This is a genomic window from uncultured Brachyspira sp. (assembly GCF_944393015.1).
Classification (GTDB): Bacteria; Spirochaetota; Brachyspiria; order Brachyspirales; family Brachyspiraceae; genus Brachyspira.
Genome location: NZ_CALXYQ010000026.1, coordinates 1 through 46,170, shown reverse-complemented (window position 1 = coordinate 46,170; position 46,170 = coordinate 1). Strand labels below are relative to the sequence as shown.

43 protein-coding genes are annotated in these 46,170 nt (G+C 26.9%); 21 read left to right on the top strand and 22 right to left on the bottom strand.

The window, feature by feature from the left end:
- From Q0K19_RS09735 to Q0K19_RS09720, 4 genes are all read left to right on the top strand, one after another.
- Nucleotides 1-966, top strand: a 966-nt coding sequence (locus Q0K19_RS09735) for a methyl-accepting chemotaxis protein (RefSeq protein ID WP_297247598.1), incomplete at its 5' end; no start/stop codon positions are given.
- Between the two features lie 20 nt (nt 967-986).
- Nucleotides 987-2,198, top strand: a complete 1,212-nt coding sequence (locus Q0K19_RS09730; RefSeq protein WP_297247597.1) for an OmpA family protein — start codon at nt 987-989, stop codon at nt 2,196-2,198.
- Nucleotides 2,199-2,714: 516 nt separating this feature from the next.
- Entirely contained in the window at nt 2,715-4,757 is a 2,043-nt protein-coding gene (obgE, locus tag Q0K19_RS09725) for a GTPase ObgE (RefSeq protein ID WP_297247596.1), read from the top strand.
- A gap of 384 nt (nt 4,758-5,141) precedes the next feature.
- The gene (locus Q0K19_RS09720) at nt 5,142-5,699 is read left to right on the top strand and encodes a flavodoxin domain-containing protein (RefSeq protein ID WP_297247595.1); all 558 of its coding nucleotides are present in this window, start codon (nt 5,142-5,144) and stop codon (nt 5,697-5,699) included.
- A 34-nt stretch (nt 5,700-5,733) separates the two neighbouring features.
- Here the strand turns inward: Q0K19_RS09720 and Q0K19_RS09715 are convergent, their stop codons facing one another.
- Nucleotides 5,734-5,871 carry a hypothetical protein gene (locus Q0K19_RS09715; protein WP_297247594.1) on the bottom strand — a complete coding sequence of 46 codons (138 nt, stop codon included), beginning with the start codon at nt 5,869-5,871 and terminating at the stop codon, nt 5,734-5,736.
- A gap of 395 nt (nt 5,872-6,266) precedes the next feature.
- Between Q0K19_RS09715 and Q0K19_RS09710 the strand changes: the two genes are divergently transcribed.
- From Q0K19_RS09710 to Q0K19_RS09695, 4 genes are all read left to right on the top strand, one after another.
- A complete protein-coding gene (locus Q0K19_RS09710; RefSeq protein WP_367172154.1) occupies nt 6,267-7,961 on the top strand; it encodes a hypothetical protein in 1,695 nt (564 codons plus the stop codon).
- Nucleotides 7,962-8,096: 135 nt separating this feature from the next.
- Nucleotides 8,097-9,350 carry a hypothetical protein gene (locus tag Q0K19_RS09705; protein ID WP_297247592.1) on the top strand — a complete coding sequence of 418 codons (1,254 nt, stop codon included), beginning with the start codon at nt 8,097-8,099 and terminating at the stop codon, nt 9,348-9,350.
- 12 nt (nt 9,351-9,362) lie between these two features.
- Nucleotides 9,363-9,962 (top strand): OmpA family protein, encoded by a 600-nt coding sequence (locus Q0K19_RS09700; protein WP_297247591.1) that lies wholly within the window; start codon nt 9,363-9,365, stop codon nt 9,960-9,962.
- Between the two features lie 2 nt (nt 9,963-9,964).
- Nucleotides 9,965-10,639 (top strand): hypothetical protein, encoded by a 675-nt coding sequence (locus Q0K19_RS09695; RefSeq protein WP_297247590.1) that lies wholly within the window; start codon nt 9,965-9,967, stop codon nt 10,637-10,639.
- 68 nt (nt 10,640-10,707) lie between these two features.
- On the opposite strand, the gene Q0K19_RS09690 is transcribed toward Q0K19_RS09695, so the two are convergent.
- From Q0K19_RS09690 to Q0K19_RS09675, 4 genes are all read right to left on the bottom strand, one after another.
- Nucleotides 10,708-11,823: a Xaa-Pro peptidase family protein gene (locus tag Q0K19_RS09690; RefSeq protein WP_297247589.1), complete on the bottom strand. Its 1,116-nt coding sequence runs from the start codon at nt 11,821-11,823 to the stop codon at nt 10,708-10,710.
- A 20-nt stretch (nt 11,824-11,843) separates the two neighbouring features.
- Nucleotides 11,844-12,287, bottom strand: a complete 444-nt coding sequence (gene aroQ, locus Q0K19_RS09685) for a type II 3-dehydroquinate dehydratase (protein ID WP_297247588.1) — start codon at nt 12,285-12,287, stop codon at nt 11,844-11,846.
- Nucleotides 12,288-12,431: 144 nt separating this feature from the next.
- Nucleotides 12,432-13,319, bottom strand: a complete 888-nt coding sequence (truB, locus tag Q0K19_RS09680; RefSeq protein ID WP_297247587.1) for a tRNA pseudouridine(55) synthase TruB — start codon at nt 13,317-13,319, stop codon at nt 12,432-12,434.
- 8 nt (nt 13,320-13,327) lie between these two features.
- A complete protein-coding gene (locus tag Q0K19_RS09675) occupies nt 13,328-14,071 on the bottom strand; it encodes a hypothetical protein (protein ID WP_297247586.1) in 744 nt (247 codons plus the stop codon).
- Nucleotides 14,072-14,159: 88 nt separating this feature from the next.
- On the opposite strand from Q0K19_RS09675, the gene Q0K19_RS09670 reads away from it, so the two are divergent.
- From Q0K19_RS09670 to thrB, 5 genes are all read left to right on the top strand, one after another.
- Complete coding sequence (locus tag Q0K19_RS09670; RefSeq protein ID WP_297247585.1) at nt 14,160-14,789, top strand: hypothetical protein; 630 nt, start codon at nt 14,160-14,162, stop codon at nt 14,787-14,789.
- Between the two features lie 495 nt (nt 14,790-15,284).
- The gene (uppP, locus tag Q0K19_RS09665; RefSeq protein WP_297247584.1) at nt 15,285-16,094 is read left to right on the top strand and encodes an undecaprenyl-diphosphatase UppP; all 810 of its coding nucleotides are present in this window, start codon (nt 15,285-15,287) and stop codon (nt 16,092-16,094) included.
- Nucleotides 16,095-16,118: 24 nt separating this feature from the next.
- The gene (locus tag Q0K19_RS09660) at nt 16,119-19,715 is read left to right on the top strand and encodes a DNA translocase FtsK 4TM domain-containing protein (RefSeq protein WP_297247583.1); all 3,597 of its coding nucleotides are present in this window, start codon (nt 16,119-16,121) and stop codon (nt 19,713-19,715) included.
- 251 nt (nt 19,716-19,966) lie between these two features.
- Nucleotides 19,967-21,022 carry a threonine synthase gene (gene thrC, locus Q0K19_RS09655; protein ID WP_297247582.1) on the top strand — a complete coding sequence of 352 codons (1,056 nt, stop codon included), beginning with the start codon at nt 19,967-19,969 and terminating at the stop codon, nt 21,020-21,022.
- A complete protein-coding gene (gene thrB / locus Q0K19_RS09650; RefSeq protein ID WP_335814230.1) occupies nt 21,019-21,963 on the top strand; it encodes a homoserine kinase in 945 nt (314 codons plus the stop codon). The genes thrC and thrB overlap by 4 nt, the downstream gene beginning before the upstream one ends.
- A gap of 65 nt (nt 21,964-22,028) precedes the next feature.
- On the opposite strand, the gene Q0K19_RS09645 is transcribed toward thrB, so the two are convergent.
- The 8 genes from Q0K19_RS09645 to Q0K19_RS09610 all read right to left on the bottom strand — a co-directional run bounded on the left by Q0K19_RS09645 (nt 22,029) and on the right by Q0K19_RS09610 (nt 30,144).
- Nucleotides 22,029-22,232 (bottom strand): TM2 domain-containing protein, encoded by a 204-nt coding sequence (locus Q0K19_RS09645; RefSeq protein WP_297247580.1) that lies wholly within the window; start codon nt 22,230-22,232, stop codon nt 22,029-22,031.
- A gap of 74 nt (nt 22,233-22,306) precedes the next feature.
- Nucleotides 22,307-22,693: a hypothetical protein gene (locus Q0K19_RS09640; RefSeq protein ID WP_297247579.1), complete on the bottom strand. Its 387-nt coding sequence runs from the start codon at nt 22,691-22,693 to the stop codon at nt 22,307-22,309.
- Between the two features lie 289 nt (nt 22,694-22,982).
- Complete coding sequence (locus Q0K19_RS09635; RefSeq protein WP_297247578.1) at nt 22,983-23,516, bottom strand: hypothetical protein; 534 nt, start codon at nt 23,514-23,516, stop codon at nt 22,983-22,985.
- Between the two features lie 65 nt (nt 23,517-23,581).
- On the bottom strand, nt 23,582-24,685 hold the full coding sequence (locus tag Q0K19_RS09630; RefSeq protein ID WP_297247577.1) for a hypothetical protein: 1,104 nt from the start codon (nt 24,683-24,685) through the stop codon (nt 23,582-23,584).
- A gap of 110 nt (nt 24,686-24,795) precedes the next feature.
- Nucleotides 24,796-25,650: a prephenate dehydrogenase gene (locus Q0K19_RS09625; RefSeq protein WP_297247576.1), complete on the bottom strand. Its 855-nt coding sequence runs from the start codon at nt 25,648-25,650 to the stop codon at nt 24,796-24,798.
- Between the two features lie 45 nt (nt 25,651-25,695).
- Nucleotides 25,696-26,793: an NYN domain-containing protein gene (locus Q0K19_RS09620; protein ID WP_297247575.1), complete on the bottom strand. Its 1,098-nt coding sequence runs from the start codon at nt 26,791-26,793 to the stop codon at nt 25,696-25,698.
- A gap of 84 nt (nt 26,794-26,877) precedes the next feature.
- Entirely contained in the window at nt 26,878-29,040 is a 2,163-nt protein-coding gene (locus Q0K19_RS09615) for an AAA family ATPase (protein WP_297247574.1), read from the bottom strand.
- Between the two features lie 33 nt (nt 29,041-29,073).
- Entirely contained in the window at nt 29,074-30,144 is a 1,071-nt protein-coding gene (locus Q0K19_RS09610) for a metallophosphoesterase (protein WP_297247573.1), read from the bottom strand.
- A gap of 189 nt (nt 30,145-30,333) precedes the next feature.
- Between Q0K19_RS09610 and Q0K19_RS09605 the strand changes: the two genes are divergently transcribed.
- Nucleotides 30,334-31,011, top strand: a complete 678-nt coding sequence (locus tag Q0K19_RS09605; protein WP_014488107.1) for an N-glycosylase/DNA lyase — start codon at nt 30,334-30,336, stop codon at nt 31,009-31,011.
- A gap of 12 nt (nt 31,012-31,023) precedes the next feature.
- On the opposite strand, the gene Q0K19_RS09600 is transcribed toward Q0K19_RS09605, so the two are convergent.
- Together Q0K19_RS09600 and Q0K19_RS09595 are read right to left on the bottom strand one after the other, a co-directional pair.
- The gene (locus Q0K19_RS09600; protein ID WP_297247572.1) at nt 31,024-31,395 is read right to left on the bottom strand and encodes a hypothetical protein; all 372 of its coding nucleotides are present in this window, start codon (nt 31,393-31,395) and stop codon (nt 31,024-31,026) included.
- Between the two features lie 21 nt (nt 31,396-31,416).
- Complete coding sequence (locus tag Q0K19_RS09595) at nt 31,417-32,268, bottom strand: hypothetical protein (protein ID WP_297247571.1); 852 nt, start codon at nt 32,266-32,268, stop codon at nt 31,417-31,419.
- 180 nt (nt 32,269-32,448) lie between these two features.
- Here Q0K19_RS09595 and Q0K19_RS09590 point away from each other — a divergent pair, with 180 nt between their 5' ends.
- From Q0K19_RS09590 to Q0K19_RS09580, 3 genes are all read left to right on the top strand, one after another.
- Nucleotides 32,449-33,219 carry a hypothetical protein gene (locus Q0K19_RS09590; protein ID WP_297247570.1) on the top strand — a complete coding sequence of 257 codons (771 nt, stop codon included), beginning with the start codon at nt 32,449-32,451 and terminating at the stop codon, nt 33,217-33,219.
- Nucleotides 33,220-33,321: 102 nt separating this feature from the next.
- Nucleotides 33,322-34,437 carry a sialidase family protein gene (locus Q0K19_RS09585; RefSeq protein ID WP_297247569.1) on the top strand — a complete coding sequence of 372 codons (1,116 nt, stop codon included), beginning with the start codon at nt 33,322-33,324 and terminating at the stop codon, nt 34,435-34,437.
- Between the two features lie 71 nt (nt 34,438-34,508).
- Nucleotides 34,509-34,943 carry a hypothetical protein gene (locus tag Q0K19_RS09580; protein ID WP_297247568.1) on the top strand — a complete coding sequence of 145 codons (435 nt, stop codon included), beginning with the start codon at nt 34,509-34,511 and terminating at the stop codon, nt 34,941-34,943.
- A 43-nt stretch (nt 34,944-34,986) separates the two neighbouring features.
- Here Q0K19_RS09580 and Q0K19_RS09575 read toward each other — a convergent pair whose 3' ends face one another.
- The 4 genes from Q0K19_RS09575 to Q0K19_RS09560 all read right to left on the bottom strand — a co-directional run bounded on the left by Q0K19_RS09575 (nt 34,987) and on the right by Q0K19_RS09560 (nt 38,644).
- A complete protein-coding gene (locus Q0K19_RS09575; protein WP_297247567.1) occupies nt 34,987-35,712 on the bottom strand; it encodes a transaldolase in 726 nt (241 codons plus the stop codon).
- Between the two features lie 16 nt (nt 35,713-35,728).
- Entirely contained in the window at nt 35,729-37,090 is a 1,362-nt protein-coding gene (locus Q0K19_RS09570; RefSeq protein WP_297247566.1) for a PTS ascorbate transporter subunit IIC, read from the bottom strand.
- 73 nt (nt 37,091-37,163) lie between these two features.
- On the bottom strand, nt 37,164-37,499 hold the full coding sequence (locus tag Q0K19_RS09565; RefSeq protein ID WP_297247565.1) for a PTS sugar transporter subunit IIB: 336 nt from the start codon (nt 37,497-37,499) through the stop codon (nt 37,164-37,166).
- Nucleotides 37,500-37,576: 77 nt separating this feature from the next.
- On the bottom strand, nt 37,577-38,644 hold the full coding sequence (locus tag Q0K19_RS09560) for a M20/M25/M40 family metallo-hydrolase (protein ID WP_297247564.1): 1,068 nt from the start codon (nt 38,642-38,644) through the stop codon (nt 37,577-37,579).
- Between the two features lie 393 nt (nt 38,645-39,037).
- On the opposite strand from Q0K19_RS09560, the gene Q0K19_RS09555 reads away from it, so the two are divergent.
- From Q0K19_RS09555 to Q0K19_RS09540, 4 genes are all read left to right on the top strand, one after another.
- Nucleotides 39,038-40,690, top strand: coding sequence for an NAD(P)/FAD-dependent oxidoreductase (locus tag Q0K19_RS09555; RefSeq protein WP_297247563.1), 1,653 nt, complete (start codon nt 39,038-39,040; stop codon nt 40,688-40,690).
- 108 nt (nt 40,691-40,798) lie between these two features.
- The gene (locus Q0K19_RS09550) at nt 40,799-41,299 is read left to right on the top strand and encodes a DUF2147 domain-containing protein (RefSeq protein ID WP_297247562.1); all 501 of its coding nucleotides are present in this window, start codon (nt 40,799-40,801) and stop codon (nt 41,297-41,299) included.
- A gap of 315 nt (nt 41,300-41,614) precedes the next feature.
- A complete protein-coding gene (locus Q0K19_RS09545) occupies nt 41,615-42,229 on the top strand; it encodes a hypothetical protein (protein WP_297247561.1) in 615 nt (204 codons plus the stop codon).
- Nucleotides 42,230-42,469: 240 nt separating this feature from the next.
- Nucleotides 42,470-42,979: a DUF2147 domain-containing protein gene (locus Q0K19_RS09540; protein ID WP_297247560.1), complete on the top strand. Its 510-nt coding sequence runs from the start codon at nt 42,470-42,472 to the stop codon at nt 42,977-42,979.
- Between the two features lie 65 nt (nt 42,980-43,044).
- On the opposite strand, the gene Q0K19_RS09535 is transcribed toward Q0K19_RS09540, so the two are convergent.
- The 3 genes from Q0K19_RS09535 to Q0K19_RS09525 form a co-directional block, all read right to left on the bottom strand.
- Nucleotides 43,045-43,971, bottom strand: coding sequence for a DMT family transporter (locus tag Q0K19_RS09535; protein WP_297247559.1), 927 nt, complete (start codon nt 43,969-43,971; stop codon nt 43,045-43,047).
- Nucleotides 43,972-44,038: 67 nt separating this feature from the next.
- Complete coding sequence (locus Q0K19_RS09530; protein ID WP_297247558.1) at nt 44,039-45,184, bottom strand: MFS transporter; 1,146 nt, start codon at nt 45,182-45,184, stop codon at nt 44,039-44,041.
- Between the two features lie 88 nt (nt 45,185-45,272).
- Complete coding sequence (locus tag Q0K19_RS09525; RefSeq protein WP_297247557.1) at nt 45,273-46,043, bottom strand: HAD-IIA family hydrolase; 771 nt, start codon at nt 46,041-46,043, stop codon at nt 45,273-45,275.
- Nucleotides 46,044-46,170: the final 127 nt, after the last annotated feature.

Sequence of the window (46,170 nt, the reverse complement as noted above, 5' to 3'; positions counted from 1 at the left end):
ACTAGCAGTTCGGTACAGCAGATGATGGCAAACATAGTAACAGTAAGCCATGGAGCTACTAAGGCTAATGACTATGCCAAGATTCTATATACAGAAGCACAGGAAGGAAGTAATATAGGAGAATCAGTAGTAGATTCTATACAAAGTATTAAGGAATATTCTAAACAGATAACTAACATTACACAGGTAATACATAATATAGCGGAACAAACAAACCTATTAGCAATGAACGCAGCAATAGAGGCAGCACATGCCGGTGAACATGGCAGAGGTTTTACAGTAGTAGCAGATAAGATAAGAAAGTTAGCAGAGGATACAGGTGAGAACTCAAAAATTATTAATGAAATAATTGAAGAGACAACACAGGCAATAGACCATACAGTATCTTTAGCATTCAAGAGTTCTGAGTCAATGGAGAAGATATTAGAAGGTTCTAATACTTTAGCAGATTTAATAGCAACAATATCCGGAGCTAATGATGAGTTAGATATAGGCAGACGTGAGATATTGATGAATATTAGCAACTTGAATAATATTACAGAAGATGTACAGGAACTTTCACTTAAACAAATGCAGATGAGTTCAGCAGTTAGTCAGAATATCTCCAGTGTAGATAAGTTAGCAGAAGATGTAGTTAATGTAGTAAATACAGCAGAGACTGAGATGAAAGAGCTTGTAAATTCTATAGAAAATGTATCTAATTTATCTAGTACAAGCAGTAATAATATGGAAACAATGGATAAGAGAATCAAGGAGTTACAATATATCTTCTTACAGTTATATAAATTAGTAATATCTTTCAAAACAGAGAAGACAGAAGAAGATATAGCAAAAGAAAAGAGTAAGGCAAAAGTTGTAGATAAGAGAAGAATCAAATTAGAACGTAAGGCAGAGAAGGCTAGATTAAAAGAAGAGAAGAAAAGATTGAAAGAGTTAAAGAAAGAAACTTCTAAAGTAAAAAAATAATTTTATAAAATATTTATATTATGAAAAAAATTAGTTTATTTGTTTTTATATTTTCTATTTTAATTGTCAATGTTCTAAATTGTGAAATAAGTCATAAATTCTATTGGAATTTAGAAAAAGGAAAAAGAATAGAATCAGTTAAAACAGCTGATGTAGAATATTATGAAAATGGTATATTAACAAGTACATACAAAGAAAGAAACATTGTTGATTTAACTGTTATCGCCATAGCTCCAAAGGGCGGATATAGAGTAAGCGGAGTATTCAAAATATTTAGAATGATGAAAGGTGAGAAAGTTTTTCATCTTGATGAAGAATATACAAGCGATTTTATTATTCATACTAATGGTAAATTTGAAGTTCCTTATAATTATTTTATGCCTAATGTAAGACATGTTCCTACTTTTCCTGATAATGAAGTAAAACTCACTGAATCATGGAACAGAGAGTCTATAGAAATTGTTAAAGTAAATAATGCTCCTAATTTAACAATGGCATTATCTTCAGATTACTTATTTGCTAATGTTGAAACTAATGATGACGGAAGTAGAAATGCTGTTATACAATATCATATTATGACTGATAAAGATTTGCTTCAGGCTGGACTTTCAAGAAAAGGTTATCCTGAAAGAATATACGGTTTTAATTATGGTACATTCCTTTGGGATATGGAAAAAAATATTCCTGTATCTCAGCAGGAAAGATATCAAATATTATTTGGATACGGAAGAGAATTATCTTATGCTAGTTTGCAGTATAAAATGAATATTATAAGTACATATAAAATATATGATACTATTACAAGAGAAGAAGAAGAGTACAATAGAAAAAAACTTGAAGATAATCTTTATAATGATGATAATGTTACTATAGATACAGTACCTGAAGGTTTGGTATTAAGACTTGGAGAGATTCTTTTTGATACAGATTCTTATACTTTAAAACCGGAAGCAAAAAATACTATAGACAATGTTATTAAAGCAATCAAAGAAACTTATCCTGACAGAGAAATCATAGTAGAAGGTCATACTGATAATACAGGACAAAAAGAATATAATCAGCAATTATCCGAAAAAAGAGCAAAATCAGTTGCAGATTATATGCTCCCTAATCTTGATCATGATAAATTATCTTATAAAGGTTTCGCTGATGATGAACCTATAGCTTCCAATGATACAGCAGACGGAAGAAGAAAAAATAGAAGAGTTGATATCATAATCAAATTAAGATAATGCATTTATATTTAATCAAATATATGTATAAAAAGTTTTGGCATATAGATTGTTTGTAATAGTCTGGCAATATTAAAAAAATAATTTTTTATAAACTAAACTTTTAGTATATGCTGAAACAATTTCATTTTGCCGACTACTACACATTATGTAATTATTATCAACTTTTTTGCCGCACAAAAAAGTAGCTATATCCTCGACAAGCTCGGATACGCTTTGCGAAAACGCAATTACTAGAACTTTATATTAAATATATACTTATTAAATATATGACATAACCTAAATTTAGACAATAAATGCAGGCTTTTTGGTTCTTTGTGCCAACAAAAGAACTGGGGTATGGGGCAAAGCCCCAGATATAAAAACAAAAATATAAATTTATTTTTGACAAAATATAGTTGTTTAGGTATATATAAGATTATTTATTCAATATTTATAGCATTGATAAAATATATTTTTATAATATAATTAATATTCAATAAATTAAAAATAATTAATTAACAAGGTAATAATAAAATGGATCAATTTATAGATGTAGTAAGTTTTGAGATAGAAGCAGGACATGGAGGAGCTGGAAGTGTAAGTTTCAGAAGAGAAGCTCATGTACCTATGGGGGGTCCTGACGGAGGAAACGGCGGAGACGGCGGAGATGTTATCGTTAGAGTAGATGCAAGAATAAATAGTTTCGGTAAAATAAAAAGCAGAAAAAGATTCAGAGCTAGAGACGGAGAACCCGGAAGAGCTAGATTAAGCGATGGTAAAAGGGGAGATGATGTTGTTATAAGAGTTCCTATTGGTACTGTTGTTTATGATGAAGATACAAATAATATATTAGCTGATTTACTAGAGGACGGACAAAGCTATACTGTTGCTAGAGGCGGAAAAGGCGGAAAAGGAAATAAATTCTATGCTACAGCTACTAATCAGGCACCGGACTATGCTCAGCATGGTTTGGAGGGTGAAAAATTAAATATAAGATTAGAAGTTAAACTTATTGCTGATATTGGACTTGTGGGAATGCCTAATGCTGGTAAATCAAGTTTGCTTGCAAGACTTACAAGAGCTAATCCGAAAATTGCATCATATCCATTTACTACACTTACTCCCAATTTGGGTGTTTGTTATTTAGATTATGAAAGAAGTTTTGTTATTGCCGATATTCCGGGAATTATAGAAGGTGCTAGCGAAGGGGCAGGTCTTGGACTTACTTTTTTAAGACATATAGAAAGAACAGGTGCTTTATGCTTTGTTATAGATTTAACCGATGAAGATGTAGCTGATACTTATAAAAAACTTAGAAATGAATTGAAGCAGTATAGTAAAGAATTAATAAAGAAAAAGTCTATTATAGTACTAAATAAAACTGATATGATTGAAAAAGATGAGATAAAAGAAAAAGTAAAAGCTATAGAAAAAGCAGTAAAAAAAGAATATAAAAATAATAAAGAAACTCATTATGAAGAGCCTGAAATATTTGCTTTGTCTGTATTTAGTTTAGACGGTGAACTTCTTGATAAAGTAACAAATGCATTTTATAAAGCAAATGAAGAAAGATATGATAACACTAAAAAAGAAACTAAAGAGCCTTTACTTCTCAATCAAAATAAAGCTAAATCAAAGTTAAAAACAAAAAGAGTATTCGGACCTGTTGTTTCAAAAAGGTTAGGTAATTCTTTAGGAATAGATGTTATACCTCATAAAACTTGCAGTTATAATTGTATATACTGTCAATTAGGTTCTGAAGAAAATACTAAAACTAATCTTGCTAATTATTATTCTGTTGATGAAATAATATATGAATTAAAAGAGGCTTTGCTTAATAATAAAAATATTGATTATATAACATTTGCTGGTTCTGGGGAGCCTACACTCTATAAGGATTTAAAAAAGTTAATTTATGAAATAAAACAAATAACAGATATTCCTGTATGCATTATAACAAATGGTTCTTTGCTCTATAAACAGGAAATGCGTTCTGATTTGCTTATTGCCGATTTGGTTATACCTTCTCTTGATGCCGGTAATATAGATACTTTTAAACTTATAGATCAGCCTAATAAAGAAATTGATTTTGATAAAATGGTTAATGGACTCATAGAGTTTAGAAGAGTTTTTAAAGGAGAGTATTGGCTTGAAGTATTTTTACTTAAAGATATAAATGACAGTAAAGAAGAACTTGATGATATAATAAAAATAGTCAATAAAATAAAACCTGATAGAGTACAGCTTGTTACAGCTACTAGAAGAACTTCAAACGAAAAAGCTAAAGCATTGAATGATGAAGAAATGGAAAAGGCAAAGAAATATTTTGAAGCGAACTGCAGTATTGAAATAGATGTGCCAAGTGTATCCGATAAGGCAAAAGGAAATACCAAAAAAATCACTGAAGAAGATATAATAAATTTTTTAATAAGACAGCCTGATACAGTTCATATGATAGCTATTAGTTTCAATGAAGATGAGAGCAGAGTAAATGAATTATTAAAGAAATTAGTTGAAAGCGGAAAGGTGAGGGAAGAGATTGTTAATGGCGTATTATCTTATTCTGTTAATCTTTAATATGAAAAATAGTTTTGACAAAGTCTTTTATTTTTATTATAATATAATAATATTACACTACTGAAATAAATACGTTTTGTCAATTTTTATTGTTAACTTTTTTGACATACACGCTCTGCGGACTTCGCCAAAGTTGCTGCCATACCTAAAGGTGCATCACGCAGAGTGAAAAATGCAATTGCTATAACTTTATATTTTAAGAATATGTATTAAATATGGTACAATACATTAGTTTTAGCTCAAAATGCAGTTGTTTTGGTTCTTTTATACCAATAAAAGAACTGGGGTGCGGGGCAAAGCCCTGCAAATATTTTAAATTTAAAAAAATTTATTTTGACAAAATATAATTGTTTGGGTATAATTAATTTTTTATAGGATTAGTTTATGTCAAATAAAATTGCTGTGCTTTATAAAAGTAAATACGGAACTACAAGAACTTATGCTAAATGGATAGCCGATAAACTTCATGGTGATCTTTATGGCATAGATAATGTAACTTTTCAAAATTTAGATACTTATGACTTTATAGTTTTTGCAGGTGCTTTATATGCAGGTAAACTTTCATCAGCTAAAGGCATAAAAAAGTTCTATAAGAAATTAAAAGGAAGAAAAAATTTATATTGTGTGATAGTAGGTCTTGGAAATCCTGAAGATAAAGAATTATATAATGATTATGTTAATAAAAATTTCCATTCTGATGAAAAAGAAAATATGAAATTTTATTTTTTAAGAGGAAGCATAGATTTTGATAAATTAAAACTTCATCATGCATTGATGATGCTTATGCTTAAAAGAATAATATCTGCTAAAACAGTAAAAACAGAAGATGAAAAAGCATTATTAGACAATTATGGCAAAAAAATAGATTTTCTTAATAAAACTTCTATTGAGGAAATAGTTGTTGATATAAAAAATAAGATTAAAGAACTTCAAAATAAATGATATTTTTCATATAAATTTTTATTTAATTACAAAATCAGCTTGAAAAAATCATATTGATAATGTAAAATAAAAACATGTTTGATTTGTTATTTTTTGATTCTCGCTTAGCTATCACAAGCCAAGCCAAGCCAAGCCAAGCCAAGCCAAGCCAAGCCAAGCCAAGCCAAGCCAAGCCAAGCCAAGCCAAGCCAATAATATAAAATCGGTTTCTTATAAGTTATCAAAAAAAATTTGCCTAATTTTATTCAAAATATTCTATATCATTAAGAATGTAAATAGTATTAATAAATATAAAATTTTAATAAAATTTATTGATAGTAATAATAAAAAATTACTTAATAAATTTAAGGACTATTTTATGAAAAATAATTTTATTAACAAAAATTATGATTATAAAAATATGAATTTTTGGGGATATTTTGAATTTTACGTATTAATGTATGAGTATTAGTTATTTTATAATTGGATTCAAAATAATATTTATAGCATAAAATTATAGACATAGTTTTTATTTAGATGTAATAGAAGTTTATGAAATTTATATACTTGCAATAATAGGATAATATGATGAAAAATAAGTTATACTTTATATCATTTTTTTTAATTATTATTATAGTTTTTATAATGTCCTGTAAAAAGGTTAATATTTTAAGCCCTACACATATACCGCCTCCAACTGATTTTAGAATACCTGAAGATGCAATACCCGGACATATAGATGTTAACCCAATGCCTGCTAAAGACGGAGAAGTATTCGGACTCTTTGGTAGAAAGTTTAAATATAAAGGTAAATGGTATATATCAGCTTATCGTATGTATAATTATGACCCTAAAAGTAAAACATTAAATCGAACAGCTAATAATGTAATTTTAGAAATAGATAATAATGCAAATATAAATGTATATGCTAAAAATATTGATTGGAGTGATTTTATTAAATTAAACGATATATCAGCAATAGAAGATGATAAAGTAATACATGAACCTGATTATGATCCTGATGTTTATGGAAAATGTTCTATATCAAATATTTCAGTGGGTTATGAATATTTTATTTATTCTGTATTATATAATGATATACATTATACATCATCAGATTTAATTAATTGGCAGAAACAAGGCCGTTTAAATAATATTGTATATAAAATGCCTACACCAAATCCTAATAATCCGAATGAAAGTTTTCAAGGTAAATTTGGTATGAGTGTATATCAGGTTCTTTATTTTAAAGATTATATATATGTAATGGGATTAGCAGAAACTTTTTTTGAGCAGAATCCCTCAGGAACAAGACCTGTTAATGCTTCGTCATATACAGTAAGTAAAGATTATTATTACAGGATACATAAAAGCAAAGATACTTCTGTAGGTGCTAATTGGGAGAAAATAAATACCCCTTGGGGTGAAAGAAGCGGAGTTGGAGTTAGTTATGATAAAGATAAAATATATTTTACAGGAGGATATAGAACCTATTATAAACATGATCCTTCTATTAATAAATGGATACGAGAATCTGAAAGTTTGTCAGATGATAAGAGAATATGGTCAACTACAGACGGCGTGAATTGGACTTTAGAGCCTAATTCAGATGCTTATGATAAAGCAGAATTTATATGGGGTGGTGTTCAAAAATTTATGACTCTTCCTATACAAAGAAGGATACATACACCTAAAGAACCTAATTGGGTAAGACTAGATAATGGTATATATTATAAATCAGAAAATAATGCAGATTATAATTTTTATTATTTTAATGGAAAAAGTTATTGTTTTCCTTCGCCTCCTTATGAGGAAATAGAAGCGGCATATAACAGAGGAGAAGAATATTTTACTGTTTCAGAAAGGCATTTGAAAGGAGCTGGTAAGAATCAATTTTTTGCAGCAAGAGAAAAACCTAATGAGGATGACAGCTGGAAGCTTATTACCCCAATAGATTATACAGATAATTTAATGGTATGGCAAAGCGGTGGTGAAAACGTTATGCTTAATATTAATAATAAAGTAATACAGTTTGTAGATTATTATAAAATGGAAATGTTTGATGGAATGAACCCAATACAACAATATCCTGATGTAATTAATGATATTAGAAGAACAGCTAAAATGTACAGAGATGGAACTCATCCTAATGGTAAAGATATACTTTACGCTATGTATTATGATGCTAGAGCTGATATGATGGATGCTTTTATGAAGAATTACGAAGAGTATATTATGCCTGATGAGGCTGTTACGCATTATACTGTGGAGTTTAGATACTGATTATTGTAATTTTTATTTAAATGCAATTTTTATTTTTATATTAGCTTGAATTAAATTAATATTAAAATATAATAAAAAATTATTTTATTAATGGATTTATTCATACTTGTTTTTTTATTATTTATTGGGTTACTTATGAAAAAGGTATACTTAATATTTTTTATGATGATTATTATAAGCATCAATTTATATTCTCAGATTATTCCAACTATCGATTATAAAACTTTTATTAATGCTTATATAGAATCTACAGGAATGTATAATAATATTCCCAAAGAAACATTGAATATTTTAACTGACAGCAAACAAATGAATCAGCTTTTCGATGACGGAATAAAAAGTTTTACATTTGGAGAAATTCTTACTATAATACAGAATCCTGAAAAAGTTTTGGATACTACTACAAATGAATCTGTTATATTATTAGTTGGTACTACATTGGGATTTTTAGAAGTTGCTAATATGCAGCAGGGTACTGCTACAGTAGTAATTAATGCTTTAAAAAATAAGGTGGCATTTAATGCAGCTTCCGGAAATAATACAGGACTTCTTATACCTATGCATACGCCTATAGGAAGTTTCGGAATTAACTTGTATAGTGATGCTCCATTATTGCATATAAATGATATACAAAATCCTCCTAAAAGAGAAAATGATTATGATTCATTGGCAAAGGCTTTGGATATACTTCCTATACCTCATATAAATGCTTATTTGCAGGTTAATCTTGGACCTGTACCTTTGGCTTTAACTCTTAGAGGAGGTATTTCTTTAGGATTTAAAGAGATTTACGGTGCTGTTGTGAATGATGTTGAAATAGAGTCGCTTGGTTGGAATGTAGGTGCTTCATTAAAGGCTTATCTTTTCAGAACTAAATATTTCTTCGGAGATTTAAGATTTGACTTTAACTATGATGAAGGAAATTTAAAATTAGCTGCCAATAATAGAAATGTATATGTGCCTCTTTATTTAGGTTATAATGGCGGAACTGATACAGGTGTAGTATTCAATGGAAATGCTTTTTTAGAATCAAAATGGAAAACTTTTGCTTTAAGTCCTAAATTAGTATTCGGATTTAAAATGCAGGAGAAGGTGCCTGTTATACAATATTTAGCTGTTTATTTTTCTGTGGGTGCTGACATTATATATGGAAGTTTAGAGTCAAAAGTTGGAGTAAATGGTATAGGAAGCTATGCAAATATTGTTGAGCATAAAATAACAGTTGATGATTTATATGTACCAAATTCTAAGGATAAAATGTCTTATCAGCTTTATGATATGAGAGTTGGTTTCCATTTTGATATATTCTATCAGTCATTTGCTATAGAGTACGGTATATTTACAAAGCAATTTGCACTTTCTTTTATACCTATAAATATAAGGTTTTAATAGGGTAATGTTATGAGATATATAAAGATATTTTTTATTTTATTAATTCCTTTTATTTTGACTGCCTGCTTCATACCTGAAAGAAGATTATATTTTTCTTGGAACAGACCAACTGAACAAAAAGATCCATGCAATTATGAATTTAATATAAGCAGTAATATGAATTTGATTGAAACTGAAAGAGGAATGATGATAGATACTGATAAGGAAATATATTATAGATTGAATGAAGAGAAGCCTTATAATATAGAAGACTATGTATATGTTATGAATGAAGTTATAAGTTTTATGAGCAATAATAAAAGTTGTATTTTAGTTGTAGAGGGACATGCTGATATTATAGGGCAGGGTAAGGGTGATGTTAATTTTAAATTGTCAGAGAGAAGGGCTAGCGTTATAAGAGATGTTATACTTTCTTCAGGCTTTTCTCATAATAGAGTTAAAATTTTCCCATATAGTGATATAATGCCCAAATATACTAATGATATTTATAAAAATAGGAGAGTAAATTTTATAGCACTTAAATGCGAAATGGATCTTGACAATTATAAAAAATACTATAATAATTATTACAATAATATTACTAATCAGTCAAACTATATGGAGAAATAATTATGTTTAAATCATATAAAATAATATTTATAAGCCTGTTATTGATGATGTTAAGTCATATTTCTTATGCTGATATAGGAGGCTTTGAGATAATAGCAAATGTTCCTATAGGAGCAGGTATAACACTTTATGAACCATCTTCAAAATTTAATACAGGCGGTAATTTCCAAATAGGGGTGGAAGCTGATATAGGATACATGTTTAATATAAGAGAAAATATGGGTGTGAGCTTGCTTGGTTCTTTGGGATATGGTTTTACAGGATTTAGTTATTCAAAAGGTAATGATGTTAATTTCAAAAGTTCTGTACATGATATTTATATAGGCTTTTATCCTAAATTTAATATACAAGGTTTTTCTATAGGTATTAATACAGGTGTAAAATTTGATTTAGCTTCTTCTGATTTATTAAAATATACTGCTTCAGAATTAAAAGCAGAAACTAAAATTCAGCCTAGAACATATATAAAAGGTACTTTTGATTATTCTTTCTTCTTTGATGATAATAATGCTTTGAATATAGGACTTTATATTGGTTATGATTGGGGATTCAAATGGAATCAGAATATATCGGCTTCAAGTATTTCATCAGGGGATAGTTATGGAAATTTAGATGTAGGTGTTCAAATAGGCTACAGATTCGGACCTAGATTTGGAGAATATATATTTAACCAATAAATTTTAAATAAATAAGGCATATAGAAAAAACTATATGCCTTTTTTATATCTATTTTTATAATTATAATTTATAAAACTATTAAATCTGTAGGAGTGTCATTTATAGAAACCCCTCCGTTTTTAGTTACTATTGCCATATTTTCTATTCTCACGCCGCCTAAATTAGGTACATATATACCAGGCTCAACTGTAACTACACAGCCGCCTTCTAAAACATGATCAACAAGAGGAGAAAGTCTAGGAGATTCATGTATTTCAAGTCCTACACTATGTCCTAATCCATGACCGAAATATTGACCGTATCCATTATTTTTTATTATTTCTCTTGCCGCATTATCTACTTCTTTACCTGATGCTCCGGAATGTATTGCCTCTATGCCTTTATGATGAGCTTCTCTAACTATATTATATATTTTACTCATCTCTTCAAAATTCTTTCCTTTGCCGAAGAAGAAAGTTCTTGTTATATCGCTTTTATATCCGTCTCTTGATAATCCAAAGTCCATAAGTATATTGTCGCCTAATTTTAATTTTCTTTCAGAAGGTACGCCATGAGGAAGAGAAGTTCTTTCTCCGAAAAGCAAAATTGTATCGAATGCTGTTTTATCTCCGCCTTCCTTACGCATTTGATATTCTAATTCTGCAGCTAATTCCTGTTCAGTTACTCCTTCTTTTACAAATGCTAGCATTTTAGTCATTGCTTTTTCTGCTCTGTTAAGATTATCTTTTATTATTTTGATTTCTTCTTTTTCTTTTACATTTCTTATTGTGTCTATATCAGCCTTACTTATTCCTATTTTTATTGAATTATTAACCATTGAAGCAACTATATTCTCATAATCAGAAAGATAAAGTCCATTTTTAGCTGCATATATTTCTTTGATATTATTTTCTTTACAGAATTCAGCCAAAGCATCATGATAAGTTCCAGCTACAAGTATAACAGTAGTTTTATGAGTAACTTTAGAAGCATGTTCACAGTATCTTGAATCTACAAATAAATATTTTTTGCCTTTGCTTATAAGAAGCCAACCGGCACTGCCTTTAAACCCTGTTAGATAGAATATATTTTCATTTTTAGTGATAAGAAGATTTTCATTTGTTAATTTTAATAATCTTTCTAATCTTGCATCATAATTAAATTTGTTATTTTCTCCGCTTTCAGTTAAAGTTAATTTACACATTTTCAAACTCCATAATATATTTAATTATTATTTCTTTTTTCTACTGATAATAAATGAGCCAAAGCTAATATATAGCTGTTATCACCAAATCCTGTAATCACTCCCAATGCTATATCTGATAAATAGCTTTTTTTTCTAAAATCTTCTCTTGCGTAAATATTACTCATATGCACTTCTATAAATGGTATATTAGTTGACAAAAAAGCATCTCTTATAGCTATAGATGTATGAGCATAAGCACCGGCATTTATTATTATATAGTCAATACTTTCATCATAAGCTCTATGTATTCTGTCTATAATAGCACCTTCATGATTTGACTGAAAGAATGATACTTTTGCACTGCCTGATGCTGCTTCTTTAATTTTATTTTCAATATTGCCTAATGTAATATTTCCAAAAATTTTAGTTTGAGCTACTCCTAACATATTTGTATTGGGGCCGTTTATAATTAATATATTCATATATGCTGACAGAAACCTTTGTTATAGAATTTTTATTAAATAATATAATATACCTATTACAAAAAAAATCAAATGTTGATTTTGTATTATGTTAATTCATTTTAAGTTATTGGAATATGCAGATTATTTTTTTATAATTAAAATTTAATCAATATCTATAAATGCATATTTATTATTTTTATCAGTGCAATTTTTTTCTATTATTGCAAGAAGATTATTTTTATCATCTGTTAATGCCATATATTTATTATTTATTTTTATATTTTCTACTATTTTTGTATTACCGCATAATATCTGCTTTATATCTGATTCATCTTCTATTATTGTTTTATCGAATTTTTTAAACATATCGAAGAATGATAATATTTTATTTTTACTTATATCTTCAATATTACATGACATGTCAATATTATAATTTCCTATTGAAACTCTTTTTAATTCTTTTGTGTATGCTAGATTTCCTGTAATTTCTCCTATATCTCTTATTATTGATCTTATATAAGTGCCTTTGCTTACTGATGTTTTTATTTTGAAATAAGGATAATCATATTCTAATAATTCTATTTTTTCTATATTAACATCAACATCTTTTAATTCAAAACTTTTATTATCTCTAGCCAAATCATAAGCCCTTTTACCGTTTATTTTTTTAGCACTATATATCGGAGGCTTTTGCTTTATATTGCCTTTGAAATTTGTTTTTATAATACTTTCTAATTCTTCAAAACTTAATTTATTATTATTATCTGATTTTTTTATTGTATTGCCTTCTATATCATCAGTATCTCTGCTTTCTCCGAATATTCCTGATGCTATATATTCTTTATTTAAATCATCGAATAAGAAAAACAATTTAGTATATCTTCCAAATGCTAATATCAATACTCCGTCAGCAAAAGGATCTAATGTGCCAGCATGTCCCACTCTTTTTTCTAAAATATTTTCTTTTTGCTTTAACATCATTTTTGTTTGTTTTATGGCATCAAAAGAAGTTATGCTCACTGGTTTATTTAAAATACAAAATCCTTTCACTATATTAATTATCCTCTTATTATCTGAAGTGAGTTAAAATATATATTCAAAATGTTTTCTGATATATTAGAAAGATTGCTGTACTTCTTTGAAAACAAATCATTTCCTATTGATTTAACCAAATCATCTATAGTTTCTATATTATGCTTCAAAGTTCCAAGCTGCTGCTGGGATAGATGAAGAAGATGAATATTGCTTCTATCAAATTCTGATATTGTAGTTTTTACAGAGGCATCAAGAAGATAATATACAACTATCAATTTTTCTTCCTCTTCAGGTGAGAGAGTAGTATTAGAACCTGCATATATTTTTGAAAGCTCTCCGATTCTATATGCTATTTTATATATTGAGTTTAAATTGTCAAAAAACCAATTAACATTATTTCTTTTTCTCAAATCTGAAAGCACATATTTTATATCATGCAGTATAGAATATCCGGCACTTTCATCTTCTCCGCTTGATATATAATAATGTGATCTTATAAGTATATCCTGCAAAGAATCAAAATCCGCCTTCCATTGAGGGTCTTCTGTATTTGAATTATAATATTGTTTTTTAAAATCATTCCATATAACTATAAATTTTTCTATAGCTTCTTTTCTGTTTGGATTATTAACATCTCTTATTATCAATAATGTATCCATATATGCTTTATCTAAAGAAGCCATATCTTCAAGAAAATTATCCTCTTTTTTCTGACATGATGAAAATATGAATACAGTTAATAACAATATAAATATCTTTATATTCAATATGAAATCTCCATATATTTATTTTACAATTATTAATATAACAAAGTTAAAATAATTAATATTATAAAAGGATAATTTATTATAATTTATGGAAAAAAACAAGCTCTATTTTATCATTATTTTATTATTATTTTATTTAATTTCATGTTCAAAGAACAATGTAGAAAAAGGTAATTTCTATTCAAAAGTTCATACAGACGTAAGTTTTGAAGCCAGCAAATCAAAGGCAATAGATTCTATATACTATTATATAGCCAAAGAAACTTCATCAATAATCAATAGAACGGATTTTAATATAGTAGCAGTATCTTTAAAGGACAATAATTTGATAGATTTTGATAATAAGGATATAGCTAATATAAAAGAATATAAAAAAGATGATAATTTTTATGTTGAGATAAAGGTAAAAGATAGCGATGTATATAATAGAACTTTGGCAATATTACAAAAATTAAAAAAAGAGGGAAGCGTAGAAGATAAATTTTTCAGAGCTAATGCTTCAATACAAATGCCTGATGCAGGAAATCTTAGTGCTTATACAAAACAAATGCTTACTCAAAATGCTTTAAAAAGGGCTTATGAATCATTATTTAGAGTATTGAGAAGCAATGATATAGATGTTAATAGAGCCGTACAATTAACAAATGAGGCTTATATACTAGAAGAAAGCTATAGTTCTAATGAATATAATGTGGTTGTTGAAACTATTTTGGAGTGATGTTCTAATTATAAGTTATTATTATATACTGAAAATTTTTAACTTTGTCAACTGATGAACTTTATCTAAATTTATCTACTTTTTTGCCGCACACGCTCTGCGGGCTTCGCCAAAGTAGTTACCACAGGCACGCTTCGAGAAAACGCAATTGTTAGAACTTTATATTTTAAGAATATGTATTAAAAATGTTGTAATACCCTAGTTTTAGGTTAAAAATGCAGTTGTTCGCGAAGCGTATATGAGCCTGTCGAGGATATAGGTTCTTTTATACCAATACCGAAAGGTACCTTGCCTACGGCACGCAGAGCGTCGGTAAAAGAACTGGGGTATGGGGCAAAGCCCCAGATATAAAAACAAAAATATAAATTTATTTTTGACAAAATATAGTTGTTTAGGTATATATTATCATAATATAGTTGACATAATTTTTTACTATTGCTTTTTTTAAACTATCCGAAAATTATACAGATATTATGTAAACAATGGGGTAGTTTAATGATAAAAGCTGTAATACTTGGTTTTGTTCAGGCTATAACAGAATTTCTGCCGGTTTCGAGTTCCGGTCATTTAAGAATAACAGAATATTTTCTAAATTTTCATGCAGAAAACATATTATCATTTGAAGTTGCACTTCATTTCGGTACATTTTTAGCTACATGTTTAATATTCCGTAAAGATATAATAAATGCCATTGTAGGATTCTTTTCAGGACTTAAAGATGTTAAATATGCAAGCAAAAATAGCGAAGGCTTTAGAATATCTTTAATGGTGATAATAGCTTCTATACCTGTTGCTATAGTAGGCTTATTATTAGAAAAATATTTAAGTAATTTGGATTTACAAAGAATAGGACTTAATCTTATTATAACAGGTTCTATACTTCTTCTCACTAGAAAATTAGATAAAAATACTTACAGTAATGATTTAAAAGATATATTTACTATGACTTATAGGAATGCATTTATAATAGGATTAGCTCAGTCAGTTGCAATATTTCCGGGTATATCAAGATCTGGTATGACTATAAGTGCCGCTTTATTTTTAGGATTAAATAGAGATTTAGCAGGAAGATTTTCTTTCTTAATATCATTACCTGCAATATTCGGAGCTTTATTGTTATCAATAAAAGATATTGCTAATTTTGATATTACTTATGCTTTAGTAGGATTCTTTACAGCATTTGTATTTGGTATTATAGCATTAAAATTCCTTCTTTCATTTTTGAAGAAGGGAAAACTTTTCTATTTCGGATTCTATTGTCTTATAGCCGGAATGGCAGTTTTCTTCTATTTTTTGCAGGTATGATTTATTAGGTATTGGAGTTTTATTATGGGATTATTTAAAAGAAAATTAACAATACAAAAAAGAGCAGAACAAAAGAAATTTGAACAGAGATCAGAGAATCAAAATTTTGATGATTATGTTCAGGAAGAATATGAGAATAGAAATCCTTTCTTTGATATAGTAGGTTTCTTATGTCTTTTATTTGCCGGTATACTGCTTCTTTCATATTTTAGCATGAATATGGAAGATTTAAACTCCAATAATGAAATTAAAAATTTATTAGGTATATTCGGTGCTTATATATCAAGCTATTCATTTTTAGCATTTGGTTTTGCATCTTATGTTATACCTGCATTTTTTATATATGCCGGAGTTAATATAATATTAAAGAATTCCACTGACAGAATATTAATATCTGCATTATCATCTTCTATATTGATGATACTTCTTAGCATACTATTAAATATATTTTTAGGAAGTTTAGATTTTTATAATAAGGGCGGTATGTTAGGAGAGTTTATAGGAGGTTCTTTAGTATCAATATTCGGTAAGACTGGTGCTGTTATGATCGTAATTGCAGGACTTGTGATAACTGCTATTATATTTGCTAAACTTTCTATAATGGATTTAGTTAATTATTTCAGAAATATGGTGAGAAATGTTGATTTTGAGAAAATAAAAGATATAGAACAAAAAGTAGTTAATGGAATAAAAGATTTAGAAATAAAATCAATAAAAAATACTGAAACTTCTCTTCAGACTGATAATAAAGAAAAAACATACTCTAGAGATTATATTCCTCTATTTGATACTAAAGAGATTTCAGAATTAGAATTTAAAACTGTACCATTTATAGAGAAAGTAGAAAATAATAATTATAATTTTGATGAGAAAAAATACAGAGAGAATTTATTGAGAAGAAATAACTCTGTAAATAGTTTCTTTACTAAAACTGATTCATTCAGCAAAGAAGCTGAGAATCTTACAAATGAATTAAAAAACATGCATTTTAACGGCGGAATAAATGTAAATGCATTGGAAAACAGAGAGGAAGATTTGGGGCTTACTTTGGCGGAAGTTGTTTTCGGAAAAGAAAAAGCCAATAAAAATAACCCTGTTCGCAACAGCAGTATGGAAATGGAAGACGAGTTTTATAGAAATTATTATAATGATTTCATAAATAAAAAAAAAAATGAAGAATTAGAAGAAGCAGAAAATAATGATTATCAGGAATTTGAAGGACTTGATTATAATATAAATTATTTAAAAAAGTCAGATTTCAAAAGAGCTGCTTATGATGATTCATTTAATAATTATGCTAAATATAATGTTGAAGATCAATATATAAGAGCCAATAGTGTAGAAAGCTATGAAAATTATATGTATGATTATTCTAATGTAAATAATCTAAATAAAGAAGAAGAAACAAATATTAATGAAAATGTTGAAGAAGAAGATAGTTTTGAAAAGCTTCAGAGATTAGTAGAAGAGAATAAAAGAAATAAAGAAGCAGTATATGAAGTGCATAATAATATTGACAGCATTGTAGAAACTAAAAAAGAAGAAGAAAAGAAAGAATATGTTTTAACTTCTAATAATGTTGGAAACAGTATAAACAGCATCAAGAAGAAAAAAGAAGCATTTGAATTTGGTATGGGATATGCTTCAAAAAGAGAATATAACAGGGCAGATCATATACCTAACTATAATAATCATGATAACAATAATTATATTGACAGTAAAATAGATGAGTTTGATTTGGATGAAGAAGAGCTTTATAATGCTGATTCTAATATTGCAGATTCTAATATAGAAGATATAAGATTAAAAACTAGAATTGTAAGTCATGAAAATAATATTAATAATGAAAACTTATTAGAATCTAATAATAATTTGAATAATGCTTTAGACAATAGTATAAAAGAAGATAATAATATAGAAAATCATAATAATATAATTGATACTCCTATATTAAAAGAATCAGAGGAAATAAATGAAACTGATAAAAAAATAGATAATAATGAAACTCATATAAATAATGCACCTCAAGAGGAAGCAGGATTTATAAATATAGAATCTCAAAAAACAGTTGATACATTAAAACCTATGAAATCAGTTATAGGTACTAAATCAATTAAGAATTTTGACAGTGAGCGTATACAATCTAATTTTGATACTAAATATGTTGATAAGCATTATAAGCATCCGCCTTTTGATTTATTAAATAGATCAATACCTGTAAATGATGGTGCTATGATGGAGTCTATTAAACAAACAGCAATGCAGCTTGAGCATACTTTATTAGACTTTAATATTGAGGCAAAAGTTACAGGAGTATCAAGAGGCCCTGTTATTACTAGATATGAACTTGAAATTGCATCCGGAATAAGAGTTTCAAAGATATCAAATCTTACAGATAATATTGCTTTGGCTTTAGCTTCCGAAAGTGTAAGGATAATAGCTCCTATACCGGGACGTTCTGTTATAGGAATAGAGATACCTAATAAAGTGAGAAATGCAGTTTTCTTGAGAGATGTTTTGGAAAGTACCGATTTCAGACAGTCAAAACTCGATATACCATTCGTACTTGGAAAAGGTATTTATGGTAATAATGTTGTATCCGATATGTCAGAGGCTCCTCACTTATTAGTTGCCGGTACTACTGGTTCCGGTAAAAGTGTTTGTTTATCTACAATAATACTTTCACTTTTATATAAGTTTAGACCTGATGAGCTTAAATTTATATTTGTTGATAAAAAGAGAGTAGAGCTTTCTATTTATAACGGCATACCTCATTTGATGTCGCCTGTAGTTTCAGATGAAAAGAAAGCTACAATAGTATTAAGATACATTGTAGATATAATGGAAAAGAGATATGAGAGAATGGAAAGATTCTTCGTTAGGAATGTTAAAACTTATAATGAGAAGGTAAGACAATTACTTAAAGAAGGTGAAACAGAATTTAATGGAGAGCCTTTAGAGTTATTCCCATATATAGTTCTTGTAATAGACGAGCTTCATAACTTAATGGTTGTTGCTTCAAAAGAGGTAGAAGATTTAATATCACGTTTGGCTGGTATGAGTAGGGCTGTTGGTATACATTTAATAATAGCTACACAAAGACCTTCTGCTGATGTTGTTACTGGAGTTATAAAGGCTAATCTTCCAACTAGAATAGCATTCCAAGTACCTAACAAAACTAACTCAAGAATCATAATCGATATGTCAGGTGCTGAACAATTATTAGGTAAAGGAGATGCTTTATTCTGTGCTTCAGGAAGTCAAATGCCGGACAGAGTACAGGGAGCTTTCGTTTCTGATAATGAAGTTAAAAAAGTTGTTGATTATCTATCTGGTCAGATGTCTCCTATGTTTGATGAGAGTTTAATTGCTGCTTTAGAGGGCAGTGATGCTGATGATAAAAATACAGATGAAGAAGATATACTTGATGAAGAGCTTTGGGAGGATGCAGTTCAGTTGGTTGCTAGAACAGGTAAAGCTAGTGCTTCATTCTTACAAAGACGTTTGAAAATAGGATATAACAGAGCTGCAAGAATAGTAGAGATAATGGAGCGTCAAGGTATAGTAGGACCAGAAAACGGCAGCAAGCCTAGGGAGGTTTTAATAACTTTAGATGAATAATTATTTATATAATAATTATAAATATTAATTAAATTAATTAGAAGCTATCAAATATTTATATATATGTTTATACCTATCTTAAAAACAGGAGAATTAAAAAATATTAATTCTCTTGTTTTTTATTAAATTATGTATTTTGTAAATTTATTATTATTATGTTAATTAATAACTTGAAAAATTATGATTTATATTATATTCTATATTAAATACTATCAAAGATAATTTTTAATTAAATTAAAAAGGATAAAACTATGAAATCTTGGAAAGGACTTTTAAGAGAATACAGAAAATATTTACCTATTACAAATAAAACCCCATTGATAACCTTGCATGAAGGAAACACCCCTTTAATTAAAGCTGAAAGAATAGGAAGGGATTTAGACATAGAATTATATTTGAAATATGACGGACTCAATCCTACTGGTTCTTTTAAAGACAGAGGTATGGTTATGGCTGTTGCTAAGGCACTTGAAGGCAGAGATACTAAAGCTATAATGTGTGCTTCTACAGGAAATACTTCTGCATCTGCTGCTGCTTATGCTGCTAGAAGCGGTATAGATTGTATAGTTGTTATACCTGATGGAAATATTGCTTTGGGTAAATTAGCTCAGGCTTTAATGTATGGTGCTAAAGTTATAGCTATTAAAGGAAATTTTGATGAGGCTTTAAAAGCTGTTGTTGATATTACTAATAAATATCCTATTACTTTGGTAAACTCTATCAATCCTTTCAGACTTCAGGGACAAAAAACTTCTGCATTTGAAATTTGCGATGTTTTAGGAAAGGCTCCTGATTATTTAGCTATACCTGTTGGAAATGCTGGTAATATATCTGCATATTGGATGGGATTCAAAGAATATAAGGAAAATGCAAAGATAAATAATCTTCCAAAGATGATAGGTTTCGAGGCTGAAGGTTCTGCTGCTATAGTACAAAATAAAATAATAGAGAATCCTCAGACATTAGCTACTGCTATAAAAATAGGAAATCCTGCCAGCTGGAAACTTGCTGTTAATGCTGCTAATGAATCAGAGGGTTTTATTGACTCTGTTACTGATGATGAGATATTAGAGGCTTATAAAATGCTTACAATGGAAGAAGGTGTATTTGCTGAGCCTGCTTCTGCTGCTTCTCTTGCTGGTATAATAAAAAGCCGTAAATCTGGAAAGATAAATAAAGGTGATACTGTAGTTTCTGTATTGACAGGAAACGGACTTAAAGACCCTGATAATGCAATTAAAATCTGCAATGAACCTATAAAAGTTGATAACAATATAGAAGAAATAAGAAAAGCTATAGGAATATGATAATGAATAAATCTGAAAATAAAAAACTTGTAACTTTTAAAATACCTGCTACATCTGCCAATATTGGTTCCGGATTTGATAGTGTAGGGCTTGCTTTAGATTTATATAATGAAATACATATATATTCTAATGATAATTCTAAAAAGATAGAATTTGAAATAAGCGGAGAGGGTGAAAACGAGATATCAAAAGACAATAACATGATACTCGATGCTATGAAATTAGTATACAAAAGATTAAAATCAAAGCCTGATAAAGGATATATAATAAAATGTATAAATAGAATACCTCTTTCACGCGGACTTGGAAGCAGTTCTGCAGCTATAATAGGAGGACTTCTTTCTGCTAATTATATACTTGGAAATAAACTTTCTATTGAAGATGATATATTGAATATGTCTGTTCAGCTTGAAGGACATCCTGACAATGTATCGCCTGCAATATTAGGAGGTATTATTTCTGGTGTAGTTCGTAAAGATGAAGATTTTAAATATGTAAAAATAAAGCCTCCTAAGGATTTAAAGGCAATAGTTGCAATTCCTAACTTTTATTTAAGCACTGAAACTGCTAGAAATGCACTTCCTAAAGAAATAACTTTTAAAGATGCTATATTTAATATTTCAAGGGCTGCACTTCTTACTTCTGCATTATCATCAAATAGATTAGATTTACTTGAGGTTGCTACAGATGATAAACTTCATCAGGATTACAGAGCTAAATTCATACCGGGGCTTAAAGAGTTATTTAAGAATACTAAAGCTGCTGGTGCATATTCTGTTACAATAAGCGGAGCAGGTTCTTCAATACTTTCTCTTGTTAAGAACGATGAAAAGATAATTAAGAAAGTTTCTGAAGCTATGAAAAGCAGTTTCAATAAAAAGAAAATAGACAGTGAAATAAAAGTTTTGAATATACCTCAAAAAGGTGTTATAATAAAATAGATTTTAATTATTTATTTAATATTAAAAAAGGTTAGTACTATAAAATACTAACCTTTTTTATTTTATTATTTTCTTAATTTTCTTCCTTGTTTATCAGTAAATTGGTCTAATAGTATCATAACAATATCTATAATGTACCATATACCAAAACCGCCTGCAGTGAGCCAGTATAATATACCAGTTCCTATTTTTCCTACATAGAATCTATGAACAGGGAGGAATATTGCAAAAAGCAATGTAACAACCCAGCTTCTATCTGAAACTTCCATATGTTCTCCTTAAAAATTATTTATTTTATAATTATATATTAAGTTATAAAAAATAGAAACATATTATTTATATATTAATTTATAGGTATAATAAATCTAGTTTCAGGCTCAAAACTCCATTGAATTTGCCAAGTATTACCATAAAGTTGATCTAGTAAAATAAATGTATACATATTTGCTGTCGGATATAAAGTAAATCTTCCATGTGATTTTTCTTTTCCTCCAGAAAGATCCTCAGTATTTAATTCTACAGTAAAACGATCATCACCACTTACATCATATTGAAGTATCCATATTTTACCTGTAGTAGTTTCTAATTTTAGAAAAGTCCACATATTAGTAGTTCTAAATAGTCTATATTTTGCCGATGCAGATTGTGAAGGTTCATAAATTGTTGTTTGTGCATTTAAAGTTATAGCATAAAAAATAAATAAGATAATTAAAATCTTAATCCTAGTCATAAATACCTCGATACAGAAATTAAAATAATTTATTAAATTATATAACTAATAAAAATAATTTCAATCTTAAATATACCAAATTTATATTATTCTTATATAAAATATTTTTAAACAACTATTTATAATATAGTAACATACTAAAATATAATTAATTATAAATTATCTAAAATATCATCTAATTTTAACATATTAATATTATCAGAAATTTCTTTTGTACAATCATTATATCTTTTAGAATTCATATTATATAAACCTATAAAGTTTTATATATAATAGAATAATTAATAAATTACTGGTTTATATTTGTATCAAATCCGCAATTAGAACCATTATTTTTACCTTTACAAAATTCAAGTGCTTTTTTTCTACCATTTTCTATTATAGAAAAGTCAATATCTGGATATTTATCTTTATATTCATTAGATAGCCGTTCTGTAAAATATTCATAAGTAACATAATAATTATATATAAAATTATTTATGTTCATAATATCTACAAAATATTTTACTTCATCATGTGTTAAATATTTCCAAAATATTTTTAAAAATGTATCATTATGATCATAGTAACTTTTAGTTGAATTTGTTAAATTATCAAATAATTTTATATTAATATCATATAGTATATCTTTAGTATTATTGCTGAAATTATTTCTATTTGAATATAAATATTCTTTTAAAGAATAACTAAAATGTTGTATTATTTCAGATGTTAATAAGTTATTTTCATCAGATAAATTAATTAATTTATATATAATTTCTTTAAAAATTTCTTTGTCATAAATAGGGTAGTTGCAATCATAAATAAATATATTGTCTATCATATTTGTCATTAAATAAGATTTCAATATAATATTTATACTATCTTTAAAATAATCATAAAAGTTACTTAAATTACTGTCTTTAGAGATGGTATAATAATTATATAAAAAAATATAATTAATCTACTTCCAACTACATTATTTTTTATAATATTATCCTCAATAGCATTTTTTATATCTTTATTATTTTTTAATAAAATATTTACTAAAATTGACATTAGTTCTTTTTGCTTATTATCATTAATATTAAATATACATGTTTTGAATCTATTTATAATTTTACTATAAAATACATATCTATCTTCACAATAAAAAGCATATATTATATCTGGAATATCTAGTAATAAATCTAATATAATAATATCATTTGAATTTTCTTCAGATTCTAATTCCTTTAATTTATCTAAAAAGAAATTTGATACATTTTTTTTATTTTTTTCGTTATATAATAAATTTTTAAATATATATAATATTCTTTTATCATTTCTATTATTATAATAATTATATATTCTATCAAGAATTTTATTTAAATTATCATTTTCTAATATAAGTATATCATTTAATAATTTATTTACTGGCTTATCATTAGAATATTCATAATTATTTGAAAAATATTTATCTATTTCGTCTAAAATATTATTAATATGAGTAAATGGATATAATATATTTAATGATTGTATAATCCAAGAATAAAAAGATTCTACATCGGCTGATATTAATTTATATGATTTACCATGAGCACCGGTATTTCTTCTAGATCTCCATATTTCCCATTCTTTATAAATAGTATTTTGATTTGAAATATTGAATGCAATATTGAATCTATCTCCATCTATTATCTTTCTTAGTTCATCTTCCCATTTATTTTCATCATCTAATTTATTTTCTTCCAATTGCTTTTTTAAATTTTTATAATTGTCTAATTTATTTTTATTTGTTTTGATTTCTTCTAATTCAGTTATATTTTTTGTCAGTTCAGTTATCATTTTTTCTTTATCATAGATTATTCTATTTTTTATTACTATTTGAAAGCCATTGAATGCCATAACAATAGCTGCTCTGTAAGCACCTATTTTATAACATTTTATAGATTCCTCAAATATTTCAATAACTTCCTCATTTATTGATCTAGAATCTTGATTATCTAACCATTCCTCAAAAAAATGTCTCATTTTTAACCTTTATATAATCTATATTAAATAAATATAAAAATTTATTTTTTATTAATTTTATTAAAAAAATAATTATTGTAAACATTATTAATAGAGCTTCTTATTTGTAGTTATAAACTATTATTTTTTATATCAAGCCATTCTTTTTTGGTATTATTTGAATGCTGCATAAGTCTTTTTAATTCATCGCGGTTTTTATCTTTTAATGCATTTTTAAAATCGTCTAAGCATTTTATGTATTTATCTAAACTATCATATAAATAATCGCTGTTATATAAAAATAATTCGCTCCACATATTAGCATCTATTGTACCGACTCTTGTATGATCTCCCAAACTGTTTCCCTCAAAACCAAGTGAAGGTAAAAAATGATCATGATTAACGATACCGCAGGCTACTATATGCATAAGCTGACTAGTAAAAGCTATCATTTCATCATGTTTTTGTGCTGTTGTTTTTGTTATTTTATTGCAGCCTATATCTTTTGAAAGTTTTTCTATTATATTGATATCATTTTCATTGGCGTTTTCATTATTTACTATTATAGCATTTGAGTTTTTGAAAAGAGTTTCAGAAGAATTAATATAACCACCTTTTTCTTTTCCTGCCATAGTATGAAGTCCTACATATTTTTTATCTCTTGTATTATTAAAAATATCAGTTTTTACTCCGCAGAAATCTGATAGTATTTTATTATTATCAATTAAATGTTTATATTTGTTTATTATTTCTATTGCTATTGAGGGGATTGTGCATATCATAATAATATCAGATAATTCAATAAACTCTCTTATATTATCATAATTAGAATATCCTTTTAATATATAACCTTCTTTTAAAGCTGAATCTATATTTTCTTTATTTGTATCTATGGCATATATATTATAATTTTGATTGCTGTGTTTTAATGCTTTGATTAAAGAGCCTCCCATCAATCCCATTCCGATAACTGTTATATTTGACATATTCTACCTCTATATTATTCATTATTATTATTATTATTATTATTATTATTCATTGCAGATTGTTTCTAGTATTTCCAACACTTTATTTTTATCTTTCATTATGAAAGCATTTCCTTTATTAGTAAGTTCAATAGGAATATCTTTTTTCATTATATAATCTATAAATTTACTTGGTTTTTTAAATTTTGTATTTTTTACAGCACTGGAATTATTTCCTATTTTAAATTTTTTGTTTATTTCATTCATAGTATTAGCAAGAGAAATAACGGCATTTTCTTCATAATTAGAAATTATTTCTTTGAAAGCTAATATGAAATTTTTCTCACTAATTTCACAACTGGTTAAATTCAAAATTTTAGACATTACATTTTTGAATGTATTTATTTGATTAATATAAAAATCATCATTATTAATTGCAGTTTCTATTCCATTATGATTTAAATATTTAAGAACATTTTTCATTTTTTTGAATTGTGTTTGTTCTATAGCACTTTTACCTTTGTCAAAATTAAAGTCTTCATTTATTTTATTGCATATATCCGATATTGACATCTTTACTGTTTCTGTATTTTGTATATTATATATTTCTAGTACTCTATTATAAAAGAAAGTTAAAAATTCTATTTTGTCTATATTATTTTCTTCTTTCTTGGTTTCATTTTCATGTTTTTCTGCTAATTTATAATCCTCAATTTTGAATATATGATTGCATGAATTTTTGAATATACTTCTTTTGGCATTATCAGATACTGTAACTATTCCAACAATCGCACCATATCTTGAAAGTCTATCCATAACAACAGTATAATCAACATCTCTGCTTACAAATATCACAATATCAATTTTTTTATTTATTACAAAATCTTCAAATGCCTCTATTGATGATATCATATCAGCCATGTTCTTAGCTTTATTAACAGGAACAGAATAAACGATATCTATATGCATATCTCTTAGTTTTTTTGAATATTTCTTTATAGATTTTGCATCCCCATAAGCTTTTTTTATAGAGTAAAGTATTTCTTTATCTTTTAAATTATTCTTATAAAAAGAAAATATATTATTAAACATTTGTTCAAAATTAACTTCATAGCTTAAATGAGATACATTTTCTAAGTCTATATATATACCTATTCTTTTCATAAATCCGCCAATACTTGTATAAGATTATATACATATTTTATAAAGAAATCGATAAAAATACAATACTATTAAAGATAATAAATATTATTTGGATAATTCATGTATAATGGCTTCTTTATAATTTTTCATAATATCTCTTATGAATACATCTTTAGTAAATATTGCTATAGGAATATTATATTTTTTTGAATATTCTCTCATAAATGATAATGCTTCTTTTGTTCTGTTATTATCGAAAGTTATAAAAGGGTCATCTAATAGTATCAATCTTCCTGTTTCATGTATTTTTGAAAGTATAGAAAGACGCATAGCTATATAAACGGCATCTTTTGTGGCTGAAGATAATAATTCTACATTTCTCATTTCATTCTGTTTATCTTTTACCATTATTTTATTTTTATCGAATCCAGACATTGAAATTCCATTATCAGATAGACTTTTACCTGTTATATGATTATATAGAAGTTCTGCATCGTTTGAAAGAGAATTGAATATATCATCATTTTTTTTATTTATTTTTGAAAGCATATTTTCAAGAAGTTCTAATGCTTTTTTTCTTTTGTTTAAATTTTTTATCTCCTCATTATTTTCTGCAAACTCACTTTCAAGATTTATTATTTCTTTGTGAACATCATTGCTGCTGTTAAGTTCTCCCTGAATATATGAAGCATTAGATATAACTTTATTCATATTTTCTTTTATAGAATTGATTTCTCTTTCTAATTCTCTTAATTTGTTCTCTAATGCTTTCATTTCCATTTCATTAAAATCATCAGGATTGACTCCTTTTTCATCAAGCTCTTTTAATATTCTATTACAATTAGCTTCTAATGTTTTTATATCTTTGAATCCGAATTTTTTTGCTTCTATCATTAGTTTTTTAAATAATTCTTCAGTGCTTTTGTATACATTATCAAAATTACTTTTTATTTCATAATAATTTTCTTTGTTTTTTACATTTAGTTTATTAAAGAAATTATTTAATTCTTTTTGATGATTTTCTAAATTAATTACAGCTTCTTCCAATTCTTTTTTATAATTTTCTAATTCTTCATCATCATTTTTTTCTAGTATCAATTCTATTTTGGCCAATTCTCTAAGTAATATATCTTTTAAAGCGGATAACTCTAAGTTGTCAGATGCTATATCAAGTTCAGGAAGCGAGTCTAATATATCATTTATAAACTTATCATTTTTACCTTCTTTTATAAGCAAGAAAGGTATAGAAGGAAGTATTATTAAAAACCAATATGGATTTTTAAAATATAAACTAAGCAATGCTGATATTAAAACAACCGCTGCTAAAAATACTATCTTTGGTATTTTATTATTTTTTTCTTTTAATGCATCTATTTTTTTTATTGCTTTATCTATTCTAAGCATTATACTTTGATAATCTGTTTTATTTCTTTCTTCTGAAGATTTTTGAAGAGATTCTATTTTTCCTTTTAAATATGATATTTTATTTTCGCTTGCATCTATTTTTCCGCTTAGATCATTAATTGTTTTTGAATGGTCTTTTTGAAGATTTATATTTTCTTTTATAAACTGATCCTTTTTATTGAATTCATTTATCATTGTATTGATATTTAATAAATTATTTTTTTCTTTTGCTTTATTTTTTTCTTCTCTTAAAGCATTTAATTTATTATATTCATCAATTTTTTCTTTTAATATACTATTGCTTTCTTTTAATAGTTCATCAAGTTCTTTTAATTTATCTTTTTTATTAACTTCTGTATTAGCCTTGCTGTATAAATCATTAAGTTCTTCTTTTATTTCTTCATTTCTGTATTTTGTATTTTTTAATTGTGCCGGTATTGCAGTTTGAGATTTTCCAGAATGTTCTGCTTTTATTTCTGATATTATTTTACCTACATCTATATCTGAGGCAAATAATTTTTTCTTTATCTCGCTTTCCCAATCTTTGGAATCTTTTTTACTGTCGGACATTTCGAATATTATTTCGCTTTGTCTTATTGAATATAAATTATTATAAGATTGAGGGTGAAGTTTTATACTTTCATCTATTTCAGGCTCTGTATTTATATCTATATCATCGCCGTATCTTAATTTTATTTGTTTAGCGAATGATGAAGTTCTTTTATTTTCTGAAAATAATAACATCAAAGAATCGAATATAGTAGTTTTACCTGATTCATTTTCTCCGTAGAATAGTGTAAGATTATCAGATATTTCAAAAGATTTATTTTTAAACTTTCCGAATTTATTTAAATTTAATATCATTGTAATTTTCCGTTTAATATTTATTTTTAATTATTATCTTTTATTATTTTGTAATGCAGTATATAGTTTTTCTATGCCTATACGTTTAGCAATTTCAACTATTTCCAAATCTTCTTCATTATTAGTATTAAATTCATATTCATCTGCTATTGATAAGAACTCTTTTATAATACTTTCATTATAGGCATTTTCAAGTAAAAATATGTCCGAAGTTTTTATATTAAAGTCCCTTACATATTTTGAATATTTATTTTTTATAGTATTTATCTTTTCATCAAGTTCATTTTCATCTTCAGCTATTCCGTAAATATTTATGTCTATAATATCGTTTATATCCCATTCTGATGCTTTTTGTTCTATATTTGATATATTATAAATATTGCTTTCATATACTCTATATACTCCGGCATTTTTTATATTTATAAATATTTTTTTAATAGAATTATTTGCACTGTCAATAGCTAAACATCTTCTTATACCCATTTCTGATTTAGTTCTTCTCCAAACTCTTGCAGAACCTGTATATATTATTTCTATATTTTCAATATTAACTTCCATTTGTTTATGTATATGTCCTACTATTGCAATGTTGGGGTCTATCTTTTTTATTATATCTATTGGTATGCTTGCTGATTCTTCATTTTCCTCTATAGCCCATAATGTACCTTCAACTATACCATGAGCTATTACTATTCTGTTATCAGCATTTAAACTTTCTATCTTTTTATTTATATCATTATCTATAATATATTTTTCACTGTAGGGCAGTGCTATAATATCCAAGTTGTCAATATTAAAAAAATTTATATCTTCTATCACTATGACATTTTCAGGAAATTTTAATTTATTTAATGTTATGCCTTTAGCCTTTAAGTTTTCATGATTGCCTTTAAGTAAGTACACATCTTTTTGATAATCTTCCATTTTTTTTGAGAACACATCTTTTAATTCTTGCAAATCTTCAAAAGTATTGAAAGTATCTCCAAGAAGCATTAAAGCATCATAATCTTTTGCATATTCTATTATCTCATCTAGTACAGAAAGTGAATATTCTTTTTCCTGAACACTAAGATGTAAGTCGCTTGATATTAATAATTTAGCCATAAAATTCTCTTTTATTTATTATAGTTAATAATATTATCATTAATAATTGTTAATAATTTTTTATTAAAACTGTATTTTTGTATTATAAATTAAATATATTAATTAATCAATATTCTATTTTATAGATTGAAATTTAATTTATATAATAGTATCATTTATATGATTTTATATTCAATATAGGGGCTGATTATGGATAAGGAATATGCTAAACATTTGATGGGAATATATAAAGATAAAGTACTTCATGAGAGAATGAAAAGAAGACTTGAATATTTTGAGAGAGTTTTTAAAAGAGATAATGATAAAAGATTATTTGCTGAACTTGCATTTTGTATATGTACGCCTCAAACAAAGGCTAGAAGCGGTGCTGCTGCTATAATTGATTTATACAATAATAATCTGCTTTTCAAAGGAAGTGCTGAAAAAGTAGCTAATATATTAATAAAGCATGTAAGATTTCATAATATGAAAGCTGAAAATATAGTGCTTGCTAGAAAATTATATTTCCCAAATGAAAAGTTTGTATTAAAAGACAGAATTAATGAAGCTTTAAAAAATGATACTATGGTAGAATTAAGAAATGAGCTTGCCAAAGAAGTAAAAGGCTATGGACTTAAAGAGGCTAGTCATTTTCTTAGAAATATAGGGTTCGGACAAAAAATCGCTATACTCGACAGACATATAATGCGTGTAATGGATAAATTAAGCATTTTGCCTGAAGGTATGACTCCTAAAACAAGCCTTACAAAAAATAATTATCTTCAATGCGAATCAAATTTGGTTGAATACTCAAAAAGCGAGAAAATACCTATGGAGTATTTAGATTTCGTGTTTTGGTATGATGCCACTAATGATATTTTTAAATAATTATTAATAAAATTAGGATATAATATTTTTTATCCTTTCAAATAATGATTGCTTTTCTTCTTTCTGCTGTAATGATTTATAATCTATATTTTCATTATCGCAGAATAGAATTGCAATTTCTATATTATTATTTGCAAGTTCTATTATATTTTTTAGTATTAAATTCTTTATCTCATTTGATTTATTATTATTGTATAATGTTATAAGTTCAAATGCACATTTAGTATGATTGTTAACATAATAATAAGCTATTGCTCTGTTATATATTGCATGAGCAAAACTATTATTTAATTCTAAAACTTTATCATAATAAGATATAGAAGTGTTATAATCTTTATTATCGAATGCTGTATTTGCTAAATTATAAAGACTATTTATCTGCAAATTGTTTTCACTTTCTTTTTTTTATTTTTTTAACTCCATTACTTGTTTTTTCATTGTATTTAATTTTTTATTGTATTCTCTATTAAATTTATTAATTCTTTTTTTTGAAGTTTTTATTATTCTATTATTTATTATTATCCCTATAATAGTGAATATTATTATTATTACAGATAAAAATGCAAACCAAAAATTTATAACTGTATTAGATGATTTTATAGTTTCATTTAATGAAGTTTGAAGATTTTTATTATAATTATCAAGTACATTTTTTAATGTTGCTTCTAAATCATTAATAGATGAGCTTTTTAATACTATATTATTAGTGGCTGTTTTATTGCTTGATATTTGTCTTATTATCATATTTGTGTAGTAATCTTCTTTTGCTATTATAATATCATCTAATGATGGTGCATAATTTGTAATTGAATAATTCAAACTTTTTTCTATCTCTCTATTATGAGTGATGTATATATTTCTGAATACTAATATTGCGACTATAAATAAAATAGAAAAATTAAGTATATAATGCTTATGAAAAAATATTAATAATCTGCTCATATATTTCTTTTTTGAATGTTCCTTTATTTTATCCATTCCTGCATTTGCTATATTTTTAAACTTTCCTTTAAAATTTTGTTCATCCAAATATTTTTGGAATTTATCTATATTTTCTGATGTGAAATGTTTAGCTTTTTCAAATCCTTTTCCAGCGGTATCTTTTATCTTTTGTATATTTTCGTCGTTTATATATTCTTTTGCTTTATTTGTAATACTTTCTTGTAAGTTTTTTATTTTATTTGTTTTTATATTCTTTTTATGATATTTTTTTCTTCTTTTTATATTATTTATTTTTCTTCTGTTTTTTCTATTCATAGAAGTACCCTAAAAATATTCTTATTACTAAAATGTATTAGATATTTATAATTTATGCAAATATAATTTTATTTTTTTGATGTTTATGTCATTATTTTTATATTTTAGATATTATGCATTATTGATTTTTTTGTTATTTAATATATTATTTATTATGTAATTTTGTAACGGAGATTTTTTATGAAGAAGTTGATTTTATCAGTAATGCTTATTTTTACTTTAAGCACTGCATCATTATTTTCACAAAATATAGGAGAACCAACAGGAAATGCATTTTTAGATTATATGCATGGCAGAAGTTTGTTCGGTATTAACTTTGGACCTACTTTGTATGCTGGTTTATTTGATATAGGTGTTGGTATAATGGAGCCTATGTTTCAGGATTTTGTAAAGGATTTAGCAGGCGGTAATATAGGTTCTTATGTTGATACAAAACTTAAGCATTATGCTTTCGGTTTAGGATTCAGCTATGATTTTGCCCCTCTTGATTTTATGACCGTTGGGCTTGATATAGGATTTTCAGTAGGTGAAGTAAAAATGGATAGATATAAAGTTAGTTTTAGTACGGTGCCATGGTCATTGAACGTAAAATTTTTCTTTTGGAGAAATGCACCATTCGGATTTTTCTTATCTCCTAGATTCGGAGGTACAGCACTTTCTATAAGCGGAAGTGCATTGGAAGCTGGAGGACTTTCTGATATATATTCACATGGCGGTTTCTATATGTCACTTGAACTTGGATGGAGAATACAGTTATTCCCTAAAACAGGAGCTAATTGGCCTGTACAGGTTGGTATAGATATTTCATTATTTGATATAGGTTACTATGTTGCACCTTGGACTTCTCCATTATTTGCGGTATCTCATCTTAATAGCTTTAAGGAGTATGAGTCTTTTGCTAATATAAGAGCTTTACTGCTTCCTAGAATTGGTATAACATTGAGATTTTAATTTAATATATCTATCTATAATATTTTTTTGGGCCTGTATATATTTTTGTATATGCAGGCTTTTTTATACCGAAAATTATTTTATAAAAAATAAGGCTTTTTTATGAAAATTAATATTTTAAATGAGAACGTTATATTTGAAAATAAAAATTTATATTCAGCTTTTCCTAGCATTATTAAACTTGATAATAATAGATGTATGGTAAGTTTCAGAATAGCTCCAAAAATAAAGAAGCATTATTCTCATCTGCATTCATTAAGTAAAGCAATGCTTGCAATTGTTAATATAAATAAAAATAGAGTAGAGAAAGTATTTGAATTTGGTGAATATGATGAAGCGGCAAAACAAGATGCACAGCTTTTTAGAATAGATGAAAAAACTATAATGGCATATTATTTCAGATATACTTTTCACCCTATGAATGAAAAAGAATTATTTAAAGATTATACATTTATAGAATATGATAACACAATAGCACTTTTAAGCGGAATAGGAGTAGTCATAAGCTATGATAATGGAAAAACTTTTTCAAAACCTTATGTTATAGAAGCTAATAATATGAAGCATTTTGCCGTTAGAGGAAGTATATGCAAAATCAATGATGAAATGCTTCTTCCTATATATGCTTATAAAAAAAATATTAATAAAAATAACTGCAAATATCAATGTCATATAATATCCTCTAAAGATTTAATTAATTGGAAGTTAAAAAGTTTTTTATGCGAAACAGAGTTTAAAAAGATAAACGGAAAAAAATCAAGAATAGAATATGTTGAACCTTCTTTGCTTAATTATAAAAATAATATAATAGCATTTATAAGAACTCATATAAATAATGAATACGGACTTACTTCTATAAGCTATTCTAATGATAAAGGCAAAACTTTTTCAAAACCTGTATTTACAGATATTAAAGGATATCCTCTTAATCCTCTTATTTTAAGTGATGGAAAATTGCTTCTTACTTATGGTTATAGATTAAAACCTTATGGAGTGAGGGCTATTGTTTTTGATGATGCAGATGATATATTCAATATAGATAAAATTAATTATAAGGCAAATAATGAAGAAATTATAATAGATTCTGATATGAAAAGCACAGACTGCGGTTATCCTTGGTGTGTTGAAAATAATGGTATAATATCATGCGTATATTATGGTTATAAAGATAAAAATAAAATTAGAAAAATATATATAAAAAGGTTTACATTAATTTAAAAGTATTGTATAAAGTAAATATAACTATATAATAATAAGTATTAATAGCGATTTTACAGGAGGTATTATTTATGGATGATAAAGATATTATGGATCCTAATGTTTATCAAATAAAGGAAAATGATTGGAAAGTAGAAGAAAGCGGAAACATTATCACTTATAAACTTCTAGCATACAAATTATCATCTTGGAGCGAGGATACATATTTAGTTGTTAAAGTTAATAAAGAAAATAATAGTAAAGAAATTATAATAGATTGGAACAGTAAAGATTTTGTATTTGCTGAGCATAAAGCATTTTTCAGATTCGATGATGATTTGCCTGATAATTTGGATTGTAAAGCTAGTGAGAATAAATTAAGTTCTATAGTTTTGAAACCTGATTATGTTTATGATAATCTTCTTGATTGTAATATGCTTATAATAAGGGCTTCACTTGAAAAAAGTAAAACTACTAGAATGTTTGATGTTTCAAAGTTTAAAGATATAATAAAAAAGCATGGATAAAATTATAATTATCCATGCTTCTTAGTTTTATTTTATATAAAAATTATTCAAATACAGAAAATCCTAAATCTTTAGTAGCTTGTACAAACATTTTTACAGTATCTAGTGATATGTCTTCAAGTTTAGAACCGATTTTATATAGTTTATCTATCATATCAGCAGAACATGTTATGATATCTACGCCGCAATCTCTTGCTTGAAATGCATTATATACTTCTCTAGGAGAAGCCCATAAAATTTCTATATTATTATGTTTTTTTGCTAATGATACAGCTTCTTTCATTATAGGCATAGGATCTACACCTGAATCAGCTATTCTTCCTGCAAAAATTGATATAATATTTTGTGTATCTTTCGAAAAATTATCTACAACTTTTTTTACTTGATCTATTGTAAATACAGCAGTTACATTTATATTAACATTTTTATCAGATAATTTTTTTATAAGCTCTGATGTGTATTCTCCTTTAGAATTTGTAATAGGTATTTTTACACATACATTTTTTCCCCAACTTGATATTTCTAGAGCTTCTTTTTCCATATCTTCTATATTGTCAGAAAATATTTCAAAAGATATTGATTTATCTTTTATAAAAGATAAAAGAGTTTGAGAAAATTCTTTATAACTTTTTACTCCGTCTCTTTTCATTATAGATGGATTTGAAGTAAAGCCTTTTATAAAAGGACTTTCATATTGTTTTTTCATTGTATTTATATCTGCTCCATCAGCAAATATTTTTATTTGGCTAGCTAATTCTTCAAATTTCATTTAATACTCCTTAAAATTAATTGTTGTTAATAACATTTCCTTTAGTTTTTATGAAATTAGGTATTATTAAAATTATAGCCAATACAGCAGCTATAACATATACCCCTATTTCACCAGCACTACTTCCTATTTTACCTATTATTATACCTAATAAAGCAAAATCGGCATCTCCAAAAGTTGTGTTTGCAAATCCTAAATTTCCTAATACAGGTAGTAATAAAGCAGGTAAGAAAGATATTATAAGTCCATTTATAAAAGAACCTATTATACATCCTCTAATTCCGCCTTTTTTACTTCCATATACACCAGCTGTACCGCCGCAGAAGAAATGAGGTACTAAACCTGGAATAATTAAAACCCAGCCTATAGCTCCCATTATGAATAATGATATAACACCTGCTATAAAACTGCTTATAAATCCTATAACTACTGCATTTTGAGCAAATGTAAAGAATACAGCACAGTCTACAGCTGGTACAGAATCTTTAATTATTTTTTCAGATATTCCTTGGAAAGCAGGAACCAAATCTCTAACAATCATTCTAACTCCGCTATATACTATATTTACACCTATTGCAAATTGTAAAGCTGACATTATTGCAAATACTATAGGATTCATTCCATTTGATAATGTACTTGAAAATTCCATTCCAGCAGCAATAGTAGGAACCAAATAAAATATTAACATTATTATAGCAGTTGATATTGTAGTGTCTCTCAAGAATCCCAAATATTCTGGTATTTTTATATCTTCTGTACTATTGTTTTTATTTCCAATTTTATCAGCTATAAATCCTGATATATAATATCCGATACTGCCAAAGTGTCCCATTGCTATTTCTCCGTTATCGGTTACTTCATTTGTTATTTTTTGACCTATAGCAGGAGATAAAGCACTCCAAGCGCCTAAAAAGAATCCGCCTAATAATACTAATGGTGTTCCTTTAAATCCTATAGCACTTAAAACAGCAGAGAATAAACATGCCATAAAAAAGCTGTGGTGTCCTGTTAAGAATATGTATTTGTATTTAGTTATTCTTGCTATTATTATATTAAATACATATCCTAAAACTAATATTAACATAGTAGACATACCTAATGACTGTTGTGCTACAGCTACAACGGCTTCATTATTTGGAACAACACCTTTTATCTTAAATCCGGCTTCTATTAATTTACTTAGAGGATCTAAATTTGTAACGATTATTGCTGATCCTGCACTCATCATTATATATCCTAATATAGGTCCTAATGTACCTTGCATTATTAAGTGACCTGGTTTTTTTAAAGCCACTAATCCTATAAATGAAATAAGCCCCAATATTAACGCTGGTTGTATAATAATATCTTTTATGATACTTAAAATATTTTCTAACATGATTTTATCCTTTATTATTTATTTAATTAATTATTGTTACCGATAAACTATCAAAATATTATAAATAAAGCTATTATTTTCTTAAATTATTTATAGCTTCTAGTAGATTTGTTTCTTTTAAGTCGCTTTTTTTATGATAGTTTTTTACAGTGATAATTTGTGATTTATCAACATTTAACTGAGAAGTAAATTCTTCAACAGAAACATATAAATCAGCATTTGTTTGTTTTGCACTGCTGAAATCTTTTGCTTCAACATTTACATTTTCAATTCCTGATTCTTCACAAAGTTTTTTAATATTTTGTGCAAGCATTAAACTGCTGCCTAAACCATTACCACAAATAGTTATGATATTGATTTCTTTGACTTGGGGTTTATTATTGTCAGACTTTTTACCAAAAATACCCATAATATTTTCTCCTAAAGTGAATTTTTAAAAAAAATTATATTTTATAATAAAATAAAGTCAATATATTATTTAATATATTAAAATTCTTTAATTTTTTCTTTGTTTAAAGTCTTTATCAATGCTTTTGCTATTTCTACAGAATCAATTATATCATCATAGGAACAATAGCAGTAATGACTATGTGCATATCTTGTTGCAACACCCAATACCACGCTTGGAGAACCTAAATTAGTTTTATGATAAACAGCTCCATTAGTAGAACCTTTTTCACGAACTATAACCTGATGAGCCAAATTATTTTTTTTAGCTATTTCTATTGTGTATTTATTTAATCTAGGATTTGTTATCATACCGCCGTCAATTACTCTAAGCTGAGAACCTCTTCCTATAGCACCATGAGCTCTATCTCCATAGTAGAAAGTATCATCTGCAGGGGAGCCTTCAAAAACTATAACTAAATCAGGCTTTACTTTATTAGCAGCAACGGCAGCACCTCTAGTACCAACTTCTTCCTGAGCTGTCATCATTCCTACTAAGTTAACATCTAATTTTTCATCTTTTAAAGCTTTTAAAGTTTCTATTACACATAAAGCACCAACTCTGTTATCTATAGCTTTTGCACATATACTTTTAGTTCTGTCATCATATCTAAAATCAACATCAGGTACAATAGGATCTCCTATTTGTATGCCGAATACTTCTTCAGTTTCTTTTTTGCTTCTAGTGCCTACATCAATATACATATCTTGTAGGGTAGGAAGACGTCTTTTATCTTCATCTGTCATGAAATGAGGAGGTTTTGAGCCTATTACTCCTTTAACATATTCACCTGAAGAAGATTTTATTACAACAGAATTTGAAACTATATTTGGTATATGCCATCCTCCCAAAGGTATAAAAGATATTGTACCATTATCATTTATATGTTCTGCCATAAATCCTATTTCATCTATATGACAATCTAATGCTACTATAGGTTTAGAACTATCTATTTTTTGAAGCCCTAAATATAAATTATTGATTGAATCTCTTTCATTGTCTATAAATGAAGTATTCTTTTTTATAATTTCTATAACATCATCTTCAAAACCTGAAGGTCCGAATGCATTAGTTAAATCTTTCATTAAATTTAAAACATCATTCATAAAAAGTCCTTATATAAAATTAAATTTTAATTGCAAATATAATAAATCATTTGAATAAAATATCAATTATTAAAGTATAAATATTAATTCTTTGGAGTTTTTTTATTAATAGTAATACATTTTAAATCACATTAAATATATGTTTTATATGCTTATCATTATAATATTATAAATTAATTTTTTTATTGAATGTAATTATAATGTAAAAATATTTATAATTACACTACATTTTCTACAAATATTTAAAAAAATTGTAAATTTTCTTAAAAAGTGGACTATATATACGCATTTTTTATAAAAAACGCTTGTATTTATATTGGTATTTGTTATATTATAGATATAAGTAAAAACAAATAAAAACGCTTATAACTAGAAATAAAAACAATTATTAAAATGATAAAGGAGTATATAAATATGACTAACAATAACAAATACGATATAGTAATAATAGGTTCAGGATTAGGAGGATTAACTTCAGGAGCTTATTTAGCAAAAAAAGGAAAGAAAGTTTTAGTTTTAGAAAGCCACAATATAGTTGGAGGATGTGCTACAGTATATAAAAGAAAAAATGTTAAGTTTGAAGTAGGTCTTCATGAAATGGATATGGCTAAAAAGAGCAGAGACGGAAAATATCCTATATTAAAACAATTAGGTATTTATGACAGAGTTGATTTTGTTAAATTACCTCAAACTTGGAGAATAAAAACAGAGTCTACAGATTTAGTTATACCTGAAGGCTATCAGAATGTTATGAATACATTAGAAAAAGAATTCCCAGAGGAGAAAGGCGGTATAAGAAAATATTTCGGAGGACTTTCAAGAATTATGTACATGATAAGAAGACTTCCTTATGACTTGAAGTTTTTTGATTTCCTATTTTATCCTATAACAACATTCCCAATGAATTTATACCATTTATTTACACAAAAGAAACTTGGAAATGTTTTGGATTCAATCATAAAAAGTGATAAGTTAAAAAGGATATTAAATATTAATATAACTTACTATCATGATAATCCTTATGAATTTACTTGGTATTATCATGCTTGTGCTCAAGGCGGATACTATAATCAAGCTTGTTTTATCAAAGGCGGAAGTCAAAACTTATCAAATGCTTTAGCTGATATAATAAGAGAAAACGGCGGAGAGGTGAGAGTTTCTTCAGAAGTTAAGAAAATAAATGTAAAAGGAAATATTGCTGAAGGTGTTACTTACTTTGACAAAAGAGCAAAAGAGGAAGTTACAGTGAATGCTGATTATGTAATAGCTAATGCTGCACCTAAAGTTGTATATGATGAGCTTCTTCCAAAAGGATATGAGGATAAGAGAATAAATAAACTTAAAAACTCTGTATCATTATACACAGTTTACATAATATTTAAGAAGAAATTTACAGAGCTTTATCCTAACAATGCATACTCTACTTTTATAAGTACAGAAAAAATGTTGAATACTCCATTTAAAGAAGATGCTAAAGGACAAAGAAACATACCGGTAGAAGATAGAAACTTCGTATTTGTTGATTATTCTACAATAGACAGCGGACTTGTAGAAGAAGGCGATAAACGTTCATTTGCTGTATTGACAGGGCCTTCATATTTAGATGAGTGGAAAGATTTAAGCGATGAAGATTATAAAGCTAAAAAGAAGGAATTAGCAGAAAAATTGATAGACAGAGCAGAACAGCATTATCCAGGATTCAGAGATAATATTGAGTATTATGAAGTTGCTACACCAAAAACAATAAAGAGATATATTAAAACTCCAGAGGGTACAGCTTATGGATTCGTTCAAGATGGTTATTTGAAAAAGAGCCGTTCTGTGAGAGTATCTCCTACAGTTAAGAATTTACATTTTGCTAGTGCTTGGGGATTTCCCGGCGGAGGATTTACAGGTGCTATAATGAGCGGGTATTTAGCAGCAAGAAATATATTGTTCCCTATAAAACCTTATATAGTATTGAGAATACTTCTTTGTGCTGCTTTCGGAACTGCTGTGGGCACTGCTCATCATTGGATTCCTGCTTTGATGAACTTGTTTAAGTAATAAATGAATCTTCACAGTCTTATTTAATATTGATTATGGTAAGACTGTGAATTTTGAAAACATATTATAAAAAATGAAAACATATAAACATAGAAAGGAGAAATATAAATGAAAAATAAAATCATAACAATACTAATTTTTACAATGATATCAAGCATAATGGCTTTCGCACAAAATGCTGATGATATAGTTGGATTATGGTACAGTCAGGCTGATGCTAAAAATAGAGTTTCTGTAGTTCAAATTTATAAAGAGAATAATAAATACTATGCCTATTCATTTGCCTATCAGAATTCTACTGATACTGTGAATGATGTTAATAATCCTAAAGCAGAATTAAGAAACTTGCCTTTAAAAGGACTTGTATATTTATATGATTTAGAGTTTTCAAAAGGCGAATGGAAAGGCGGTAAAATATATAATCCAGAGCAGGGCAAAACATATAATGCCAAAGCAAGCCTTTCAGATAATAAACAAGAGTTAAAAATAAAAGCTACTATAGACGGAGCCGGACTTTTTGGTAAAACTCTTACTTGGAAGAAAGTGCCTAGCAATGAAGTTTCTAAATATACACCATTAAATAAAAGTGAATTAAGAAAACTTAATTAAAAGACTCAATTAAAAATATATTAAGTCAGTGTATAGTAACTACTGTACACTGACAGAAAGAATGCAGAAGGAATATAGAAGAAATTATAAAGTTTACTGAATAAAAAATAGGAGAATATTATGAAAAAAATATTAGCAATAATACTCATTACAATTATAAATATACCGTTATTAGCACAAGAAGATGTAAAGCCTATTTAACTGACAAGTCTGATGAAGGTTGGTATTTTTCAAACCACTTCTTAGGAAGATGGAATCATTTTGGGGGCTTTATACCAAGGACAATTATTCTATAAAAAAGCTTTATTTAGGGAGATGAATAATTTTTTCTTTGCTGATTCTTATGTACTTGCTGGAATAGAACAGGAATTAAGCAGTTTTTCAAGAACTTCAGCTTATGTTGAATTTCAGCCTTTAATAGCATTGAAAATGTTATTTAAGTTCACTTATGAGGCAGGACTTGCTGATCCTGGAAGACCTGTTTTAGTTGATGGTAATACCAAAGAATTCAATCATGCACTTCCTCCATTTACTGGACTTAATCCTATGAATAAAAAACCGCAGTATGTGGGAGGCAATACAATATATGTTCAGTTTGCTCCTACACTTACAATGGGAGGACCTGCAGGACCGGGTTTGATAGCTTTAATATATACTCCTTATATAAATTATGTTAGAGCCTTTGGTGTAGACAAAAATGAATATGTTTATTTAGCAAGAGAATCCATAGTTGTAAAAGCTGAAGATGTATATTTCAATCATGATATAAAATTGGGATACAGCATGAAAGAATGGGGTATGGCTTTTGCTATCAATACAACAATAGAACATATGCTTTCTTCTGTTAAGGATTTATACAGAGTAGGCTTATTTGCTGCTTACTCTTATAAAAAGGCTTTAAATAGTGTGCCTAGTCTTTTCCATTCGTAAGTACTAAGATAGGTACTTGGCTCATTGAAAAGCATGCACAATATAAATTTGTTATACAGTTAGATGCTGGTATAGAGTGGAAATTTCATTAATACATACATTTAATTACTGAATATTATAAAACTTGCAAAGATTCACATTTCTTTGTAAGTTTTATAAAATAATTGTTATAAATATTTTACTAAAAGTTAAAACTTATGTTTTATAATACAAATAGTATTTGATAAATTAAGGTAAATCATGAAGGAAAAATTTTTGTTTGTTTCAGCATTACTAATGCTTTCAGTATTAGCTTTAAATGCTCAAAACGTTAAAGCTAATGATGTAGTTGGATTATGGTATGCTGAAAAAGATTCTCTTGGAAGAATACCTGTAGTAGAAATTTATGAAGAAAATGGAAGATATTACGGATATTCTTTTGCTTATAAAGAACCATATAATGGACCTGATAGTTTAGATGAAAAAAATCCGGATCCTGAACTTAGAAAACTTCCATTAAAAGGTTTAGTTTATATCATGGGATTAGTTTTCGACAAAAAAGAATGGAATGGCGGAAAAATATATAATCCCTATGACGGAAAAACTTATAACAGCAAAATGTCAATAGATAAAGAAGGCAAACTTGTTTTAAGAGGCTCTATTGATAAAGCAGGACTTCTTGGTAAATCTATGAAATGGACTAGAGTTCCTGATTCTGAAAAATCAAGATTTACACCTCTTAAAAAATCTGAATTAAGAAAATTTAATTAATATTTCATAAATTGTATAAACTATTTTTTATAACAGTATGGGAAGCTTTAATTAGTTTCCCTTTTTTATTTTCTATTTTTTATTTTATCTGTTATTTTATCGCCTATGCTGCTGTATATTATACCTATAAGTATTAATATTCCTCCTAATACTTGAGATAATAATAATTTTTCATTTAGAAGTATAACAGCCTCTAAAGATGAAAAGAAAGGAACAGAATCATATATTATAGCTCCTTTTATAGCACCTATTTTAGCAATAGCTATATTCCAAAATATAAATCCTAATGCTGAAGGAAAAACACCTACATATAAAAGTATTAATCCTGTTTGCATATTTAAAGCATGAGCATTATTAGAAATATATAAATATAGCATTGCGGCCATTAATGGTATAAATCCTATGATAACCATAAGATAAAAGAAAATATGATGAGGCATTTCTTTAGGTTTTATTCTTAGAATTAAAGTATATATTGAAAATATTATAACAGCTATTAGCATATAAAAGTCGCCTATAGCAAATTGCAGTTTCATTAGAACTTCTATGCTTCCTTTAGTGATTAAAATAATAACTCCTATTATTACAGCCAATAATCCTATTTTCTGATATATAGTTAATTTTGTTTTCCATACAACTCTGCTTATTAACGCTATTACTATAGGTGATAAAGTGGCAAGCAAAGACATATTTGTAGCATTACTTGTATGTGCTGCCATATATACAAATGTATTAAACAGAGTAACACTAAGTATTGACAGTATTATAACTTGTATCCATATTCCTTTTATGTACTTAATAGTTTCTAATAGTTTTTTTATACAGAATGGAGTTAATACCAAAAAAGTAACTAACCATCTGTAAAAAGAAATCTCTATTGGTGTTAAGTTTACAAGAAATCTAGCAGCTACAAAATTACCGCTCCATATAATAACTGCTAATATTGCGAATACATAACCTACATTATTATTTGATTTACTATTTTCTGACATAAAAAAATCCGTAAAAATTTAATGCAAATATACTATTATAAATTTTATTTTTTGCAATTATTTTTTATTATTTTGTTATATTTTCATATTTATTTCCAATATAATAAATAATTGAAATTACTGCAGATAATAAAGAAATTACAGTAAGTACAATGTATGCTATATTTATGGAGTACATATCTATTAATTTACCAGTGATTATAGGGAATATAAAAATACCGAAAGAATATGTAGATTGGAAAAATCCCATTGCAGATGATTTCTTATCTGTATCTATTTCTTTTATTGATTCGCTTGTTAATAAAGAGGCTAGTATTCCTGAAGAAAAACCTCCGAAACTTTGAGAGGCTATTATAACATATACATTATCGCTTAATATAACAGTAACACAATATAGAGCCATTATAACAAAAAATATTGGTATATAGTTTTTTATATTGTTTTCATTTTTTATTCTGCTTGGTGCAAAAGCTCCCAATATAGCAAAGAACATACCTGTTATTGACGCCATACCTACGTTTTGATCACTTCCGCCAAGTTCTTTTATTCTATTTAAAGTGAATGATACAATAGCTGCCATCTGTATTCCCTGCATTACTATAGCAAGCACTGAAAATATTATTAATCTTTTATTTTTTATAACAGATAATAATCCTTTTATTGATAATTTTTTACTGCTTTTTCTATCTTGAAGAAAAATACCCAATATAAAAACTAATGCTCCTGAAATGGCACTTACATAAAGAAGAAATTTCATTCCAAATTTATTATAAGAGAAAGCCGCTATTAAAAAAGCTAAAAACATACCCGATACACTTGCCACTAAAGATTTGCTTGTAGCTTTATATTCTTGGCTTTTATCAAAATAAGATGCATATAAAACCATGAATACTGTCCAAATTGAAGCTGATATTCCGCATAAAATTCCACCAATTAAAAATCCTAAACTATTTAAATTAAACAGTCTTATAACAGCTCCAATAAAAGTAAGAAGTCCTGCCAACAATATAAATATTTTACATCTGCCTACATAATCATTAAGAAGTCCGAATGGAAATTTTAAAAACACTTGTGCACCGCCGTAAACACCTATGATAATTCCTATCATAGATGTACTTATATTGATAGATGATAAATAAGGAACTTGATATGGTATATAAACGTATAATGAAAGCCATAAAAGAGTCATTATAATAAACAATAAATTAGACATAAAATTATCCCCAATTTTTTATTAAATAAAAATAAAGCCGTCTAATAAAATTAAACAGCTTTATATTAAATATATTAAATAATAAAAATTATAATTTTTCTATATCTATTTCTGCAACAGAATTAAATATATAATTTGGTCTGTATGGAAACTCTTCCATTAATGCTTTTGTAGTAACTCCTGAAAGTACTAAAGCTGTTTTCATACCGGCACCAAGTCCACCTAATATATCCGTATCCATTCTATCGCCAACCATCAATGTATTTTCACTATGTGCATTAATTTGATTTTTAGCAATGGACATCATAATAGGATTAGGTTTACCTACAATATAAGGTTTTTTACCTGTGGCTGTTTCTATTGCAGCAAGTATAGGGCCTACTGCAGGTATTAATTCACCATTAGGAGCAGGATCTACTATATCCGGATTGCATCCTATGAATTTTGCACCTTTATTAATGAGATGCACTGCCTTTTGAAGCATATCAAAATTAAAAGCATTAGTTTTACCAACTACTACATAATCAGGATTAACATCATTTATACTATATCCCACATTGTATAATTCGCTTACAAGTCCGCCTGTTCCTATTACATAAGCAGTACCGTTTGCAAGCTGTCTTTGTAGGAATATAGCTGTTGCCTGTGCTGCTGTGAAAAAATGTTTTTCATCTAATCCGTTTACACCCAATGACTCTAATTTTCTTTTTAAATCTCTAGGAGTTTGTTCTGCATTATTTGTTAAAAATAGAAAAGGTACATTTTTATACAATAACATTTTTATGAAATCTTCTGCACCTTCTATTAAATTATTGCCTCTGTATATAACTCCGTCCATATCTGATATTATACTAATCATTTATTACCTCTATTATTTATAAAAATTGTTCGCTCAAAGCCTCTGCCAAGTAAACTTGCCAGAGGCTCACAATTTTTATTTAATTATTTATAAAAATTGTTCTTTAGTTTTGTATGCCTTCGGCAAT

Coding starts and splice junctions, on each gene's coding strand:
- thrC (WP_297247582.1), top strand. CDS start 19,967: ATGAAATCTTGGAAAGGACTTTTAAGAGAATACAGAAAATATTTACCT.
- Q0K19_RS09595 (WP_297247571.1), bottom strand. CDS start 32,268: ATGAATAGAAAAAACAGAAGAAAAATAAATAATATAAAAAGAAGAAAA.
- Q0K19_RS09585 (WP_297247569.1), top strand. CDS start 33,322: ATGAAAATTAATATTTTAAATGAGAACGTTATATTTGAAAATAAAAAT.
- Q0K19_RS09535 (WP_297247559.1), bottom strand. CDS start 43,971: ATGTCAGAAAATAGTAAATCAAATAATAATGTAGGTTATGTATTCGCA.
- Q0K19_RS09630 (WP_297247577.1), bottom strand. CDS start 24,685: ATGAGACATTTTTTTGAGGAATGGTTAGATAATCAAGATTCTAGATCA.
- Q0K19_RS09620 (WP_297247575.1), bottom strand. CDS start 26,793: ATGAAAAGAATAGGTATATATATAGACTTAGAAAATGTATCTCATTTA.
- Q0K19_RS09660 (WP_297247583.1), top strand. CDS start 16,119: ATGGGATTATTTAAAAGAAAATTAACAATACAAAAAAGAGCAGAACAA.
- Q0K19_RS09700 (WP_297247591.1), top strand. CDS start 9,363: ATGAGATATATAAAGATATTTTTTATTTTATTAATTCCTTTTATTTTG.
- Q0K19_RS09575 (WP_297247567.1), bottom strand. CDS start 35,712: ATGAAATTTGAAGAATTAGCTAGCCAAATAAAAATATTTGCTGATGGA.
- Q0K19_RS09555 (WP_297247563.1), top strand. CDS start 39,038: ATGATAAAGGAGTATATAAATATGACTAACAATAACAAATACGATATA.
- Q0K19_RS09560 (WP_297247564.1), bottom strand. CDS start 38,644: ATGAATGATGTTTTAAATTTAATGAAAGATTTAACTAATGCATTCGGA.
- Q0K19_RS09565 (WP_297247565.1), bottom strand. CDS start 37,499: ATGGGTATTTTTGGTAAAAAGTCTGACAATAATAAACCCCAAGTCAAA.
- Q0K19_RS09525 (WP_297247557.1), bottom strand. CDS start 46,043: ATGATTAGTATAATATCAGATATGGACGGAGTTATATACAGAGGCAAT.
- Q0K19_RS09610 (WP_297247573.1), bottom strand. CDS start 30,144: ATGGCTAAATTATTAATATCAAGCGACTTACATCTTAGTGTTCAGGAA.
- Q0K19_RS09640 (WP_297247579.1), bottom strand. CDS start 22,693: ATGACTAGGATTAAGATTTTAATTATCTTATTTATTTTTTATGCTATA.
- Q0K19_RS09570 (WP_297247566.1), bottom strand. CDS start 37,090: ATGTTAGAAAATATTTTAAGTATCATAAAAGATATTATTATACAACCA.
- Q0K19_RS09705 (WP_297247592.1), top strand. CDS start 8,097: ATGAAAAAGGTATACTTAATATTTTTTATGATGATTATTATAAGCATC.
- Q0K19_RS09580 (WP_297247568.1), top strand. CDS start 34,509: ATGGATGATAAAGATATTATGGATCCTAATGTTTATCAAATAAAGGAA.
- Q0K19_RS09590 (WP_297247570.1), top strand. CDS start 32,449: ATGAAGAAGTTGATTTTATCAGTAATGCTTATTTTTACTTTAAGCACT.
- obgE (WP_297247596.1), top strand. CDS start 2,715: ATGGATCAATTTATAGATGTAGTAAGTTTTGAGATAGAAGCAGGACAT.
- uppP (WP_297247584.1), top strand. CDS start 15,285: ATGATAAAAGCTGTAATACTTGGTTTTGTTCAGGCTATAACAGAATTT.
- Q0K19_RS09530 (WP_297247558.1), bottom strand. CDS start 45,184: ATGTCTAATTTATTGTTTATTATAATGACTCTTTTATGGCTTTCATTA.
- Q0K19_RS09670 (WP_297247585.1), top strand. CDS start 14,160: ATGGAAAAAAACAAGCTCTATTTTATCATTATTTTATTATTATTTTAT.
- Q0K19_RS09615 (WP_297247574.1), bottom strand. CDS start 29,040: ATGATATTAAATTTAAATAAATTCGGAAAGTTTAAAAATAAATCTTTT.
- Q0K19_RS09545 (WP_297247561.1), top strand. CDS start 41,615: ATGAATAATTTTTTCTTTGCTGATTCTTATGTACTTGCTGGAATAGAA.
- Q0K19_RS09695 (WP_297247590.1), top strand. CDS start 9,965: ATGTTTAAATCATATAAAATAATATTTATAAGCCTGTTATTGATGATG.
- Q0K19_RS09625 (WP_297247576.1), bottom strand. CDS start 25,650: ATGTCAAATATAACAGTTATCGGAATGGGATTGATGGGAGGCTCTTTA.
- aroQ (WP_297247588.1), bottom strand. CDS start 12,287: ATGAATATATTAATTATAAACGGCCCCAATACAAATATGTTAGGAGTA.
- Q0K19_RS09730 (WP_297247597.1), top strand. CDS start 987: ATGAAAAAAATTAGTTTATTTGTTTTTATATTTTCTATTTTAATTGTC.
- Q0K19_RS09540 (WP_297247560.1), top strand. CDS start 42,470: ATGAAGGAAAAATTTTTGTTTGTTTCAGCATTACTAATGCTTTCAGTA.
- Q0K19_RS09605 (WP_014488107.1), top strand. CDS start 30,334: ATGGATAAGGAATATGCTAAACATTTGATGGGAATATATAAAGATAAA.
- Q0K19_RS09720 (WP_297247595.1), top strand. CDS start 5,142: ATGTCAAATAAAATTGCTGTGCTTTATAAAAGTAAATACGGAACTACA.
- Q0K19_RS09710 (WP_367172154.1), top strand. CDS start 6,267: ATGAAAAATAAGTTATACTTTATATCATTTTTTTTAATTATTATTATA.
- Q0K19_RS09550 (WP_297247562.1), top strand. CDS start 40,799: ATGAAAAATAAAATCATAACAATACTAATTTTTACAATGATATCAAGC.
- thrB (WP_335814230.1), top strand. CDS start 21,019: ATGATAATGAATAAATCTGAAAATAAAAAACTTGTAACTTTTAAAATA.
- Q0K19_RS09635 (WP_297247578.1), bottom strand. CDS start 23,516: ATGATAGACAATATATTTATTTATGATTGCAACTACCCTATTTATGAC.
- Q0K19_RS09690 (WP_297247589.1), bottom strand. CDS start 11,823: ATGTGTAAATTAACTTTAACTGAAAGCGGAGAAAATAACAAATTTAAT.
- Q0K19_RS09645 (WP_297247580.1), bottom strand. CDS start 22,232: ATGGAAGTTTCAGATAGAAGCTGGGTTGTTACATTGCTTTTTGCAATA.